Origin of the sequence: Paenibacillus sp. FSL L8-0708 (assembly GCF_038009325.1) — a bacterium.
Classification (GTDB): Bacteria; Bacillota; Bacilli; order Paenibacillales; family Paenibacillaceae; genus Paenibacillus_AQ; species Paenibacillus_AQ odorifer.
The window spans coordinates 2,708,570-2,766,240 of the sequence record NZ_JBBPBC010000001.1; the positions used below are offsets into that span (position 1 = coordinate 2,708,570).

Annotated in this window: 57 protein-coding genes and 1 tRNA gene (2 of these 58 running past the window's edge); 44 read left to right on the forward strand and 14 right to left on the reverse strand. The window is 44.8% G+C overall.

The window, feature by feature from the left end:
* From NYE58_RS12705 to NYE58_RS12775, 15 genes are all read left to right on the forward strand, one after another.
* Positions 1-291, forward strand: partial view of an alpha/beta hydrolase fold domain-containing protein gene (locus NYE58_RS12705; RefSeq protein ID WP_341002001.1) — the 3' end only. 3,963 nt of this gene lie to the left of the window's left edge; only the last 291 of its 4,254 coding nucleotides appear in the window; the start codon falls outside the window, past its left edge; its stop codon occupies positions 289-291.
* Between the two features lie 103 nt (positions 292-394).
* The gene (locus NYE58_RS12710; RefSeq protein ID WP_339247798.1) at positions 395-601 is read left to right on the forward strand and encodes a tautomerase family protein; all 207 of its coding nucleotides are present in this window, start codon (positions 395-397) and stop codon (positions 599-601) included.
* 61 nt (positions 602-662) lie between these two features.
* Entirely contained in the window at positions 663-1,547 is an 885-nt protein-coding gene (locus NYE58_RS12715) for an ABC transporter permease (RefSeq protein WP_248549251.1), read from the forward strand.
* 24 nt (positions 1,548-1,571) lie between these two features.
* The gene (locus NYE58_RS12720) at positions 1,572-2,453 is read left to right on the forward strand and encodes a carbohydrate ABC transporter permease (RefSeq protein ID WP_076130131.1); all 882 of its coding nucleotides are present in this window, start codon (positions 1,572-1,574) and stop codon (positions 2,451-2,453) included.
* A gap of 64 nt (positions 2,454-2,517) precedes the next feature.
* The gene (locus NYE58_RS12725) at positions 2,518-3,549 is read left to right on the forward strand and encodes a response regulator transcription factor (RefSeq protein ID WP_076186675.1); all 1,032 of its coding nucleotides are present in this window, start codon (positions 2,518-2,520) and stop codon (positions 3,547-3,549) included.
* Positions 3,549-5,345: a sensor histidine kinase gene (locus tag NYE58_RS12730; RefSeq protein ID WP_341002002.1), complete on the forward strand. Its 1,797-nt coding sequence runs from the start codon at positions 3,549-3,551 to the stop codon at positions 5,343-5,345. Before NYE58_RS12725 ends, NYE58_RS12730 begins: the two co-directional genes overlap by 1 nt.
* Before the next feature lie 47 nt (positions 5,346-5,392).
* A complete protein-coding gene (locus tag NYE58_RS12735) occupies positions 5,393-6,154 on the forward strand; it encodes an SDR family NAD(P)-dependent oxidoreductase (protein ID WP_076218080.1) in 762 nt (253 codons plus the stop codon).
* Positions 6,151-8,229 carry a heparinase II/III domain-containing protein gene (locus NYE58_RS12740; protein WP_076218081.1) on the forward strand — a complete coding sequence of 693 codons (2,079 nt, stop codon included), beginning with the start codon at positions 6,151-6,153 and terminating at the stop codon, positions 8,227-8,229. Before NYE58_RS12735 ends, NYE58_RS12740 begins: the two co-directional genes overlap by 4 nt.
* 2 nt (positions 8,230-8,231) lie before the next feature.
* Positions 8,232-10,526, forward strand: a complete 2,295-nt coding sequence (locus NYE58_RS12745) for a DUF4962 domain-containing protein (protein ID WP_339247805.1) — start codon at positions 8,232-8,234, stop codon at positions 10,524-10,526.
* 57 nt (positions 10,527-10,583) lie between these two features.
* Positions 10,584-12,140 carry an extracellular solute-binding protein gene (locus NYE58_RS12750; protein WP_076218083.1) on the forward strand — a complete coding sequence of 519 codons (1,557 nt, stop codon included), beginning with the start codon at positions 10,584-10,586 and terminating at the stop codon, positions 12,138-12,140.
* 173 nt (positions 12,141-12,313) lie between these two features.
* A complete protein-coding gene (locus NYE58_RS12755; RefSeq protein ID WP_341002003.1) occupies positions 12,314-12,706 on the forward strand; it encodes a hypothetical protein in 393 nt (130 codons plus the stop codon).
* Positions 12,707-12,849: 143 nt separating this feature from the next.
* Entirely contained in the window at positions 12,850-14,022 is a 1,173-nt protein-coding gene (locus NYE58_RS12760) for a serine hydrolase domain-containing protein (protein ID WP_341002004.1), read from the forward strand.
* Positions 14,023-14,161: 139 nt separating this feature from the next.
* Entirely contained in the window at positions 14,162-14,893 is a 732-nt protein-coding gene (locus NYE58_RS12765; protein ID WP_256720942.1) for an ABC transporter permease, read from the forward strand.
* On the forward strand, positions 14,890-15,672 hold the full coding sequence (locus tag NYE58_RS12770; protein WP_036689373.1) for an ABC transporter permease: 783 nt from the start codon (positions 14,890-14,892) through the stop codon (positions 15,670-15,672). The genes NYE58_RS12765 and NYE58_RS12770 overlap by 4 nt, the downstream gene beginning before the upstream one ends.
* A gap of 34 nt (positions 15,673-15,706) precedes the next feature.
* Positions 15,707-16,705, forward strand: a complete 999-nt coding sequence (locus NYE58_RS12775; protein WP_248549246.1) for an ABC transporter ATP-binding protein — start codon at positions 15,707-15,709, stop codon at positions 16,703-16,705.
* Here the strand turns inward: NYE58_RS12775 and NYE58_RS12780 are convergent.
* The gene (locus tag NYE58_RS12780) at positions 16,696-17,265 is read right to left on the reverse strand and encodes a TetR/AcrR family transcriptional regulator (RefSeq protein ID WP_076186653.1); all 570 of its coding nucleotides are present in this window, start codon (positions 17,263-17,265) and stop codon (positions 16,696-16,698) included. The two genes, NYE58_RS12775 and NYE58_RS12780, sit on opposite strands and share 10 nt — an antisense overlap.
* Positions 17,266-17,428: 163 nt before the next feature.
* On the opposite strand from NYE58_RS12780, the gene NYE58_RS12785 reads away from it, so the two are divergent.
* Genes NYE58_RS12785 through NYE58_RS12795 form a run of 3 tightly spaced genes read left to right on the forward strand, consistent with a single transcriptional unit; the run spans position 17,429 to position 19,642 of the window.
* Positions 17,429-18,367 carry a ketopantoate reductase family protein gene (locus NYE58_RS12785; RefSeq protein ID WP_341002005.1) on the forward strand — a complete coding sequence of 313 codons (939 nt, stop codon included), beginning with the start codon at positions 17,429-17,431 and terminating at the stop codon, positions 18,365-18,367.
* A 27-nt stretch (positions 18,368-18,394) separates the two neighbouring features.
* Positions 18,395-19,036 (forward strand): histidine phosphatase family protein, encoded by a 642-nt coding sequence (locus NYE58_RS12790; protein ID WP_076218087.1) that lies wholly within the window; start codon positions 18,395-18,397, stop codon positions 19,034-19,036.
* Between the two features lie 15 nt (positions 19,037-19,051).
* Complete coding sequence (locus NYE58_RS12795; protein ID WP_076277935.1) at positions 19,052-19,642, forward strand: class I SAM-dependent methyltransferase; 591 nt, start codon at positions 19,052-19,054, stop codon at positions 19,640-19,642.
* A gap of 71 nt (positions 19,643-19,713) precedes the next feature.
* Here the strand turns inward: NYE58_RS12795 and NYE58_RS12800 are convergent, their stop codons facing one another.
* Together NYE58_RS12800 and NYE58_RS12805 are read right to left on the reverse strand one after the other, a co-directional pair.
* On the reverse strand, positions 19,714-19,809 hold the full coding sequence (locus NYE58_RS12800; protein WP_081383126.1) for a sporulation protein YjcZ: 96 nt from the start codon (positions 19,807-19,809) through the stop codon (positions 19,714-19,716).
* Between the two features lie 112 nt (positions 19,810-19,921).
* Entirely contained in the window at positions 19,922-21,322 is a 1,401-nt protein-coding gene (locus NYE58_RS12805) for an RsmB/NOP family class I SAM-dependent RNA methyltransferase (RefSeq protein ID WP_076277934.1), read from the reverse strand.
* 157 nt (positions 21,323-21,479) lie between these two features.
* Here NYE58_RS12805 and NYE58_RS12810 point away from each other — a divergent pair, with 157 nt between their 5' ends.
* Genes NYE58_RS12810 through NYE58_RS12825 form a run of 4 tightly spaced genes read left to right on the forward strand, consistent with a single transcriptional unit; the run spans position 21,480 to position 27,203 of the window.
* On the forward strand, positions 21,480-22,616 hold the full coding sequence (locus NYE58_RS12810; protein ID WP_076191391.1) for a glycosyltransferase family 4 protein: 1,137 nt from the start codon (positions 21,480-21,482) through the stop codon (positions 22,614-22,616).
* 6 nt (positions 22,617-22,622) lie between these two features.
* The gene (locus tag NYE58_RS12815) at positions 22,623-23,975 is read left to right on the forward strand and encodes a metallophosphoesterase family protein (protein ID WP_076218090.1); all 1,353 of its coding nucleotides are present in this window, start codon (positions 22,623-22,625) and stop codon (positions 23,973-23,975) included.
* Complete coding sequence (locus tag NYE58_RS12820) at positions 23,965-25,770, forward strand: AAA family ATPase (RefSeq protein ID WP_341002006.1); 1,806 nt, start codon at positions 23,965-23,967, stop codon at positions 25,768-25,770. Before NYE58_RS12815 ends, NYE58_RS12820 begins: the two co-directional genes overlap by 11 nt.
* Positions 25,767-27,203, forward strand: a complete 1,437-nt coding sequence (locus NYE58_RS12825; RefSeq protein WP_341002007.1) for an ATP-binding protein — start codon at positions 25,767-25,769, stop codon at positions 27,201-27,203. The genes NYE58_RS12820 and NYE58_RS12825 overlap by 4 nt, the downstream gene beginning before the upstream one ends.
* Here the strand turns inward: NYE58_RS12825 and NYE58_RS12830 are convergent.
* The gene (locus NYE58_RS12830; protein ID WP_076220631.1) at positions 27,190-28,311 is read right to left on the reverse strand and encodes a YkvI family membrane protein; all 1,122 of its coding nucleotides are present in this window, start codon (positions 28,309-28,311) and stop codon (positions 27,190-27,192) included. The two genes, NYE58_RS12825 and NYE58_RS12830, sit on opposite strands and share 14 nt — an antisense overlap.
* 196 nt (positions 28,312-28,507) lie before the next feature.
* Between NYE58_RS12830 and NYE58_RS12835 the strand changes: the two genes are divergently transcribed.
* The 3 genes from NYE58_RS12835 (at position 28,508) to NYE58_RS12845 (ending at position 29,833) form a co-directional block, all read left to right on the forward strand.
* On the forward strand, positions 28,508-29,080 hold the full coding sequence (locus NYE58_RS12835) for a xanthine phosphoribosyltransferase (protein WP_038569895.1): 573 nt from the start codon (positions 28,508-28,510) through the stop codon (positions 29,078-29,080).
* Positions 29,081-29,181: 101 nt separating this feature from the next.
* Entirely contained in the window at positions 29,182-29,499 is a 318-nt protein-coding gene (locus NYE58_RS12840) for a hypothetical protein (RefSeq protein ID WP_036689410.1), read from the forward strand.
* Between the two features lie 115 nt (positions 29,500-29,614).
* Positions 29,615-29,833: a hypothetical protein gene (locus NYE58_RS12845; RefSeq protein ID WP_076186635.1), complete on the forward strand. Its 219-nt coding sequence runs from the start codon at positions 29,615-29,617 to the stop codon at positions 29,831-29,833.
* Between the two features lie 96 nt (positions 29,834-29,929).
* On the opposite strand, the gene NYE58_RS12850 is transcribed toward NYE58_RS12845, so the two are convergent.
* Complete coding sequence (locus NYE58_RS12850) at positions 29,930-30,376, reverse strand: hypothetical protein (RefSeq protein ID WP_051491615.1); 447 nt, start codon at positions 30,374-30,376, stop codon at positions 29,930-29,932.
* 182 nt (positions 30,377-30,558) lie between these two features.
* Here NYE58_RS12850 and NYE58_RS12855 point away from each other — a divergent pair.
* Positions 30,559-30,642 (forward strand) — tRNA-Leu (locus NYE58_RS12855).
* A 1,267-nt stretch (positions 30,643-31,909) separates the two neighbouring features.
* Here the strand turns inward: NYE58_RS12855 and NYE58_RS12860 are convergent.
* From NYE58_RS12860 to NYE58_RS12870, 3 genes are read right to left on the reverse strand one after another with little or no spacing between them, the layout of a single operon-like run.
* Entirely contained in the window at positions 31,910-32,593 is a 684-nt protein-coding gene (locus NYE58_RS12860) for a hypothetical protein (RefSeq protein ID WP_076277473.1), read from the reverse strand.
* A complete protein-coding gene (locus tag NYE58_RS12865; RefSeq protein WP_076277472.1) occupies positions 32,593-33,483 on the reverse strand; it encodes an ABC transporter ATP-binding protein in 891 nt (296 codons plus the stop codon). Before NYE58_RS12865 ends, NYE58_RS12860 begins: the two co-directional genes overlap by 1 nt.
* Positions 33,480-33,851, reverse strand: a complete 372-nt coding sequence (locus NYE58_RS12870; protein WP_036689422.1) for a GntR family transcriptional regulator — start codon at positions 33,849-33,851, stop codon at positions 33,480-33,482. Before NYE58_RS12870 ends, NYE58_RS12865 begins: the two co-directional genes overlap by 4 nt.
* Before the next feature lie 199 nt (positions 33,852-34,050).
* Here NYE58_RS12870 and NYE58_RS12875 point away from each other — a divergent pair, with 199 nt between their 5' ends.
* Positions 34,051-34,860 (forward strand): class I SAM-dependent methyltransferase, encoded by an 810-nt coding sequence (locus tag NYE58_RS12875; RefSeq protein WP_076277471.1) that lies wholly within the window; start codon positions 34,051-34,053, stop codon positions 34,858-34,860.
* On the opposite strand, the gene NYE58_RS12880 is transcribed toward NYE58_RS12875, so the two are convergent.
* Positions 34,852-36,099 carry a S8 family peptidase gene (locus tag NYE58_RS12880; protein ID WP_076219468.1) on the reverse strand — a complete coding sequence of 416 codons (1,248 nt, stop codon included), beginning with the start codon at positions 36,097-36,099 and terminating at the stop codon, positions 34,852-34,854. The two genes, NYE58_RS12875 and NYE58_RS12880, sit on opposite strands and share 9 nt — an antisense overlap.
* A 205-nt stretch (positions 36,100-36,304) precedes the next feature.
* Between NYE58_RS12880 and NYE58_RS12885 the strand changes: the two genes are divergently transcribed.
* The 11 genes from NYE58_RS12885 (at position 36,305) to NYE58_RS12935 (ending at position 44,797) form a co-directional block, all read left to right on the forward strand.
* The gene (locus tag NYE58_RS12885) at positions 36,305-36,637 is read left to right on the forward strand and encodes a hypothetical protein (protein ID WP_139331047.1); all 333 of its coding nucleotides are present in this window, start codon (positions 36,305-36,307) and stop codon (positions 36,635-36,637) included.
* Between the two features lie 195 nt (positions 36,638-36,832).
* A complete protein-coding gene (locus tag NYE58_RS12890) occupies positions 36,833-37,534 on the forward strand; it encodes a hypothetical protein (protein WP_341002009.1) in 702 nt (233 codons plus the stop codon).
* Positions 37,535-37,560: 26 nt separating this feature from the next.
* Positions 37,561-38,112 carry a GNAT family N-acetyltransferase gene (locus tag NYE58_RS12895; protein ID WP_076277468.1) on the forward strand — a complete coding sequence of 184 codons (552 nt, stop codon included), beginning with the start codon at positions 37,561-37,563 and terminating at the stop codon, positions 38,110-38,112.
* A 232-nt stretch (positions 38,113-38,344) separates the two neighbouring features.
* Positions 38,345-39,382: an ABC transporter substrate-binding protein gene (locus tag NYE58_RS12900; RefSeq protein WP_081386282.1), complete on the forward strand. Its 1,038-nt coding sequence runs from the start codon at positions 38,345-38,347 to the stop codon at positions 39,380-39,382.
* Between the two features lie 16 nt (positions 39,383-39,398).
* Entirely contained in the window at positions 39,399-40,388 is a 990-nt protein-coding gene (locus NYE58_RS12905; protein ID WP_051491618.1) for a FecCD family ABC transporter permease, read from the forward strand.
* A gap of 1 nt (position 40,389) precedes the next feature.
* The gene (locus tag NYE58_RS12910) at positions 40,390-41,169 is read left to right on the forward strand and encodes an ABC transporter ATP-binding protein (protein WP_076277467.1); all 780 of its coding nucleotides are present in this window, start codon (positions 40,390-40,392) and stop codon (positions 41,167-41,169) included.
* Between the two features lie 44 nt (positions 41,170-41,213).
* Positions 41,214-41,741 carry a HugZ family pyridoxamine 5'-phosphate oxidase gene (locus NYE58_RS12915; protein ID WP_076277466.1) on the forward strand — a complete coding sequence of 176 codons (528 nt, stop codon included), beginning with the start codon at positions 41,214-41,216 and terminating at the stop codon, positions 41,739-41,741.
* A gap of 3 nt (positions 41,742-41,744) precedes the next feature.
* On the forward strand, positions 41,745-42,170 hold the full coding sequence (locus NYE58_RS12920; RefSeq protein ID WP_341002010.1) for a DinB family protein: 426 nt from the start codon (positions 41,745-41,747) through the stop codon (positions 42,168-42,170).
* Positions 42,171-42,354: 184 nt separating this feature from the next.
* A complete protein-coding gene (locus NYE58_RS12925) occupies positions 42,355-42,762 on the forward strand; it encodes a MerR family transcriptional regulator (protein WP_076186455.1) in 408 nt (135 codons plus the stop codon).
* A gap of 68 nt (positions 42,763-42,830) precedes the next feature.
* Positions 42,831-43,751, forward strand: a complete 921-nt coding sequence (locus NYE58_RS12930; protein ID WP_341002011.1) for an alpha/beta hydrolase — start codon at positions 42,831-42,833, stop codon at positions 43,749-43,751.
* Positions 43,752-44,206: 455 nt separating this feature from the next.
* Positions 44,207-44,797: a TetR family transcriptional regulator gene (locus NYE58_RS12935; RefSeq protein ID WP_341002012.1), complete on the forward strand. Its 591-nt coding sequence runs from the start codon at positions 44,207-44,209 to the stop codon at positions 44,795-44,797.
* A 24-nt stretch (positions 44,798-44,821) separates the two neighbouring features.
* On the opposite strand, the gene NYE58_RS12940 is transcribed toward NYE58_RS12935, so the two are convergent.
* The gene (locus NYE58_RS12940) at positions 44,822-45,250 is read right to left on the reverse strand and encodes a hypothetical protein (RefSeq protein WP_341002013.1); all 429 of its coding nucleotides are present in this window, start codon (positions 45,248-45,250) and stop codon (positions 44,822-44,824) included.
* Positions 45,251-45,569: 319 nt separating this feature from the next.
* On the opposite strand from NYE58_RS12940, the gene NYE58_RS12945 reads away from it, so the two are divergent.
* The 3 genes from NYE58_RS12945 (at position 45,570) to NYE58_RS12955 (ending at position 48,447) form a co-directional block, all read left to right on the forward strand.
* Positions 45,570-46,313, forward strand: a complete 744-nt coding sequence (locus NYE58_RS12945) for an SDR family oxidoreductase (RefSeq protein ID WP_076277462.1) — start codon at positions 45,570-45,572, stop codon at positions 46,311-46,313.
* Between the two features lie 82 nt (positions 46,314-46,395).
* Entirely contained in the window at positions 46,396-47,481 is a 1,086-nt protein-coding gene (locus NYE58_RS12950) for a glycerol dehydrogenase (RefSeq protein WP_076277461.1), read from the forward strand.
* A gap of 105 nt (positions 47,482-47,586) precedes the next feature.
* Positions 47,587-48,447 (forward strand): divergent polysaccharide deacetylase family protein, encoded by an 861-nt coding sequence (locus tag NYE58_RS12955; protein ID WP_081387580.1) that lies wholly within the window; start codon positions 47,587-47,589, stop codon positions 48,445-48,447.
* On the opposite strand, the gene NYE58_RS12960 is transcribed toward NYE58_RS12955, so the two are convergent.
* Entirely contained in the window at positions 48,434-49,186 is a 753-nt protein-coding gene (locus NYE58_RS12960; RefSeq protein WP_254847629.1) for an N-acetylmuramoyl-L-alanine amidase, read from the reverse strand. The two genes, NYE58_RS12955 and NYE58_RS12960, sit on opposite strands and share 14 nt — an antisense overlap.
* A gap of 183 nt (positions 49,187-49,369) precedes the next feature.
* Here NYE58_RS12960 and NYE58_RS12965 point away from each other — a divergent pair, with 183 nt between their 5' ends.
* Positions 49,370-49,558: a YqzE family protein gene (locus NYE58_RS12965; protein WP_036689445.1), complete on the forward strand. Its 189-nt coding sequence runs from the start codon at positions 49,370-49,372 to the stop codon at positions 49,556-49,558.
* Positions 49,559-49,633: 75 nt separating this feature from the next.
* On the opposite strand, the gene NYE58_RS12970 is transcribed toward NYE58_RS12965, so the two are convergent.
* The 3 genes from NYE58_RS12970 to NYE58_RS12980 form a co-directional block, all read right to left on the reverse strand.
* Positions 49,634-50,656 carry a hypothetical protein gene (locus NYE58_RS12970; protein WP_076220063.1) on the reverse strand — a complete coding sequence of 341 codons (1,023 nt, stop codon included), beginning with the start codon at positions 50,654-50,656 and terminating at the stop codon, positions 49,634-49,636.
* A gap of 157 nt (positions 50,657-50,813) precedes the next feature.
* Entirely contained in the window at positions 50,814-51,878 is a 1,065-nt protein-coding gene (locus NYE58_RS12975) for a YqhG family protein (RefSeq protein ID WP_341002014.1), read from the reverse strand.
* On the reverse strand, positions 51,875-53,620 hold the full coding sequence (locus NYE58_RS12980; protein ID WP_076129985.1) for a DEAD/DEAH box helicase: 1,746 nt from the start codon (positions 53,618-53,620) through the stop codon (positions 51,875-51,877). The genes NYE58_RS12975 and NYE58_RS12980 overlap by 4 nt, the downstream gene beginning before the upstream one ends.
* Positions 53,621-54,024: 404 nt before the next feature.
* Here NYE58_RS12980 and NYE58_RS12985 point away from each other — a divergent pair, with 404 nt between their 5' ends.
* Together NYE58_RS12985 and NYE58_RS12990 are read left to right on the forward strand one after the other, a co-directional pair.
* Positions 54,025-56,664 carry an adenosylcobalamin-dependent ribonucleoside-diphosphate reductase gene (locus NYE58_RS12985; RefSeq protein WP_438269364.1) on the forward strand — a complete coding sequence of 880 codons (2,640 nt, stop codon included), beginning with the start codon at positions 54,025-54,027 and terminating at the stop codon, positions 56,662-56,664.
* 259 nt (positions 56,665-56,923) lie between these two features.
* Positions 56,924-57,671, forward strand: the 5' portion of a protein-coding gene (locus NYE58_RS12990; protein ID WP_341002015.1) for a hypothetical protein. The gene runs 5 nt beyond the window's last position; 748 of the gene's 753 nt are visible here — the first part of the coding sequence; the start codon lies at positions 56,924-56,926; its stop codon lies off the right edge, out of view.

Sequence of the window (57,671 nt, forward strand, 5' to 3'; positions counted from 1 at the left end):
CCAGGTACTATCATTAAGGAGAATATCATTCGCAACAACACCGCGTCGAATTATTGGGCTGTATCCCTTGAGCATGATCCCGGCGACAGCAAAGCAAATGATATCGGAGCGGGCGACCCGCAGGACGTTCAATTGATCGCAAATTCGCTGATTGGCAATACGAACGGTATTCGACTTCTTGCTGGAAAAGGGATCATCCTGCAGGGGAATCTTATTAACAGTATAAGTTGCAATTATTTCAAAAATGATCATGTAGTAGTAGAGGGTTGGCCGTCACCGATTATACCCTAAAGAAAACACAAGCTCACTCATAGAAACTCCATATTGCAAGCGCTTTATTGTAGGTAGAATGAGGTTAGATTCATTCACTATTTAAGGAAATGGAGGAAAGCCGATGCCACATATTGAGATTAGGATGTACGAAGGCCGAACGAGTGAGCAGAAGGAGGAGATAGTCACCGTATTCACGCGGGAGTTATCCCGAATTATTGAACGGGAGGAACGATTTATTACCGTCGAATTTCAAGAAATTCCCCTGGATGAGAATGCTCCGGCGAACCTGCTGAAAAAAGGACCTATAGGAAACGGTTATGAAAGCTAAGGTAACTGGGGTTGACCTTATTAACTACAAAGCCGACACGAAAAGGTCCTTGCTTTTAAACATGTGGAAATTCAGAGCACTCTATGTGATTGCGATTCCCGGGATCTTGTATTTTATTATTTTCAAGTACTTGCCGTTGGCTGGTTCAGTTATTGCGTTTCAGAACTACAATATTTTTAAAGGCTTTACAGGCAGTGAATGGGTGGGACTTGAGCACTTTAGGACGATGTTCCAATACCAGGATTTCGGAAGAATCTTGAGCAATACAATTCTGCTAGGCTTGTATGATCTTATATTCGCCTTTCCGGCTCCAATATTGCTTGCGCTTCTGCTGAATGAAATTCGGCTTGTGTTTTACAAACGGTTTTTGCAAACGGTGGTTTATATGCCCCATTTCCTATCTTGGGTAATTGTCAGCGGTATCGCCTTGGGTATCCTCTCCCCAGGAACAGGGATTGTGAATCAGGCTTTACAAGCTTTCGGCTTTGAACCGATTTATTTTCTTGGTGAAAATTCATACATTCGCACGATTTTGATCAGTTCCGGTATCTGGAGGGATTCCGGGTACGGTACGATCATTTATCTGGCCGCGTTGGCAGGAATAAACCCAGATCTTTATGAGGCTGCTGAAGTAGACGGAGCCGGGCGCTGGAAACAAACCTTAGCCATTACACTGCCGTCTCTTATACCGACGATTATGATTTTGTTCCTTCTCCATATCGGGAGATTTCTTGATCTTGGCTTCGAGCGGGTATGGGTATTCCTGAACGCGCTTAATACCGGGAACGGGGAGATTCTGGACACTTATATCTATAAGGCGGGGCTGCTGTCTCAGCAATACAGCTATACAACAGCAGTGGGGCTATTCAAGTCGGTAGTTGGACTCATTCTGGTGCTCATCGGCAACATTTTGAGCAAAAAAACAACCGGTGAATCGCTGTATTAATCGCTCTTTATGGAGGTAGGGATGATGAGAGTACGCTATACTCGCGGCCAGAATCTATTTAATGTGTTCAATCTTTTGTTTCTGACCGCTCTCGCTTTGGCTATGTTTCTGCCGTTTCTGAATGTGATTGCCCAGTCCTTTAGCAGCTCTGAAGCAATTATTAATGGCAGGGTAGGCTTGCTGCCAAAGGAATTTACCGCGATCAATTATCAGTACGTTTTCAGCGATCATTCCATTTGGCGGGCGTTCGGTGTTTCCGTCTATATTACGGTACTGGGCACCGCCATTAATCTGATTGCGACAGCTTCTCTCGCTTATCCGGTGTCGCGGCCGGAATTCGTAGGACGTAAATACATCGTGATGATGGTATTGTTCACTATGGTATTCAGTGCCCCTCTTATTCCAAACTTTATCCTGATCAAAAATTTGGGGCTTATGAACTCCTTATGGGCACTTATGATTCCGGGGGCTATCAGCGCATTTAACTTTTTCGTGATGAGAAGCTTCTTTATGCAGCTGCCTCAGGAGCTGATAGATTCCTCCAGAATCGATGGGTGTGGCGAGCTGCGGATCATAGTCAATATGGTACTGCCGTTGTCCAAACCGGTAATGGCCTCATTGGGGATTTTTTACGCCGTCGGGCACTGGAATACGTACATGAGCGCTCTGTATTATATCAACAAGCCGTCATTATGGCCTCTGCAGGTGATGTTGAAGAAGCTCTTCGAGACGGACGATATCAGTATTGATCCGGCTTCCTCAGTTTATAGCTCTTTGGCCCACACCTCACCTGAGGGCATCAAAATGGCTGTTATCATTGTCGCTACTATTCCGATTATCATGATTTATCCGTTTCTTCAACGCCATTTCGTTAAAGGAATGATGGTCGGATCCGTCAAATCCTGATCTATCATAGTGTGGTAGAATAGGAACGCGTTAAGCGAGACGAATCGGAAGGTGGTATCCATGGATGAGATGTGTATTAATCGTAGACGACGAGCCCATGATTCGAAAGGGACTTTCTATCATGATCCAGCAATGCGGCGAGCATCCGTATAACATTAAGCTGGCCCAGAATGGCGAGGAGGCCATCCAGCTCATTATGGAGGAGCAGCCGGATTTTCTTTTTACAGATATCCGTATGCCCAAGGTAGACGGACTGGAGCTGTGCCGGCGGCTGTCGGAGATGGAGACGGATATTCAGACTGTTGTCATCTCGGGTTATGGGGATTTTGAATACGCCCGCCAATGCGTGTCCTATGGAGTGAAAGAATATCTCCTGAAACCCGTGAGCAAAGGGAACCTTCAAAATGTGATCGCCAAACTGGAAGCGCATAGAGAGAAGTTAGAGAGTTTTGTCTCTGTCGCTAAGCTCGATGAATGGGTCGTGCGTATGGATGATGCCATCTGGACCTTGGATAAAGAAAGGCTGTACCTTGTACTGAAGGAATGGGAAACTGACTTCCTCCAGCGTAAGATGAGCCGGATTCAGCAAAAAGAGCTTCTGGAAGAGGGCTATGCTTTACTCGTGAAGAAGCTGCTTGTCAATTCAGTTACACCCGGTAAAAGCGTGTTAGACTTGTCCGCAGCAGCTGGACCTGAGCAGTTATTTCACTGCTTCGCAGAAGCGTCAGCAGCTATATTGGAAGAGCTTCGTAGGAAGCGCAAGGGTAAAGCGAAGGATCCGATAGAGGAAGCTAAAGCATTTATTGAAAAGCATCTCGCCCAGGAAGTATCGCTGGAAGAAGTGGCGGAAGTGCTTGGGCTAAATGCCTCTTATTTCAGCCAGATGTTTAAGCACTCAACAGGAGAGACCTTTGTACATTACCGCATAAAACGCAGGATGGAGAAGGCCAAAAGATTACTTGCCGATGCAAGCTATCGGATCACCGATATTTCCTATGAAGTCGGGTATGCAGACCATCCTCATTTTACGAAGACGTTCAAAAAGTTCACCGGGCTGGCTCCTTCTGAGTACCGCAACCAGCTGGGGATCGATTGATGAGAAAGAGTCTGTCGAACAAGCTGTTTGCCTCCTTTCTGACCGTCATTCTTCTATCCTTGTCCATGGTTGGATTTATCTCTTATTTTCAGGCTTCGGCTGAGCTGGATAAGTCTTCTGAGAAGTCCATTGCTCAAGTCATCAGAAGTGCGTCTTATCAAACGGATCTGTATTTGCAAAATTATGAAAAGGCTAGCGATTCCATCCTGTCCTACAATCAAGTCAAGGAGTTCTTGGATATGGACCCGGAGGATAGCTTCTCCTACTATCAATATACGAATGACATTCAGAAGTATTTGTTTCGTTCTTTGTTTATTCTGTATCCCCAGATTAATCTGATGTACGTCATCGGTGAACACGGCAAGGCCATTAGCGATGATAACTCCTATCAGGCACATAGCCTGCAGTTTCATCCTCAGGAACGCTACCGTTTCTTAAGCGAACATACGCCGGAGAGCGGCCGCATCACCATTCTCAACACGAATGTGATGAATGAAGGGGATAAGAACATTATTACGATGGTCCGCCGAATCAGAGGGGTCTCTTCCTATCGTCCCAAAGGTATAGTCGCCATTGAATTTAAGGCTGAGGATCTGGCCCGTATATGGGAACCTCTTGATCTGGGACAGGGCGGGTCCTATTTTATCATGGACGAATTCGGCAAGCTCCTTTACCGGGCGGAAGGGAATAATAATCACCCTGGTTTATCTGCTGAGCACATTCAGAACGTATTTCAACACCCAAATGACTCTGTGGTGGAAAAAGTAGACGGGAAAGAGTATTTGTTCGTGTCGAGAAAATCCGAATATTCCAAATGGCAGCTTGTAGTATCCATACCCGTTGGTGAGCTGCGCAAGCCTATTTCTACCATTCGTACGACCACGCTGGTGGTGGGAGTTCTCACGCTTGTCGGCACACTGCTCCTTGCAGCCTGGTTCGGACGATCCATCACGAAGCCCATCCTGACTCTTAAGGAGGGCATGAGGGAGACGGAAAAAGGCAAGTGGCGCAGGCTTGAGATGAACGGCCGTCAGGATGAACTGGGGGGATTGATGCGCAGCTACAATCTCATGGTGACCCGGCTGTCCGAAATGATTGAGCGGGTATACGAAGCGGAGCTTACCACCCAGAAGGAGGCTCTGGAGCGTCATCAAGCTGAATTCCAGGCACTCCAGCTGCAGATTAATCCGCACTATCTATATAACACATTAGAGACTATCAAATGTTATGCGGTCGTTCAGGATTCGGACGAAATCACAGAAATAGTGGAGGCCATGGCATTCATGCTTCGCTACTCCATCCAAACTAATCTGGAGGAAATTACGATTGCCAATGAGCTTAATCATGTACTGAGCTACATGACGATTCTCAAGCACCGGATCGGCAGGGAGTTCGAAATTGACGTAGTGATTCCGCCGACGCTGCTACTGGCTAAGATGGTCAGGCTTACACTTCAGCCCTTGATCGAAAACATTTTTCAGCATGCGTTTCCCGAGGGAATTGAAGACAAGCACTATATTAGAATCGACGCCAGAAAAGAGGGAGATCGTTTTCTAGTTCTTGTAGAGGATAACGGCGCAGGGATGTCCCGCGAACGGCTTGATAAGCTTCGTGAGAAGCTGAATCTGAATCAGCTGGCGGATACGGAAGGAGACTCCCTCTATCATAGAGGTGGAATCGGGCTCATGAACGTGCACCGGAGAATTCAAATGGTGTTCGGTGAACAATACGGATTAAGTGTCGAAAGCGTGGAGTATGAGGGAACCCGGTTGATCTTATCCATGCCTGCGGAGTGAGGAAAAAGATGTTTTCAGAAAAAATTACTATTAGGAGGAAATAGGCAATGAAAATTGATTTGACTGGTAAAATTGCGCTTGTTACAGGGTCTAATGCAGGGATAGGCCGACAAATCTTGGAGACTTTGGCTGCTTCCGGCGCCAAAGTGGCGGTAAACTATTTGTTCGGTTCTGCGGAGGAGACGGTGGACGCGATCCGTCAGGCCGGAGGAGAAGCTTATGCTTTTCAGGCAGACGCAACAAGTCCTGGTCAACTGGACAATATGGTGAAGGAAATAGAGGAGCATTTCGGCGGAACCATCGATATTCTCGTCAACAATGCAGGCGGCATGATCAATCGGGTTCCCAATACTGAAATGAACGAAGAGCATTACAACAAGGTGATGGACGTCAATTTTAAATCATGCGTGTTTGCCTGCAAAGCCGTATCCGCAGGGATGATTGCCAAGAAAAGCGGTAAAATCATCAATGTATCTTCCCTTGCGGCCCATGACGGCGGCGGACCGGGGGCTTCCATTTATGCAGCGGGCAAAGCTGCGGTATGGTCTTATACCAAGGGACTTGCCAAAGAGCTGAGTCCTTACGGGATTAATGTAAACGCTATCTCTCCCGGATTTATCGGTCAGACCGCTTTCCATGCTACCTTTACTGCGGATGCGGCAAGACAGGCAACGATTGCGAAGATTCCGCTGGGCCGGGAAGGTGCTCCACAGGATGTGAGCAATGTGGCACTCTTCCTTGCTTCAGAGCTGTCGGATTATCTGACAGGCGAAATTATTGAAATTAACGGAGGCTTGTTCATGCGATGATGAACCTTAAGGAGAAAGCAGATACTTTTTCCTGGGTTGGTCTTGAGGTGGATAAATTGAAAATGGAGCTGGATCCCTTCCGGAGAGAAGAGATTCTGCTCCCGACAGAACCTGGTGGCTGGTGGCACCAATATGTATGTCCCCAGCATCATACTGAGCTAATCTTCGATGTTATGGAGCAAGATGCGGTTGTCTTTTCTTGCCCGAAGGGCTGCAAGCTGGAAGGTGAACCCTACCGGGGAGCATGGCTGGTATACCGGCATCAGGCAATGGCGCGATACGCCCTGCAATCTGCCGTGGTATTCGCCGCAGACGGAGAAGAATTCTACAGCAGCTTAGCCCGGAAGATTCTTGTCGGTTATGCGGAGCAGTTTCCTTTGTATCCGGTTCATCCCGATGCTCAACCCTGGATGCTTAGTGGCCGTGCTTTTCATCAGGCGCTGACAGAGGCTATCTGGTCCACTACGCTTATTCGGGCCTATCTGCTGCTTGTGGATCATGGAGTAACGTTCACTGGGGAGGAAGAGGTAAAGCTGCAAGTGTTCTTCACGATGCTGGAGGAGAGTATGGAGCAATACCGCCACATCCTCATTTACGAGAAGAAGAATGCAGAGAACAACTATACCGCATGGCTGAATGCCAGCCTGGCTTGTGTATATGCCGCTAAAGGTACCAGAGAAAAGCTTGCTTCTTTGCTGGAGGGAGAAGGCGGATTCTATCATCATCTGTCCATTGGCGTGAAGCCAGATGGTTTTGAATTTGAAGGCAGCACGTACTACCATATTTTTGTATTGCGGGCTTATCTCATAGCAGCCGAGATGTACGGGCGCTTCGGGGTTGACCTCTATGATGCCAAAGGAGAACAGGGACAATCCATCCGTGGCATGTTTCAGTTGCTGGCAGAGCTTAGCGGCGATAACGGGGAGCTTCCAGCCGTGCATGATGGTCCTTATGCGCGCGTTCCTTTCGCCCGAGAAATTGCTGAAGTATTTGAAATAGGTATTGCGGTTTACAAAGACCCGAGTCTCCAGCCAATACTGGCGAATGCTTATAGATATCTATACGGGCAGGAATTAAGGACTGGTCTGGAGGCAGTGCTGTATGGAGCAGGTGAGAGTAAGGAACTTCAGACCAGTTACAGGGTGAGAGACTCTGTCCTACTGCCGGATTCCGGATTCGCCGTGCTCCGCCATCCGGGCAATCCGCTGTCCGTGCTGGCGGATTTCGGAGAGCATGGCGGATCACATGGACATTTCGACAAGCTTCATATCACGATTATGCACCGATGGGGAGAGGTTGCTCCCGAGCTGGGTATGGTTCCTTATGGATCTGTTTTGCGCAAGGAATGGTATTCCGAAACTGCGAGCCATAACACGGTCACCATCGGAGGTCGTTCCCAAGCTCCACATACCGGAAGCTGCTGTCAATTTCGCCAGGAAGGCAACGCTACGTACTTATGGATTCGTTCAGACGGCGCCTATGAAGGAGCTGTTCTAGAGCGGCATCTTGTATTGGCCGACGGTTGGCTGCTGGATTGGTTTCATGTTGAGCAAGTAACGGAGCGGAGTCAGGAAGTAGACTTATGGTTTCATCCGACGGGACATTTGCTGTTACCGTTCGACCCTCACCGTGTCCAGAAGGATTCTCCGGCAGTCCTTGGACTGGAAGCGGGTTATGGCTCAGTAGAAGTACTGTCCGCAATGAAAAATGAGACGGACTGTCCGTTAAATACGGAGTGGAATATCCGTTATGATGGAGTGAGCACCTGCAGGGAGTATGAAGTATCCACGAGTACTCTACTGGCGCCCGGCTCCACTATGTATGAAATCCGCACACCGGGTAATGCCGAAGACCCGAGTAGATTGCTACGAGGCATTATGCTTCGGCACAAAGGCCCGTCGGTTGATTTTATTACGGTTTATCGGGACGGTCACGAACCTGCTGTACTGAAGCTAGTGAGTCAGGTGGGCGAACCGCCCCAAATCCAAATAGCAACAACTGGGCAAGCAGTGGTGTATTGCCTTGACCCTAAAGCGGGACTGATTCAGGAAAAGTCCCGGAATACGGAGGAGTAGAGATGTTAGAACCTTTATTTCAACCTACCAGCGGCGTACTCGACCTGTCGTATGGGCCAGATGAACATATAGATGTTGGAGAGAATCCTCCGCGGTTTACTTGGATGCCTGCTTGTCTGGAAGAGAGCATGTATGAGCTGCAGATCTCCTCAAAAGCTGAATTTGAGTCTGAAGATACGTTGACCTACAGTAGAATTCCCTATAATTTGTTTACCCCGGATAAGCCGTTGGCGCCCGGCTCGTATTATTGGCGATACAGTCTTATCGGGGAGAATGATATCCGTTCCGAGTGGAGTAAAGTAAGAGCTTTTGTGGTGGAGGATGAATTGCCGCTAACGCCACTGCCTTCCCGTACAGAACGATATTCAGCTGCATCCGCCAACCATCCGCGGCTTTGGCTTCAAGCGGAACAGCTACCGTCTTACCGGGAAGTTGTCCGCCAAGACCCGATTTCAACTGGCTGGGAAGACTTCCTGAAGCATTCCGTTCTACCCTGGACAAAGCGCGAGCTTATTCCCGAGCCTGCACCGTATCCAGATAATAAGCGTGTCGCCACACTTTGGCGGCAGATGTATATGGACTGCCAGGAAGTCTTCTATGCTATCCGGCATCTTGCTATAGCTGGAGTTGTGTTGGAGGACGAGGCGCTTATCGCCAAAGCTAAAGAGTGGCTGCTTCATGCTGCAAGCTGGAACACAGATGGTACCACCAGCCGGGATTACAACGATGAATGCTCCTTTCGCATAGCCGGAGCGTTGGCATGGGGCTATGATTGGCTTCACGGCTCTCTGACGGAAGAAGAACGCCTTAAGGTAAGGCAGGCGCTACTGCTAAGAACCGGGCAGATCGCATTCCATGTCATCGAACGCTCCCGCATCCATCAAGTTCCTTATGACAGCCATGCGATCCGCTCTTTATCCTCTGTTCTCGTACCCTGTTGTATTTCCATGTTGGGTGAGGAGGAGAAGGCGCAGGAATGGCTTGATTATACGCTGGAGTACTTCTCCGCCATGTATACCCCATGGGGTGGCAAAGACGGCGGGTGGGCCGAAGGTCCGATGTATTGGACCACTCAGATGGCATTCGTTACGGAGGCGCTCAATCTAATTCGCAAATACATGGCAATCAATTTCTATGACCGTCCTTTCTTTCGCAAAACAGGTGACTTTCCGCTCTATTGCTTCAGTCCGGATACCATGAGGGCCAGCTTCGGCGATCAATCGTCACTGGGAGATCCGGTCAATCTCAAAACGGGCTTCAATATCCGTCAATTCGCGGGTTTAACCGGGAATGGCCAGTACCAATGGTATTTTGAGCAAACTAAGGAACTGAACCCCGACACCCAGATGATCTTCTATAACTACGGCTGGTGGGATTTCCGGTTCGATGAGATGGTTTATCGCACAGATTATCCGCAGATTTCTTCAGAGCCACCGGTGGCTGCAGAACCTTTGAAGTGGTTTCAGGATGTGGGATGGGTGGCCATGCATCATCGGATGGAGGATCCGCAGGAACATATCATGCTGTTGACCAAGAGCAGCCGTTACGGCTCTGTGAGCCATAGCCATGGGGATCAAAACGCCTTCCTGCTGCATGCCTTCGGCGAGCCCTTGGCTATTGAAAGCGGCTATTACGTTGCATTCAACAGTACGATGCATATGCAGTGGCGCAGGCAGACCCGCTCCAAGAACGCAATTCTTATTGACGGCAAAGGCCAATATGCTGGCACGGACAAGTCGAAGAACATGGCAGCCTACGGCAAGGTGTTGAAGGCGTATAGTACGCCCGGAATCAACTACACGCAAATGGATGCCACCGAAGCCTACCGCGAGAATGTACCCTATATCAAGCGGTATGTGCGGGAAATATTTTTCTTTGATAGCGCTTACTTCGTTATCACAGACAGTGTCGAGCTGGAACGTCCGGGAAAATTGGATTGGCTGTTTCATACGCTGTATCCCATGAAGCTGAAGGATCAATCTTTTAAAGTACATGGTAAAAAAGCTCAGTTGGAGGGCAGATTTGTCTATAGTTCCTCGGGAGAAATGACACTTAGCCAAAGCAATCAATTTACAGATGTAGATCCGAAAGAATGGGAAGGGCTGCCCGAGCATTGGCATTTGACTGCCTCTACTCAAGAGGCTGTAAGCCATCGGATCGTCACTCTTCTGATTCCCCAAAAAGCAGGAAGCCGGGATTACGTATCGTACTTTATGGACGATCAGGACCATGGGGTTCATGTCTACTTTACGAATCAGGGAATTACCCACCGGGTTGAGATCCCAAAAGCTTATTAGTCTTAAGATATCTTCATTTTACGTATACACCCCATTGTACAAGGAGAGGGTTATATTATGAAAAAATGGATTGGCATCTGTCTGGCTATCGTAATGGGTGCTACCGTTATTGCAGGTTGCTCGAACAAGGACAAAGAAGAGACTGCCGGAGGCGCATCAAATACGCCGCAGAAAACTGAATTCTCGATCTCGATGCGGACGCTGGCTTTTAACTATGTTGAGAAATCACCCGACTTGAATAAGGACAAATGGGTGAAAAAGCTGGAGGAGATGACAAACACAGACTTGGATATTGTGTTGGTTCCTCATAAAGAGTTCGAGCAGAAAATGGTGCAGATGTTCGCTACTAATGATATACCGGATGTCGTTCAAGGTTCGGGCGGCGTAAATGGCAAGGAGATGGCTGGTTCTGTTGAAGCTGGTGTGTTCATGCCCTTGGATGATCTGCTGCAGCAAAACGGCCAGAACCTTTTGAAAGTAATCCCAAAGGAAGCTTGGGAGAACGTCACCTATCAAGGAAAAATTTATGCAATACCGGAGTTTCTGTCCAATCCCTCCCGCCGGGCGACTTGGATTCGCAAGGACCTGCTGGATCAAACCGGCTTGCAGGTTCCAAAAACGGTCGATGAGTACTTGACTGTGTTGCGTGCCTTCAATAAGCTGGGGATAGAGAACCCGTACATGGGCCGTCAAGACTTCAAATATGCGGATGCTTTCTTTGGCGCTTATGATGTTTTTCCGTATCTGACTATGTTCGAGGAAGTAAACGGCCAGGTTCAGCCGAAGTTTATGGATAGCGAAAATATGATGAAGGCGTTACAAACCTACAACACCATGTATACAGAGGGTTTGATCAACAAGGAATTTGCCACCATTAACCCGACCAACTACAAAAATGCGATTCTCTCAGGCAAAGCGGGCATGTGGACGATGAATGCCAACGAGCTTCTGCAGTGGGAGCAGCAACTGAAGGCTACGACACCATCCGCCAAGCTGGAGATTATCCCTTCGCCAGTGGGACCTGATGGAAAAGGAGGCTCCTACTTGTACGGCTCCGCCACGCGCACCTATTTTATTAAGGAAGGTACGAAGAATGCTGCGGATATTGTGAAATTTTTTGACTGGATGCTGAGCGAAGAGGCAGAAACCTTCTTTACCTTTGGGATTAAGGACGAAACCTATAAGGAAGAGAACGGCAAAATCGTATACACTTCTCCTGCGGATTCCGCCGCTATAGATGAGGAGCGCTACCGCCAGTCATTCCTCTGGATGGTGCAGGATACTACTTATAATAAGGGTGTCCTTAACATGACAGAAGAAGGCAGGAGCTTGATCAATGTATACGATACTATTCTGGCTAACGAAGGCCGTGACGGAATTCAGTTCGACCCGCGGCTAGATGCCTTGGTGAAGAATCCAGACATTGCACCTAACTCGGACACGGCTCCTCCGGTACTGCTGACGCATATGGTAAAGATGGTATATGGCAAGGAACCTATCAGCGACTGGCCGAAGGTTGTGGAAGAGTGGCTTTCTAAGGGCGGCAACGATGTCATCAAGGAAGCTACGGAAAAATATAATAACAAAGCTGGCGTCACCATGCCTCGCAGATAAACTTATCCTCCAGGGGAGTTGGAATTCAATTAAGGGCTGCCGAGAGGTAGCCTTTTTAGTTAGGGCCAGTTTACTTTAATGTAATATCCAAAGTATGGATTATATGGTAAGTTAAATGGAGACATTCTAATTCTAATGAACTATATAAAAAGAAATGGAGTGATTTCATGAAGATGCGGAATTCAAAAATTTTATATTATCTTGTCTGGATCATAGTGGGGGCGCTCTTATTACATTATGGAAACTCGCTAATTAGCCATTACACTGAAGAGGCACAAAAGAACTATCAATTAGAAAATACTGTATGGATCACGGCTATTGTTCCGTTTGTCTATGGGATCTATCTGGCGTTATTAGAAGGATTACCTAAAGCTTTTGTTGTTAATTGGCTTCTGTTGTTTATTGTGTTTCTTCCAAGTTTTCTTCTGCTTATGTATCCAACTTTAGTAATGTATTTTAACATTTCGAATATGGAGATATTCAAATTCGCAACCATACATGATGGAATAGTATTTGGTTTAGTTAGTGGAATGGCACTAGTTAAATCTCTAACGACAAACCGTTAACGAGATTACAGCATTGCTGTTACAGAATTATTGGAGCAGTATAAAATAGTTATATGTAAAATCACCCTTTCAATTATTTGGGTTTTATTGCAAGATATTTATGCATCATGTATTTTATTGAATAATAAGGGGGAGTGCGAATAATGTTATCATCCACAGAGCTTAGCAAGCTGAACGAAGTGAATTACAGGGAGGACCGTTTAGAGGTAGTTAATCATTTTTATGAGGATCTCTGTGATAAAAAAGTAGTCGATGGTTATATTTATTCTCTTAGTCGTTACGGGAAAATCTTTGCTAGTGCTGCCGGAGGTCGTTTCAGTTACGAAGAAGAAATCACCCAGGAAATGAAAACGGATACAATTTTTCGTGTTGCTTCAATTACGAAGCTATTTACGGCGACAGCGATTTGGCAGCTTGCGGATGATGGTAAGATTTTTATGGGGCAGCCTGTGAGTTCTATTCTTCCAGAGTTTGATGCCGATCCTTTTAAGCCGATTACCATTGCACATTTACTGACTCATACCTCTGGCATCGCTCCCGATCCTGGCACTATAAGTGATACTTACTATAAAAGTGCATGGTGGTATATTTTTGAATCAGAGCTTGGAAAAGAAAACTGGATTAAAGCCGGTCTATCTAAAGGGATTCATTTTCCGGTAGGGACTCAATGGATGTATTCATCGTTTGGATACGCGATCTTGGGTGCAATTATCGAGAAAATAACGGGTGTTTTTGCAGAAAAATACATAATGGACCACATTGTAAAACCGTTAGGCATGAAAGATACCTTCTTTGATATACCAGCAGAAAAAGCTGGTAGGATCGCCATTCGTTCGGAAAGGGCTAAGGAATATCTTCAGAAGCTGCAAAACGGGGAAATTACGGATGCGGGACAAAGGTCTGAGGAAGAAATCAACGTTCCCGAAACTGGTGGTGGGTTATATTCCACAGTTGCTGATCTGCAAAAGTTCGGAATTATGCTGCTTAATCAAGGGCAATACGAAGGGAGTCATATCTTAAGCCGTATGGCGGTACAAAGAATGACCAAGCGGTTTAATTCTGAGAAAATCCCAAACTATGCATGGGGAGATGCAGGAGCGGATCGACCATACGGACTGGGACCAGACCTTCGCTATAATGTGAGTACTTCTTACTCTGAAGGCACTTTTTTTCACGAAGGGGCTGGGGCGTGTGCCTTATTCGTTGACCCGGTTGAAAAGCTGATTGCCGTTTGGTATCTTCCTTTTCACAAAGGGGTATGGGACGGTAGAGCGGTATTTGGCACCCACAATGTGATCTGGTCCGGACTCGAATAAGAAAAAGACTTTTTTTATGTGATATCTATAGATAGGCAGGATGTGACTTATGTTTGAGATGATAAAGCACCGCTTTCGCATTATGAGGGCGGTTGCTTTTGTTACTTATAAGGAATGGAGTGCGTACAGGACGCATTCGATGGTTTCTATTTTTGTAGGCCCAGTGTACTTTTTAGTGCAGTATTATATATGGAGCGCTGTTTATAGCGGGGAATCTTATATCAACGGGATGTCACTCTCCCAAATGCTTTCCTATTTTTGTGCTACGATGTTGATCAACTATTTGACGATGGATTTTGCCGATTGGAATTTACAAATGCTTATTCGCACCGGGAAATTCATTACGTTTTCGTTAAGACCGCTAAATCATATGTTCTTTGCTTTGTCTCAGAAGGCAGGGCATAGGGTACTTGGGCTTTTATTTGAATTTTTACCCTGCTTTATGATCTTTTTCTTTATTTTTCATATTGATGTCTTACCCGCAAATTTACTATACGCGATTCTTTCGATAGCTATGGCGTTTATGATGAATTTTTTCATTCATTATAGTATTGGAATGGTCGCCTTTTGGATGGTGCAATCCTCTAGTATTCGTAATTTTTTTAATCTTTGCGAAGGGATATTTTCAGGATCGCTGATTCCATTAGTATTTTTCCCAAAATCCTTACAAATGGCGTCCTTTTTCTTACCCTTTCAATATACGGCCTTTCTTCCTGCAATGGTCTATACAGGTAGCTATACTTTAGCGGATATAACCTTACCTATTCCTCAAGTGTTATTGCTGCAGCTCATAGCGGTAATTATTGCCGGAGTTGTCTGCCGGGTGCTGTATGCGGTGTCGCTTAAGCATTTTACGGGGGTGGGCGCATGAAACGTATGTATCAAATATATAAAACCTGCATGAAGGCGAATATTGCTTCTGCTATCACTTATCGTGTTAATTTTATTCTTAATAGTCTTATCATGCTCATAGGGAATGTGCTGTTTCCTCTAGTAACGGTATTCATTTATAATTCGAATGCTTCATTTGCAGGTTGGACCTTTAAAGAGGCGCTGTTGATTCAATCCGTTTTTATTCTGTCTACGGCTTGTGCCGGAATTTTTTTTAACGGAATTATGTGGAATACGATGTCTCATGTTGTAGAAGGGACTTTGGAAGTGGTATTAATTAAACCGACCTCGAGCCTTTTTCTGCTGTTGGCCAGATCTTTTGAGTTCGAAAGTATCGGGCTTTTAGGCGGAGGAGTAATCATGTTCGTATACGCACTTAGCGGAATCGATGGGATGACCATCGGCTCTTGGTTATTGTTCCTGTTGTTGTTTGGCGCAGGGCTGCTTGTTATGTTCGGCGTGGCGCTTATTGTGGCAGCGATTTCCTTCAAATGGGTAGCGAATTCCCGCTTGCCGGAGATGTTTGAGAGCATTAAGTCTTTTGGACGTTATCCAGGGACGATTTTTCCTAAAGCAGTCGTAGCCGTGAGTTCTTTTCTGTTTCCGGTTTCCATGATTGCTTACTTTCCAGCATCTACACTGATTGGCCGATGGGAACCCTATTTTTTTATAGCGATTATCCCTTGTGTGTTATTTGCTGCCTTCGGAATTTGGCTCTATACATACATGCTTCGCAGTTACAAAAGCGCCGGAGGATAAAAGATTAGTTTAGCTCTAAGAAGGAGAATTTCACTTGGACATTATTACCGTCAAGAACTTAACCAAGCAATATGAAACCTATCACCGTGGACAAGATGCAAAAAGTGTATTTAAAAGTCTGTTTCACCGTGAAAAATCGATCATTACCTCTGTAGAAGATCTTTCGTTCAGTGTTGGAAAAGGAGAAATCATTGGCATTCTGGGTCCAAACGGTGCGGGGAAATCTACGACTATTAAAATGCTGACAGGCGTCCTTTATCCTACCTCGGGCGAAATAAATGTTCTAGGGTACAACCCTCATAAGCAGAAAAATCAATATGTAAAACAAATAGGGGTATTGTTCGGACAGAAATCGCAGTTAATATGGGACATACCCCCTTTGGATAGCTTTTATATGAACAAGGAAATCTATGATATTCCTACGAACGACTTTCGTACAAGACTAGACCGATTTGTAAACATGTTTGAGATTGGCGATATTATCACTAAACCCACACGCACCCTTTCCCTGGGAGAACGAATGAAATGCGAGTTTATTATGGCGATGCTTCATTCACCACCTGTGGTTTTTTTGGATGAGCCGACGATCGGGCTGGATGTGATAGCTAAACAAAGAATCAGAGAATTCATTAAGCAAATGAATCAGGAAGGCACCACATTTATTCTGACAACACATGACTTGGAAGATGTAGAGCGTTTGGTTCAAAGAGTACTTATAATTCATCAAGGGAAAAAAGTATATGACGACAAGTTTTCTGAACTTCGACTGCATCTGGGCGCCAAAAAAGTAGTTAGGCTTTCAGCCGCCACAACTATTGGAGATATTGATCTGCCTGGGACTCTGATATCGGAAAGAATATCGGATTACGAAGTGGAGCTGCTGATCGATACCGAGCAATGTAAAATGGGCGAGTTTCTGCATATTCTTAGCGAAAAGGTAGAGATCCTTGATATATCTATTAAGGAGATTCCCATTGAAAAAATCATCAGCTCCATTTATGAGATGGATACGGGAGAGCATATTCAAGCTTGAGAACGGATCATCTGCAGATTTAGATCGAGCATGGACCATAACTTTTCAGTGATCTCTTTTGCAGAGCAAGGATTACTATGAGTAAACCACCATTCAATTACTCCGACAGTCGCCGAACTCAAAAATTGCACAGATATATCTTTACTCAGCTCATCCAGGTTAAAATTGTTTTCTAAAAATTGTACCTTAATCTGCTCATTTATCATTTCTTGTAATTGGTTTCTAAAGGAGAGTAAAGCTTTGTTTCTTAATAAAGTCTTATAAAAGAGAGCATTCTCCTCCAATTGTTCCAGCGTGCGGAGCAATGACGCCTTCGAGGGATTAGGTTCGGTTTCATCCTCCACTGCGGAGCAGCTTTCGATTAGTTGCCGGAGCTGAGCCTCCAGACATTTATCCATCAGATCGTATTTATCCGCATAATGGGAATAAATCGTTCCGCGGTTTACATCAGCGCGCTCTGCGATTTCGTTGATCGTTATTTTTTCAAAATCTTTTTCAGCCATCAGTTGAATTAATGCATTCATGATGGCTGTTTGGTTTTTTTTAATTCTTCTGTCCATGGTAAGACTCCCTTTTTATTAAACAATGTATTGTATTCTGTTGAAAAATCAACAAAATCGATCAAACTAACGATTGAACCCTACCGGAGATGTGATAATCTGATTTTATCGAACAGTTGATCAAAATTCAACAAATGTCTAAAAAGGGATAGAGGAGTTAAATATGAGAGTTTTAGTTTTTGGAGCGGGAGTATTAGGCAGCTATCTTGCACATGTTCTAGTGCGTGGGGGAAATGATGTCACCATGCTTGCCAGAGGAAAGCGAGCAGAGCAATTGACGAAAGACGGACTTGTGCTTCGCCATTATTTTCAAATTAAAAACACTGTGGATACAGTAAAGGTCATCTCTACGCTTCGATCCGATGATCTCTATGATCTTATTTTTGTTGTTATGAAATATAATGATTTTCCATCTGTGTTACCTATTCTAGCTGAGAATCAGAGTCAGAATATAATTCTTGTGGGGAACAATGGCGATGCTCCTGGCATGCAAAAGGATCTACAGGAAATGAGCAATGTGAGGAAAAATATACTCTTCGGATTTCAGCTTAGTGCAGGAATTCGGGAAACGAGCGGTCGCGTTATCAAAATACACGCAGGAGGGCAAATGGTACTTGGCAGTTTAGACGGTGAGATTCCAATAAAGCCTGTACTGGATGATGCGTTTAAAAATGTTAAGTATAAGCTAACTTATCATGAGGATATGGATGCTTGGCTCAAAAGTCATATCGTGCCTATAGTGGCTTTGAACTCCCTTAGTTATCTGCATGACGGGGATTTGAAAAAGGTATCCAAAGATAAGAAGCTATTAAAACAAGCCATTTCAGTAATGGATGAGGGGTTTCAAATCATGGAGCAATTAGGTTATACTGTCACTCCAGCAGGGCAAGTTAACTTTATTCGAAAGCACAAGCAGGCTGTATATTATGGTCTGACAATAATTCATAAATTACCGTTTATGAAATTAGTGGACGGTTCTTTCAGCGAAATAGCAGCTTTGTTTGATTCTTTTGATATTTTGAAGCAACAAGCAAACATCGCAACGTCCAATTGGGATCAACTTAAAAAACAAGCGTTTTCGAAGTTTAATGCAAATGTATAACAATCTTGTTCAGGAGGTATACAATCGATGGCTATATATTTTATAAGGCATGGAATAGATGAAGAAGGCTTTCGTGGGGGTTGGAGTCAACGTGGACTTGTAGTAGAGGGATATAGACAAGCCGAACGTCTTGGATATTATCTTAAGGAAAATCAATCTAACTTTAACATAACCCGTATTCTTTGTAGTGATTTGCAACGTGCGTTAGATACAGCAAATGAGATCGCCAGAGAGCTTAATTTGCCTGTTGAAAGCAGCCAGTATTGGAGAGAAACGAACAATGGTGTAATCGCTGGAATGCCCCATGAAATCGCAAATGAACGATACCCGGGTCTTTATTTCTCGGCTTTAAGAATGGATGAAAGATTTCCAGGAGGAGAAAGTCCTCAGGAATTTTTTACGCGAATAAGTTCAAGTTTCTCAAAACTATGTAATGAACTGGAGAGTACTGATCCAAATGAAAATGTAATTATGGTCACTCATGGTGGCGTAATTAATGTTATATACCATATTTTAAAAGGGCTAACGTGGACGAATAAGAATGCTCATTTCCCGACTTCATATACTAGTATTCATAAAATAGAGTATCAAGCAGATAAGTGGGCAGTTACAGCAGAAAATCTAACGGAACATATATCAAGGGATCAGGCTGCTGGTAAGGCCAATTGATTGGGAGGTACAAATATGGGTTTATTGAATGCGCTGATTGAGCAAGCCAAGAATCCTAGAGGGTTCGTAGGAAATATCATGATCAAAATCATGAATCAGGCACATACCAGCATCACAACATGGGGGCTTAGAAAAATAGAAATTAAGAGTGGCGCTCCTATCCTGGACATAGGCTGTGGTGGCGGTCAAACTATACATACGTTAGCAAAACAAAATAAACAACATGAAATTTACGGCATAGATTACTCACAACAAGCTGTAGAGACATCTATTCAAAAAAACAAGAAGGCTGTTGCCGCTGGTAGGGTGAGGATTAGTCAGGGAGATGTGTCGGCGTTACCGTACAACGATGGATTTTTTGGGACGATCACAGCGATTCAGACGCATTATTTCTGGCCGGACCTCGAACAAGATATAAGTGAAGCATTTAGGGTGCTGATAGCAGGCGGTACATTTGTTATTATTTCTGAGATCTATAAAATCAATTATCATATGAAGCAATTCACTAAGAACGAAGAGATGGAGCAGTTATTACGGAAATCGGGCTTTCAGACGGTAAATATTCACGAGAATAACAAATGGAGATGTTATGTCGGAAAGAAATAAAGCGGCCGCACCGCCCCAAAAAAGGACGACACAGCCGCTTCGTTTCACCAGCTAATTAAGCCGGGAAGGTTTTAAACAAACAACGAACGGGAAATGATGACCAGCAAGATGAAAAGTACCAAAATCGCTCCGGTCGAAGTGAAAGCTCCTCCTTGAAATTCACCCATGATTTATTCCTCCTCAACTTATGTCTTCTTCTCAATTGCTGTGACTGGTGTCGCAGCTTTCTGAGATAATGACATCATATGCCGAAGAGGGCCTGTTGCACTGGTCTATGGCCTATTGCTCGTCAATATGGGCTTTTAGGATACGTAATCCTTTAGGGAGATGATTTTTAAGCTGGCCTAAACTCGCCTTGCCCCAACTAATTGGCAAACCATCTAAAGTTACAAGTGTCCATCCATGTAATTCGCTGGGGACAGGCAGGCTTTCACCGCGGAGCCAAGCATGTATTTCCGGGCCCTCACTGCTGAGATCAAAGCTTCGTGATGCTTGTAGGGGCTGAAGTGCCATAGCTAATGCATGAGCAGGTTCAATCCGATTTTTCTTCAAATGGGCAATATGTAGTCCAGCTCGTGGAATACGCAGTCCGTCCAGTAGCCCGGTATGGAGGTTGCCATTAAAGGACTCTGGCAGCAAATAAAGAGATTCGCCGAAGAGCAGGGGTACACCTTGGCATGAAAGACCAGGCAGTTCTACCGCAGCCCAGTCTTGAAAAAGCTGGTAGGCATCACGTATAGAAGAATTAGTTTTTGGGTTGTTTTTGCTTCGGCGTTTTTTGGCGTTGCGGTTGGCATCGTCATTCACGGATACAGTGTCAATTTGCTTACGCAGGAGTGCAACAAAGTGACCTTCGCCCTTTTCTAAATGCGGCCAAAGGCGTTTGCAGGTGAGTAGTTCCATATCGGGGTAACTAGCCGTCAATCGAGCAATGGTTTCTTCATTCTCTTGACGGTTAAAGGTGCAGGTAGAGTAAGCTAAAGTACCCCCTGGTTTAAGCATAATGTAGGCGTCTTGCAGGATATCCCATTGTCTCGCTGCGCACATAACTACATGAGCAGGAGACCATTCTTGAATGGCTTTTGGATCTTTTCGGAACATGCCTTCTCCAGAACAAGGAGCATCCAGCATAATTCGGTCAAAAGCTTGCGGGAAACGCGCAGATAGCTGTTCTGGTGTTGCACAGGTTACGAGGGTATTCTTAATGCCCAGACGTTCAACGTTCTCTGCTAGAATTTTTGCGCGTTCCGGATGGATTTCATTAGAGATTAAGAGGCCTTGTCCCTGCATTAAACCAGCGATATGCGTAGTTTTACCTCCAGGGGCTGCTGCAAGATCGAGGACGGTTTCACCGGGTTCAGGTGCCAGCAGTTCAGCTGCGGACATTGCGGAAGGCTCCTGAATATAATATAGTCCAGCGGCATGGTAAGGATGTCTGCCTGGTCGAGCGGGCTCATCATAATAAAACCCGCCCTGACACCATGGGATAGGTTTCAAATTAAATTGTGGGACTGTACGGTCCACCGCAACTTGGCCTATGGCTGAGGTGCTTTTTAGCGGATTAAAGCGCAGTCCTTGAGTTCGTGGCGCTGAATAACTTTCTAGAAAAGCATCTGCCTCTTGCCCCAGCATTTCTTTAATAGATGCGGTGTAAGAGGCAGGCAGCTGTTCTTCCTTCATAGATCATTCTCCTTTTTCTTAGTTGCTGTTTCATGTTTATACCGATAAAATCAAGGTATGGGGAACGTAATCGTACCTGAAATTCTACATATATTCAACTATATCATAATTGCCAAGTCTTACAGTACACAGGGCAATTGTAAAGGGGATGTACCATATGAATTTGCTGCAAGCGCTCTTCTTCCCGCCGGAGCAACCCGGTGGTGTATCATCTATGATCCCTTATCTTCAGGAAAGATTCCGTTCAAGCCGTTGGGAGATGGATTTGTTTTGGCTGCCTAAGCGGATTCGCAATAAGGGGCATGAGGAAGTAATATTCGAGACGTTTGATTGGACGCAGTATGGAGAAAGTCCGATCGTTCAGAAATATATTCAGACCTATCGTGATTATTTATGGTGGACAAAACTGCGGATGAGTAAGCCTTATGATCTTATTCATTCTCATCATCCGATTGCTGGCTTAGCGATGAAAAAAGTGTTCCCTGATACTCCGTTAATTCATACCCTGCATTCCAGTTACGAGCGGGAATTGATTCTAAATGGAGCGATTTCCGAGGATGGCTTGGAGCATCGTTTTCTAGTCTCACTTTATCGTGAACTTGAGCATGTTAGTGATCGATTAATGACGGTGTCGCGATCTTTTGCAGAGTATGTGGCCCCTTATATTATTGATCCTTCTAATATAGGTGTTATACCGAATGGTTTTGATGAAAAAAGATTTAAGCCTGTTCCGCATGATAACGCTATTCCGCAGCTAGTGACCGTGACACGTCTGGTTCCGGCCAAAGGAATAGATATATTACTCAACGCTTGCGCGGAGCTTAAAAATCGCGGCCATGAGTATGTACTGCATATTATTGGCGACGGTCCTTCACGTGCAGATCTGGAAAAGATGGCCCAACATTTAGGGATCTATAATGAAACGATCTTTTACGGATATACGCTGCACCCTGAAGAATTCATGCCATTCTTTGATATTTTCGTATTGCCCTCTCGGGCGGAGGCGTTCGGTTCAGTGTTTGCGGAAGCGGCACTTAGCTGCCTGGCTTTAGTGGGGACAAATGTGGGCGGAATACCGGAGCAGATTGAAGATGGTGTGAATGGTTTATTGGTCAGTCCTGACGATGAGATTGCTCTTGCTGACGCATTAGAGAAGGTGATATCTGATCCGGCTTATCGTTATGAGCTTTCACGTTCCGCATGGGATAAAGCCAAAAGCCTATATTCGTTGACACGAGTTGCTAATGAACTTAAAAAAACCTATTTACAGTATCCTTCAGGAACGAAAGGGTGAGCACCTATGATTCCATTTCGCTTTCTGCATACTGCTGATTTACATCTGGATAGCCGTTTTGCCGGGCTGGCGCATATTTCGCCAGCCATTCGTGCTTATTTACGTGAGTCTACCTTTGCCGCCCTCGGGCGGCTTGTCCGCGTTGCGATCCAAGAGAATGTTGATTTTATTGTCATTAGTGGAGATGTGTATGATGTTTCAGATGCATCATTACAGGGACAGCTGCGATTTCAGGAAGCGCTCAAAGAACTCGGTGAGCACGGGATTCACGTGTTCCTGATTCATGGCAACCACGATCCGCTTGACGGACTGCGTCTGACAACGGAAATGCCAAAGCATGTTACCGTATTTGGCGGAGAGAAGCCAGATCACGCTACAGCTTGCCGCCGTATAGATGGCCAAGAAGTTGCCATCGTTAGTGGAATCTCTTATCCAACGGCGAAAGTGACGAACAACACAGCTGTAACCTTTTCTCGTAAACCTGGCAGCCGCCTGTTTCATATTGCGATGCTGCATGGCAATGTAGACGGTGATTTGCTGCATGAGACCTATTCTCCTTGCAGTCGCAGGGACCTTATCGAACGGGGGTTTGATTATTGGGCGCTTGGACATATTCATAAACGTAGTGTACTGCATGAGAAGCCTGTGATTGTATATCCAGGCAATATACAAGGGCGCAGCATTAAGGAAACCGGAGCTAAAGGTTGTTATATTGTGGATGTAGATGAGGCTGGAAGATCCACTCTGCAATTTCATGAACTGGATTTCGTCCGCTGGCAGGTTAGAGACTTATCTATAGAAGGATTAAGCAATGAAGCAGAATGGATACAGAAAGTGGAGCAGGTTATTGAAGACATCCGCGCGGAGCTCCCGGAGCTCATGTCGGTGGTCAGATTTCGTCTGATTGGGCGAGGGGACGTACATAAAGTATTGGCTGAAAAAGGGGCAGCAGAGGATTTGCTGTCTGAACTCCAGCGCCGTGAGGCGATTAGGGCTGAGCGTAAAGATTACAAAGGGCTTGTCTGGACGGAAGGGTTCGCTATAGAGTCCGGTTTAGCTATTGATCGCCAACGCTTATTGGAAGAGGATAGTTTTCTTGGAGAAATGCTGCGCATTGCAGAGCATACGGAACATTCCCCGGAAGCGCTCGAAGAACTATTAAATAGTGCGCTTAAACCGCTATTGGAGAATCAGGAGCTGCGAAAGCTGTTGTCTATGACTAGTCAAGAAGAGAAGTTGAGCTGGCTACGTGGTTCAGCAGAGCAGGGAATCACGATGCTTGGCGGGATGGATGATACTGTTGAAGCGGCGGAAAGTCTTTCGTATCAACAAGCCGGAGGGCAAAACGATGAGAATTGAACATTTGCATATCAATGGCTTCGGGCGTCTTCACAATCGAGAGATTCATTTAACGCAGGGAGTGACCGTACTTTATGGGCGTAATGAAGCAGGAAAAAGTACGACACTGCAATTCATACGCTCTATGCTGTTTGGAATTCCAAGCCGTGGAAATCCCTTGGAAAGGTATGAACCTATGCAAGGCGGATTGCATGGGGGAACCTTGAAGATACGTGACAGTAATGATGGTTTGTGGACCATTCGCCGTTTTGCTTCAGGTGCTGAGGGATCAGGAAGAAATGAAAAGCTGAACATTACAGTAAATCATCCAAATGAAACGACTCAAGAGCTGGGACAAGCTGAAATGGAACGACATTTACTTGGGGGGATCTCTAGGAGTATGTTCCAGCAATTGTTCGCAGTTTCACTGGACGAGCTGCAGGAGCTTGCTGCCCTTCAATCTGAGGAGATGAGCAGCTTTCTTTTTCATGCAGGTATGGGCGGTGGCGGTGCAATCATGCGTGCGGAACGCCGTTTGGTGCAGGAAGCTGAGAAGCTGTACAAACCTCGTGGCAAGCTGCAAGAAGCAGCAAAAGTTGTGCAAGCCATAGAAAAGCTTGAGCGACAAATGGTTGAGAGCCGTTCTTATCTTCCGCGATATAACGATAATATAGTAGCATTGAGGGTAACGGAGTCGGAGCTAGATGAATTGGAGCAACAGCGCAAGCTCACTGGAGAGCAGCTAGTGATGTTTCGAAAAGCACAGGAAGTCCGTGAGCTGTGGTTAAAGTGGAGCGAGGCTCAGCTAGAGCTGCAAGGATTGCCATTGATTTCAGCCTTTCCTGAAGAAGGAGCAACTCGCTTTCAGGCGTTTGAAGGAGAAATTCGGAATGCACAGGGATCAGTAGTACGTTATGAACGTCTTCTAAGCGAGCTTACTATTGAACTGGCAAAGAACCCTCCAGATGAAGTATTAGCAGCGCAGGGGCCTGTTTTAGAGCGGCTGGACCGGCATCGGAGCAGTTACGAGAACCGTAGAACGGAAAGACAGCGGCTTGAGGGAGAATTAACGGCGCTGAATGAGCATTTGCGGCGAATTCTGCGCGGCATTGATGTGAGCTGGGGCCCTGCAGAGCTGACTTCGTTCTCTGGGACAGCGGCGGATCGTGAAGCTGCACGGAAGTTTGCGGCGGCGTTCGCTAGTTATGACCGCCGCATGGAGGCGGAGGGTGCAACGCGGCAGTCGTTGCGCTCCCGTTTGGCCGCTGCCTCAGCGTCGCTCCAAGCAGCAGAACGGGCGCTGGCGCGTGAGCACGCTACCGGCGCGGAAGCTTTTGCGCAGCTGGCTCCGCGCAGCGCCCGTGAAGTGCTGCAGCTGTGGGACGAGCTGCAGCAGGCGGCCGAACGCTGGCGCGAAGCGCAGCTCAGCGAAGGGCCAGCGCGCGGCGCCGGAAGTGACGGCCTTGGCGCGAAGCGCATGGCCGCGCTCTACCGGCGCCTGCTGTGGGCTGGGGCAGCACTAACCGTGCTGCTGCCCGCAGCGCTGTGGCTGACCGGTGCTCCGCCGGCCAGCGCCGTGCTTGCGATCGGCCTGCTGGGCGCGGCCGATCTGGCCCTTTGGGCCGGCTTGCGCGGAGCGCGCCGGCCGGAAGCGTCCCCGCCAGAGCATGGCGGGGACGTCAGCGCAGCCGCAGCCGAGATGCTGCGGCTGCGGGGCAGCTGCTCTCCGGGGCGGAGCCGGAGAGCGTTGTGCCGGGGCGGCGGACGGCCGCCCCGGGGTCCAGCCCTGACGCAGGCGGGCTGGAGGCCTCCATGAGGGAGCTTCGCAGGCTCATGGAGGCTTGGTCAGCTTGGCGGCAGCGCATCGAACGCTATGCCGCCGAGCGTGATGCCTGCCGCACGGAGCTGGAGACGCTGGCAGGCCAAGAGAAGCTGCTCGCTGAAGAAATGCACCGGGCGGAGGCGGCATTCACGGAAACTGCTGAGCAATATGAAGAATGGCTTCGCCAACGCAGGTTGCCTGAAGGATTATCTCCTGAAGGGCTGCCGGATATTTTTGCTATGGTTGAACAAGGGAATGAGCTGCTGCGCCAAGAGAATAAACTCTCCTTACGATTGAAGGAGCTGGAAGCAGAATGTAACGTGTTTGAGGAGGAGCTGCTCGCTCTTATTTATGAGTCGGGTGCTGATCTTGGCGACGAGTCTGGTGTAGCGGCAGCTGGCTTTGAAATAGATCCGCAAGAGGGGAAACGAGTATCTGCATTAACCTTACTAAGCTGGCTGGAACTGCGAAAAAGAGCATGGGATGATCTGAAAAAGGACTTGATTCGCCGGGAAACTATGCAGTCAAGATTGCAGGATGTGGATGAAGAACTCAAGGAGAGCCACAGGATATTAGGTGAGCTGAGAGAACAGCGTGAGCTTCTGATACAGGAAGGCGGGGCGACTGGTGGAGAGGATTTCTTACGCAGGTCAGCAGCTGTGCAGCGGCGCAGTGATCTGAATAAATCGATTCGCCAGTGGGAGCTTGCTATGTTCGGTGGTTGGGAGGAAGAACGGGTTACTGCTCTGCTGGAATTATTAAATCATCATGATGCGGAAGCATTGCAGCTGGAGCGGTCATTGGCTGAAGAGTTAATGGAACGGCAGGAAGAGGGTTGGAACAGACTGCTGGAGCAACGAGGTAAGCTGCTTCAGGAAAGGGAGTATTTGAAGGAGCGCTGCGTGGAGGATTCTGTTATTCAGCAACTGGAAGAGCAGAGAGCAGCCTTGCGGATCGTGGCTGATAAATACGCAGTGGCAGCGATAACTGCCGAACTAATCGGGCGAACTCGCCGTGTGTATGAGCAGGAGAAGCAGCCACAGGTATTACTGCTTGCCTCAGATTATTTCTCCAAGCTGACAGAAGGGGAATATAAAAGGGTTGTTATGACACTAGGGCATAAAGAGCTGAAAGCTGAACACAAGAATGGGAGATTACTAGACAGCGGACTGCTCAGCCGAGGGACGGCAGAACAGCTGTATCTTGCCATCCGGCTGGCATTGGCAGAGACCATGTCACGGCAAATATCGCTGCCGCTGTTATTCGATGATCTCTTCGTTAACTTTGATGAGTCTCGTCTTCATGCTGCACTTGGACTTCTTGGAGAACTGTCGATCTCCCGCCAGATTGTGATGATGACCTGTCACAAGCATGTGGCGGAAGCGGCAGCACGTATGATTCCTACAGCAGCGGTTATTTCCGTGTAGTTCGGGTGATTGGTTTTACGGATACGATACTGTTCCCCTTCTCCTTTGAGTTCGATGAAGTATTACTACCTGGTGGAGAGGACCATGGTGTTCGTAGCAGTTTGACAGCCCAGACCAGTGATAAACCTCCGAAGATTGGGTAGAACACGGAGAGCAGTGAACTAAAGCCGAACTGGCTCAGTAAATAGCAGATCAACATCAGTAGTGGTGTAATCAATGCGGTTGATAGGGGAAGCCGTTGCTTAAGCTGTACAGCTACTCCATAAATATCGGCGACAAAAGTGCTGAAGATCTCCAAAAAGATCAGCAGCAGATATATAGTTTGCACTACAGTACCCAACCGGACGGCGATGCTGCCCATCGGAATTTCAAACTTGAGAATCCCTGGCATCTGTGAGCTCATTGCGAAATGTGCGGCAATCAACATAAAACCAATCCCGGTACCCCCAATAATACCGCCCCATACAAGGGATTTTTCTTCCTCTGTGTGACGAGCCATAGGGACTAAAACAGCTTGTGCCATCCCTAAATTAAAGGCGGTGTAGAGCAGCGGTGACATCCATGCCCCAAAGAGAGAGCGATCGTTATCAAGGAACAGGAACCGTCCAGCTCCCGGAATTTGAAAAGTATTAAAAATAATGATAAGTGACAGAGTAAGCATTAAAGGAACTACAATACTGTTCATTTGCAGAATACCGGAAATTCCTCGTTTTAGCAGAAAGTATGAACCAAGCAATGTGATAATTAGTCCAGTCTGATAATGAAGTCCGAGATGCTCCTGAAAAATAGCGCCGGCCCCTGCAAGCATAATACTGTTTACTCCGATCAGGACGACCATCGTGAACAAACTGATGGTGCTTCCGACCTGTTCCCCGAAGAGGTGACGGTTAAAGTCCTCATAGGATTCCGCTTCTATTCGCCGAGCAATGACCATCATTTTTGTACCCAGCCATATGAACAATATAGTTGAGAGCAGGATGGTCAGGACTGCCCAGTGCCCGTAACGTGTGAAGAATTTTAATATTTCCTGCCCGGTGGCGAATCCGGCTCCTACAATGGTGCCAATATAAGTGAAAGCGATCTGTAATGTTCGGACATGTGATTTCATGGCTCCCCTCCTAATAGTTTTACGAAGCTAAAGAAAAATCATAATGAGTGCTATGCAGGATAACCTTGTGTACTCTGTATAGTACAGGTTATGATGAGGATCAGTAGGACATGACTTCCGTCGTAATTGCTTTATGATCAGTGATTAATTTGTACGGAATGTCTGCGATTATAAAGGGTATTGGAGGTTCAAAGTCATGGAAGTGTTGAAACAGCGGATTTTGGAAGAAGGTGTCGTCGTTTCGGATGAGGTGCTGAAGCTGGATGCACTGCTAAATCATCAGGTTGATCCACAGCTTACGATGGAAATGGGACGGGAGTTTGCCGGGAGGTTTGCGGACTCAGGAATTACACGTATTGTGACCGTAGAATCCTCGGGCATTGCCGTGGCATTTGCCACCGCGTATGAATTAAAGGTGCCGCTAGTTTTTGCACGCCGCAAAAAAACACTGTTAGCTGATCCGGATGCGCTTTGCGAAAGAGTTCCGTCTTTTACAAAAGGTATTGTTACAGATATTATGCTGTCTCGCCAGTTCATCTCTCCAGAGGATAAAATCCTCTTTATTGATGATATTATTGCCAATGGTGATGCAGCGCGTGGATTGATTAAGATCATTCAACGTTCTGGCGCTGAGCTAGTTGGTCTTGGTGTTGTAGTAGAAAAAAGCTTTCAGGCAGGGGCTCGGACGATCAGAGAGCAAGGCATTCGTCTGGAGTCACTCGTAAGAATTACCTCTCTAAATGGAGGCACCATCGAATTTGGGGAATAGCCTAATTGGTAATAAGAACAGGCCTATTTTTTAAACAACTGCTTTTCACCCTATGGATTTTCCTTTATAATAAAAATTAGACATAGGGAGGAGGCGTCACAATGGGGAAAGAACCGGTGACTGAACAATTTTTTATTGATAAATTAACCGAGGCCAAGGATCATTTCGAGCGTGCGCTGGATTGCAAACACACGGAATTCGACGATCTGTATCCCTATATGATTGAACATCCTCAGTTTTTTTGGTACAAACGCTATGTAGCCTGGTCAGAGCTTCTGACAATCAAAGGTTTGTGCGAAGAGTTATCCTTCCCGTGGAGGGAGAAATTCACAACTAACCAAGTGGAGTATCTGGAGCAACGTGTGATGTCCGCTAAAGTTCTTGACTTCTGGTTTGAGAAGAATGAAGCGCTGATATAAGAATGCTTTAGTAGACATGCAAGTCGTTAATTGCCTACATGAGACCCAGATGATTTATCATTTGGGTCTTTTTTCTGAGACTAAATAGGACAAGCTATGACAGGAGGGATTAATGATGATTAGCGATGAGCAATTGGATGCCTACCGGATTTCCGGTGAGAAAATTCGTGTAGTGCGTGATGGCTTGGAAAGTAACGATGTAAAAGGGATAGTTCTTGCTTGGGATGATTCTCAGGTGATGATACGTCGTCAGAATAGACGAGTAGTGAAGCTGGATCGCAATTATATATTCCAGCCATTTAGTGAACCAAGACAAGATCCGGATAATATATAATCTTCACAGTAATAATTTTCGCAGTAATCATCTTCATAATACAAAACAGCTCCTCGCCCTACTGGGCGGGAGCTGTTTCTGTAATATCATTTGGGATTATATAGTTAGAGCTAGTTCAGACGCATTCTCTTCTCTGGAGAGTATGGAGAGTTCTGTGGACAGTCCAAGATACGCGCGCATGCGCAGCATCATTTCTCTACGGAAGCCTGGCCATAATATATTCATCTCTCCTTGAAATCCTCTGCAGGAATATAAGGCTTCGACTCCTCGCTGATCTTGGCGAACGGTAGTAATCTTCAAATCATGGGAGCTCAGCTCGCGCGTAACCTCTTGAAGCATTAGTGACGTCTTCTTAGTGGCACCAGATACGAGCTCCATATATAGCTGAGGGGTCTTAAACAGGCCGCTTCTACTGATTACACGGCAGTCACGTTCGAAAACTTTATGAATAAACGTTAGCAGCAAATAGCTTCTGACCAGGGACAGTTCTTCTTTAGTTACTTCTTCATCAATAATGGATGTGTTTAGCTTTGTAGTCGCCATTATAAATCACCTCATTTATATTATGCGAACTTTTGTTCTCATTATACCTTATATTCGGCAACAAAAGCAATAATTATCCATAAATTAATGAATGATAAGAAAACGGCGAAAATATATTGACGTTGGATTCTTAGCGTGGTATGATCTATCTTGTGACCGCAATAAGCGAGTCATTATAATACGCGGTCATGGCGGAATTGGCAGACGCGCTGGCTTCAGGTGCCAGTGGTAGCAATATCGTGGAGGTTCGAGTCCTCTTGACCGCATAGCTAAAAGGATTATAGAACTGCTCTAGTAGCAGGTTTATAATCCTTTTTTTATGTTTTTCAGCAGACGGTAGTGCGAAAGAGGGAGGTATCCTTAAGAACCATCACCTGAGGCTAACGGACCCAGATGAAGCTATTTGCTCATTTATCGCCTTTTGAGCGTAGTATCGGACCCCAGTGCAGCTATTGCATGGAAAAAGGATCACAATTGGCGTTTTTTATGCCAATAGTGACTGTAGGGTCCGATAGGAATCCAAATCTGCTTTAAAGCTGCGAATAAGGTCAATGGGGTCCGACAAGAATTCAAAGTGCTCTAATGCTACAAATAAGGTCAGTTGGCCCGATAGAATCCAAATGTACTCTAAAGCTGCGAACAAGGTTAGTTAGTCCGATAGGAATCCAAATGTGCTCTAAAGCCACGAATAAGATCAGCTGGGTCCGATAGAAAACCAAATGTGCTCTAAGCCACGAATAAGGTCAGCGGGTCCGATAGAATCCAAATGTGCTCTAAGCTGCGAATAAGGTCCGCGGAGTCCGATAGCGTCTTTCCACGCGCAGATTGGGGAAATACTAATTAGTGTTTTGCTTCTACGTTACTGCCCTGTGTAGTCATCATCATCACCTGATGCTAACGGACCCGGATGAAGCTATTTGCTCATTTATCACCTTTTGAGCGTAGTATCGGACCCCAGTGCAGCTATTGCATGGAAAAAGGATCACAATTGGCGTTTTTTATGCCAATAGCGACTGTGGGGTCCGATAGGAATCCAAATGTGCTCTAAAGCCACGAATAAGATCAGCTGGGTCCGATAGAAAACCAAATGTGCTCTAAAGCCACGAATAAGATCAGCGGAGTCCTATAGCGTCTTTCCACGCGCAGATTGGGGAAAGACTAATTAGTGTTTTGCTTCTACGTTACTCGCCCCGCGGAGTCATCATCATCACCTGAGGCTAAAGGACTCAGATGAAGCTATTTGCGCATTTATCACCTTTTAAGCGTAGCATCGGACCCCAGTGCAGCTATTACATGGAAAAAGGAACGAATAAGGCATTTTTTATGCCAATAGCGACTGTGGGGTCCGATAGGAATCCAAATGTGCTCTAAAGCCACAAATAAGATCAGCTGGGTCCGATAGCACCATCGCACGCGCAACTATGCTCGAATCCAATAAAGTTTGTTGTCTAGATCAAAGTCTAAGACACGAAAGAAAACAGGTGCACCCGGCTTGGCTTTTGGGACACACCTGTTTTTTTACAGGATAATGAATTACACTGTTGCTCTACGCAGCATCAAAAACGATAAAAGAGCGTACACAACTGTCAAAGGCATGGACCACAAAGCAAGTTCAAATGCGGTATATCCAGCAAACCAGTTGAAGAGGTCTACCCACCACTGATTATAGGTCATTAATAATACACCGAGACTGCACAGGATAAACATAGCCCCTGAGAAAATGAACAAACCGCTTCGGCCAAATCTCCGGAAGATACTGGATATCATTAGCCCCAGAAAAAACATATTAAGAAAGAGCACAAAATACATCCACAGCTGTTCTATGGCATTACCATCATTTAAAAAGGGCAAATGAAAATAATGTAGTTCCAAACCCCAGCCACCCGTGAGCTTGCTTTCAATGATTGCGAGCAGGTAGAGGAGAATTGAGTAGGTGGCGCTAGTTATAATAGCCATTAAGGAAGTGCCTATGAAATAATCCGTTCTGCGTTGGCTTAAGCCCAGAGCAAAAGGGAAGGTCTGCACCAAAATGAGTATACCGGTGATTAACATATAAATGAAGATGGAGACGAGACCGCCGGTATAGATTGGTTCTTGGATGAAAGAAGCGACGATGACATTTACCAAGAAGCTGGATAACAAGATTACCCAAGGCATATACAACCATAACCACTTATCTCTGAAATGCATTTTTATCATGCCTGCCGTAGGATTCATTACACGGTCACATCCTTTCCTAGAGATTTTTTATTTGTGAGATGAACGATTAATTGCTGTAAAGATACAGGTGAGATTTCTAAGCCTAACTTTTCAGCATGTACTTGATCTTTCGGGTTGAAACCGATAATGGTGGCCGTAAGCAATCCGCCAAAAGACTCGCGGGAAATGACTTGTTTGCCGGCGATAAAATCTTCGATCTTCGCTGTCGCGCCGATTACCGTAACAGCTTGCCCGCGAAGGGCTTCAGCATCTTCGTTAATAATTAGCTTGCCGTTGTCGATGACGATAACATGCTCTAAAAGCTGACTTACCTCATCGATCAAATGGGTGGACAAAACAACTGTGCGTGGATTTTCAGCATAATCTTCAATTAGGCGATCGTAAAACAGGCTTCTAGCTACAGCATCAAGTCCTAAATAGGGTTCGTCAAAAATGGTAAGCGGAGCACGGCTGGCTAGACCTACTACAATTCCTACAGCCGAGAGCATACCTCGGGATAGCTTTTTTATTCTTCTTTTTAATGGCAGATTGAAATCCTTGATTAAAGAGTGAGCATATTCCCGATCAAAGTTTGGAAAAAATAATTCGGATACCTCCAGTACATCGATGATTCGGTACGTGTCCGGATACCTTTGGCTTTCCTTAATGAAGCAAATCTGCCTGAGAACCCGGTTATTCTCGTACGGATGTTCACCAAATACGTTCAGGACACCACTTGTGGGGAAAAGCTGAGCTGTGATCATATGCATTATTGTGGTTTTTCCTGCACCGTTTCTGCCGAGAAGCCCGTATATCTTGTTTTTCTCCAAAGAAAAACTGAGTTCATGGATGGCAGTGACATTTCCGTATGACTTAGTCAATCCTTTGATTTCAACAACTTCATTCATGACTTGTTGTCTCCCCTCTGAATCATAATTGTTAATTGATCCAACGTAATTCCTAATTTTTCAGCTTCACGGATCATGGTTACTACATACTGTTCATAAAATTGTTCTTTTCTCTTCTCCATCAATACTGCACGCGCTCCAGAAGCTACAAACATACCGATTCCTCGTTTTTTGTACAATATCCCTTGATCCACAAGCAAATTCACACCTTTCGCAGCCGTAGCCGGATTGATCTGGTAGAAAACAGCAAACTGATTTGTCGAAGGAACTTGTGACTCCTCCAGCAGTGTTTCTTCGATGATGTCATTTTCTATTCGTTCGGCGATCTGCATAAAAATCGGTCGTGTATCATCCATTAAGTTTCCCATGTATTCACCGCCAACTTCATTGGTTAGTTAGTTATGTAATTAACCATATATGCAACGAAGTTAATTGTCAATATTTTTAATTATTTTGGGCTGTATCCACATAAATAAAGGCTGCCCAGAATGCTCTGGATAGCCTTTTATTTGCATTACATAAATGCTATGATTTTGTCCTTGGTAAAAAAGAAGGGGGAGTTCAGCTATGAATGATTATGGTCCGGATCTGTTCAAAGATACTGCAAGCTATTACACCAGATATCGCCCGCTATATCCGTCCTCACTGATTCGATATCTGGTGGATAAATTCTCACTTCATGGAGAAGGCCGGTTGCTGGACTTAGGCTGTGGTACTGGGCAGTTAGCGCTAAGGTTCACGGATTGGTTCGAAGAAATCATTGGCGTAGATACTGAACTAGAGATGCTAGATGAAGCAAAGCTGTTATCACAGTACAACAGGGTTGAGAATGTTAGCTGGCAACAGGGGAGAGCGGAAGAACTATCCAATGACTGGGGTTCCTTTCGTCTCATCATGATGGCTAAGGCGTTTCACTGGATGGACCGAGAATCCATACTTGAAGTTCTCTATCATAGTTTAGATGATAACGGTGGTATTGCTGTAATTGATACTTTTAATGAACAACAAGAACCGTTACCATGGCAACAAAAGGTAGAGGAAGTAGTGAAACGCTGGTTGGGTGACGAAAGAATAGCCGGAAAAAGTACATATAAACATCCCCAAGAAAGACATGAGGATGTTGTAAAGCGATCCAGTTTTAAAGACGTTAAAAGACAGGTATTACCGAGTTATTCCATCACTTGGACTGTTGATTCGATACTAGGAAATTTGTATTCTACGTCTTATGCTTCTAAGCGATTATTTAGAGATAACTTAGAACGTTTTGAAGATGATATGAAATCAGCTTTATTAGAAATAGAACCTACAGGTGTATTTACAGAGGACTTGTCGGTTTCCGTCATTACTGCCTTTAAAAAAGAAGCGGATTTACGATAAAAACCGCGCATTGATCTCACCGCATCCTGCTGTGTTAGGACTTAGTTTAAGGCGATACGTGTTCTTTTTTAGTATGGATTTTACTTGCTTAGGCGTAAGAGAAGGGTTCTTCTGGAGTAATTGCGCGATCACACCCGAGACGATAGGTGTTGAGACACTGGTACCGGACAGCACAAAGTAATCTTTAGCTATCCGCAAATAAGGAAGCTCGCGATCCAGCTTGGATCGTGGAGCACGAAGGGAGATGATCGTCTCGCCTGGAGCAACGAGATCTGGTTTCTTCCTTCCTCCCGGTGCGGGTCCGCGACTGGAGAACCAAGTGATTCGGTCGTCCGCTTGTGTGAGCGTGCGACGGTCATCCACTGCACCGACAGTAATTGCTGAAGGACTAATCCCTGGAGATTCGATCGTACTGCGTCCCGGGCCGCTGTTTCCAGCAGCTATTACAACGTTAAGTCCGGCTTTAATTGCTTTTTCTACAGCTTGGCAGAGTGGATCATCTGAACAAGGAAGATTCACCTTACCCCCGAATGACATCGAAAGAATACGAAGATTAAGTCTTCTCCGATTCGCAATACACCATTCAATTCCTTTAATGATTGTGGAGTCATATCCATCGCCATTTTTATCTAGTACTTTGACACCTACTATCCCTGCCTCTGGAGCAGGGCTTTTGTATTTTCCTTTACTCATCCATCCGTTGCCTGCTGCATCCCCTGCGATATGAGTTCCATGGCCGTTATCGTCATAGGGCTGTTTTCTATGATTGATAAAATCTTTAAAAGCAACTATACGGTTAACAGGGCGAAACAGGTCAGGGTGCCGATACACCCCTGTATCAAGAATAGCAATGTTGATGCCTTTTCCGGTAAGCCCCTTTTTCTTTTGGGCGGTTGTAGAACCAATGGATGGTGTCGCTATATTAAGGGATGTTTTTTTGACTTGATCCAAATAAATTTTTTCGATTCCATCCCAGCGGCACATCCGGTTCAGGCAGTTCTTTGAAACTTTGGATGATATCGAATTAAGCAGGTGAAGATGATATCTGATCGGAAGGTCGTGGGATTTTAAATGCTTTTGTAAAGACTGTAGCTGGGCTGTAGTTATTTTTTGTTTGAATTTAATGATAACTGGAATGGTATTCGCTTTATGCCCTGGAAGATAGGAACGTTGAACTCTTTTTCTCAAGGAATGGTGCATTTTCGAATGATATTGCTCTAGCCATTTTTGACCGTTCATTAGTAATGAATCACCTCTTGAAGGTATTATATGCACTGCAGAGCTAGTGGACACGAAACTATGAAACTAGTGTTTAACATATTTTCAGATTTGTAGGTGAAAGAGAGGTCAAACCTTACGATTCTTGCATTTACTAACGTATCCTAAAAAGAAAGTGGTGAAGTAAATGGCAATTATTAAAAAACCAGTTAACAAGAAAGCAGTTATGGCTAGCAAAGTTCTCGCGGCTAAAAAAGCGAAAGCAGCTCCTACAAGAAAGAAACGTAGAATTAGACAGACTCTGGATAGATTTATTGTTGTTGCTATTGGTACAAATGCAACGGGTACACCTAAAGATACTACGGGGTGGACAGCTTCATTGAGAGCTGGAACTACAACGGTTACTGCTGATTTTGACGAATTTGGTGTAGTTAGATTTCCAACAATTAGCACCTTAACATCGGTACCTTATCTTCTCACTTTAAGAGATGAGAGTGGAGCTACTATAAGAAGTTTTAACGTTCCCGCAGACCGCGAATTTTTTGTGGCTAGATTCTAGTTTGGACAAGCCAGGTCAAGTAAACAGCATGCGTCGATTTTATATCGATGCGTGCTGTTTTTTTATTTTTCTAACTTTGATTCAAGTGAGTGATTTGTTACAGACAAACAGAATGAGGGGATGCCATACTTTCAGCATCATAATTTTGGGAATATAGTACAAAAATGGACAATATATAAGGCGGTGAGAGGTTTCGTGAAAGAAAAAGGGAATATATCAGGTATTCAATATTTTTTATTAGGAATGCTTGTATTTTTATTGTTAGGAATGGATATGTTCATCATGGGATTAGATCAATGGTTATGGGGGGATTTGTTTAATATAGACGACTTTTTTGTCAGCCCTTGGTACGTACTAGTTGTTCATTGGAGCATAGTTACCCTATTGTGGGCAGTAGGAGCTATGATATTTCTACTTTGGTTCAGGAAGAGGAAGTTGATTGAACAGGTTATATCTTTTCATTGGAGCTCTAAGGTCATTCCTTTGTTAATTGTAGCTTTTTTATCAAGTTTTTTGTTCGCAGTGCTAGAATTTTGGATTAATGGGGAGAGCATTCCACAGATTTATAGAGAATATGAAAACTTCAAGTTAGAACATGGTTTTATGGGCATATGGGTTGCCTTGGTTCAAAACATATATTACATTGTGGAAGCTGTACTAGTTGTACTATTGGTTGCGCTAATGCAGCGTGCAGGAGAAGTATGGTTTAAGAATCCTTCTCTTCCTTATGGGGGAATAGGTTTAATGCTGACTTGGGGATTAGGTCATTTGACGCATGGTCTGCAAAGCGGCTTGTATATTACTGCTTTTTCTTTGGTATTTGGCTGGCTGTTTGTGAAAGCAGGCAAGCAGTGGTGGCCAAGTTTTCTGTTTATCTGGCTTGTATTTGTTTTATAATATTTAGTTTAACGGGGGGGACACCATTGTACAATTCAGAGAAGAGAACAATTACTACGGAAAGATTGATTTTAAGACCTTTTGCATTGTCTGATGCACAGCGTGTCAGTGAGCTCTGCAATAATTATAATGTTTACAAAAGTACATTAACTCTACCTCATCCATACCCTATTGATTGTGCATTATCATGGATTGAAACACATGAAGTTGAGTTCAATAATGATAATTCATATGAATTCGCTATTACTGATAAAAATACAAACGAACTGTATGGTGCTATAGGTTTGAGAAATAACCGGACACACAGAAATGGCGAGCTTGGATATTGGATAGGCGAGGAACACTGGGGTAATGGATATGCTACAGAAGCAACAAAAGCGGTCATTAATTTTGCTTTTACAGAAAAACATTATCACAAAGTGTACGCCAGATTCTTTGCTTCAAATCCTGGTTCGGGACGAGTTATGCAAAAATCTGGCATGCTGAAAGAAGGCGTTTTGTTACAGCATATTTATAAAGAGAATGAGTTTGTAGACCTTATTCATTATGGGATATTAAATACGGGAGTTACTAACTAACGCTTGGATTTCATACACCACTATTTGAAGTCACGCCCATAGGGCGTGGCTTTTTTATTAGAAATGCTAGTTGGCTTCAACGGACAATAATGAAATTCCTTCTTATTTAAAATTAAAATAAAATTCTTGACACTTCTCATTGATAACGATTATCATAGGAATCGATGAGTGAAAATGAAAATCATTATCACTACATGAAATGTATAAATATACATATTTGGAGGGATAGATTTTGAAAAAAATATTAGTGCTACTGGTTATTGCAGCGCTTACGGCAATGACTGCATGTTCGTCTACAAATACAGCGGACAATCCAAAAAATGAAGCGGTAACGAATACAACTGCTAATGAATCGAAAGAAGCAAATGCAGCAAAAACAACAGAAGTAGCAAATACAGCGGAAGCTGCCGGCAAGGTGTACAGTCTGGAGAATGATGGTGTGGATGAAGCGTTGTTCAACGAAGCGTTAAGCCAATTCCCAGCCAAAGTACCGGAGCGTATTGTAACAACTTCTGTACCGTTAACAGAAATGCTTTATTTGCTCGGCATAACACCGGTAGGTGTACCAACTTCAACGAATCCAATCCCTGCTGATTTCGAAACAATTGATCGTATTGGATCACCCATGGCGCCGGATCTGGAGGTAGTAACCAAACTCGAACCGGACTTGCTGCTGGGAGCGGAATCTCTTCGCAGCACATTGGACAAATCGCTAGAAGGAATCGACCTACAAAAAGCATATTTGAGAACAGAATCATTCGAGGATCTAAAGCTTAGTCTCAAAGTATTAGGCACTTATTTTAATAAAAAAGATGAAATGAATGCTGCTTTAACTAAGATTTTGAACAAAGAAAATGAGCTGAGTCAATTAGCCGAAGGCAAAGAACTGCCAAGCGTGCTGCTAGTAATCGGAACCGCAGATTCTTTTATGGTTATGAGTGAGAAATCTTATTTAGGTAGCTTGGTTAAAAAGCTTGGTGCTGATAACATCGCAACTTCTGTATTGCAAGTTACTGACACTTACTCACCTATCAATATGGAGAACATTGTAGCCGCTGATCCAGACATCATTCTCGTACTCGCTTCAGGCGATCACGGAGCGACTGAGGATAAGTTCAAAAAAGAAATAGAGAAAAATGAAACTTGGACAAAGCTTTCGGCTTATGCAAATAACAAAATCAACATTCTAGATTACAGCGTATTCGGTGTCACTTCTATTATTAACGCGGAGACAGCCTTAACCGAAATTGCAAAATACTTCTATGAATAATTAAAGGAGACAGCAAGTGATAAATACATCTCGTAGCAGAATTATTGTTATTGTAACGTTAGCACTTGCGCTCGTTGCCGCTATAATTGCGATTGGACTAGGCTCAGTATACATTCCTATACCAGACATCCTAAGCACGATCTTTGGTTCAGCGGCAAAAGCGGTGAATGCGACCATTATATGGGATATTCGTTTGCCGCGTGTATTACTGGCGATGATCATTGGGGCAAATATCGCGGTTTCGGGTGCTCTTCTGCAAGCCGTGATGGGCAACCCACTTGCTGATCCAGGATTGACCGGTGTAACGAGTGGAGCGGCTGCATGTGTGCTTGTCATTATGCTTGCAGCTCCACAATATACGGAGTTCATTCCAATTGCGGCTTTTGTGGGTGGACTAATTGCTGCAGGGATTGTATATGCATTAGCGTGGAGAAGAACCGGTATTTCGCCCATCACTATTATTTTATCAGGAGTTGCTGTGAATGCTCTTTGCGGGGGATTAATAGGACTCCTGACCATCATGTACAGCGACAGACTTCCGGCAGCGGTCCAATGGTTAAACGGCAGTCTGGCTGCTAAAGGGAACAATGCCTTGATGATGGTTTTCCCGTATGCCATAGCAGGCTGGATATTATCCTTTTTCGCGATCCGCAAGGCGAATATTATACGTTTAGGGGATCAGGTAGCTTCGAATTTAGGTGAAAATGTGGACCGAATTCGTATTCTACTTTCCTTGCTGGCAGTATTTCTAGCGGCTATCTCTGTAGCGGCTATTGGGATGATTGGCTTTGTAGGGCTTGTTGTGCCACATATGGCTCGATTGTTGGTGGGTTCAGACTATAAATTTCTTTTGCCGATGAGTATGGGACTTGGTGCATTGGTATTGTTGATAGCAGATACAGGTGGACGTACCCTATTTGCACCTTTAGATATTCCTGCGGGTATCCTTATGGCGGTGATCGGTGGACCTTATTTTCTATACCTGATGAGAAAGAAGGCGTTCTAACATGTTTACTGTCGATTCTATTTCGATTCGGTATGAGCAGAAAAACATTATTAACAACTTCTCTTTTTCCGTAAAAAAGGGTGAAATCGTCTCGATTATAGGACCAAACGGCTCAGGTAAATCTACATTGCTTAAGGCGGTATCACGGCTAATTCCATATCATACGGGTGCAGTCACACTCGAGGGTACGGATCTAAAGTCTATGACTGCCAAACAAGTCGCTCGAAAAATGTGTATGCTGAGCCAGAAGAACCAAGCACCTAATGATATGACTGTGATCGATCTCGTCTCCTATGGTAGGTATCCACATAAAAAATGGTTCGAAAAATTAAATCATGAGGATATGGACATTGTCGACTGGGCACTGGAGAAGACACATTTAAAGGATTATAAGGATCGAGCCGTTTCCTCGTTATCCGGTGGTGAATCACAGCGTGCTTGGATTGCTATGGCCTTGGCGCAGCGTCCTTTGGTTATGTTGCTTGACGAACCGACCACTTACTTGGATATTTCGCATCAGCATGAAGTTCTTGAGTTAGTACGTGAGCTAAATCAAGACATGGGAATGACTGTCGTGATGGTGTTGCATGACCTCAATCAAGCCTCTACCTATAGTGATAGTATTGTTGTGGTGCAGGCGGGTGAAAAAGCGATGTATGGGACACCAAATGAAGTTATGACCACCGGAATGATCCGGGATATATACCGAATGGATGCCGAAGTTCAATATGTTCCTACAGAGACGAAACCTCGTATTCATTTGCTAAGTACCGTTCGCTAGATTCGTGGCTAGATTACATAACCTATTAATGGAGGGATTTTATAATGAAGAAGCCTGTAGATGTTGAAAAAAATAAAGAAAACTATTTGCAATTTATTGCGAATCGTAAAAATCTGATTTTGAGCTTGATTGATGACGAAGGAAAACCTTTTATCAGCTATGCTCCTTTTGTTAAGCATGAAGGCAAGCTGTATATCTACATTAGTAAGATCGCCGAGCATTACAGATATATGGAAAATAACGATTTTGTAGATGCGCTTCTAATTGCAGATGAGTCTGCGACGAATAATAAATTTGCAACGGAACGTGTGCGGTGGAATTGCACATCAAGCAATATCGGGAATGACGGGCATGAGGAGATCTTTGAATTGTTTAATGCTGATCATGGGGCGGCAATGGTGAATTTGCTGCGTGGATTGGATTTTTCATTGTTTGAATTGACCCCTCTCCAAGGGCGGTATGTTGTTGGTTTTGGCTTGGCCTTTGACATCGACGTTGATGCGAACCTGTTCAACCATGTGGTGATCGACAAGAAAAAAGACGAAGAAGCCACTGTACAAGGGAGCCAATAATCTATGACTTTCACTTCAGTGTTGCCAATCTGGCAAGCGGTGCAAACGCGATTTCATAAAATCGTGAAGGCTTTGCCGGAAGAAGATCTTAACCTTAAGCTAGGGAACTCTACGATTGGGGGATTAATTCAGCATAATGCAGAAGTTGAGTTTATGTTCGCAGAGTCGTTTTTTGGAAGACCTAATCCTCAAAGCGACAAGGCGGCATATTCTACATTGAATGAACTCGTTGATCTGCTGACTGTTTCCAATGAGAATCTAACTGCTGCGATGCAGGAGCTTCCGGAAGAAGCATGGCATGTGAGTGTGGAGTCGGCTTTTGGCACATCTACACCGCTTGAAGCGATAGGCAGACTTATGTATCATACAGGCATTCATGCCGGACAGATTTCGCTTATTAAGAAAAATGCAGTTCGAAGTGAAGTATAGTGAATTGGGAAATGATTGATGAGAAAACGGCAGAAATGTCGTTTTTTTTGTGCGTAAATAAGGAGTTTTTAAAAAGGAGTTTGGGTAGTTGTTGACGTTCTTTTGATGTCCCTTTGATGTCCTTTTGATGTCCTCTGCAGCCTCTGTTTGGTATAATATAGGGAATTCTAAGGGGGCACTGATTATGACAGAGTACTTGCGAGGCCAAATTGCCAAAATGGCGAATGTGAATATGGAGACGTTAAGGTATTATGAAGAGCTCGGATTAATTAGCACTCCCTTACGTTCGGAAGCTGGTTATCGTCTTTATTCGGATGAGGTGCTTAGCCGACTTGTTTTTATACATAATGCTAAATTGTGTGGTTTCACTTTAAAGGAAATTAAGAAGGCACTCACTAAATCTGAAAGCAGCGGCATTAGTATAGCTGATTTTGTAACTGTTGTGGATAAGAAAATGGATCGAGTTCGTGGCGAAATTGCAAAACAGGAAATAAAACTAACAGCCCTCGCAGATTTGAGGAAAAATTTGTTAGCCACAGATAAACATCCAGGTGTACAGTCCACGCTCGAAATCCTAAAAATGGATTCTTAACTTGACCTTGTAGTCTCCTACAGACTTTACAATCTGAGTTGAAAAGAATTGTAGGAGGGATTTACGAGATGGAAAAGACAAGTACAGAGCAGCTTGCAGCGATCAAAGATTATTTGCGACAAAGCAACCGATTGGATAGCAAGTCTATCGGTCAAATACGGCAGGAGATGGCCGCGACGGCTGCGAACATGCCCAGTCCTACGGATGTTATCGTCGAGCGGGTCATGATTGGGCCCTTAAGCGGAGAGTGGATTATTCCTGTGAATTCTGCTCCACTCGCTGATGAAGTGATCCTTTATTTCCACGGTGGGGGTTTTATTTCGGGGACTTGTGAATTTTATCGGGATCTGGTTACACGAATTGCAAAATCTAGTGGCACGAAGATCCTGATCATTGAATATCGCTTGGCACCAGAGTTTACTTATCCGGCTGCTAATGAAGATTGTATAGACGCTTATCTGTGGCTGCTCGCGAATGGATATAATGTCGTGCTTGGAGGGGATTCTGTTGGAGCCAGCCTTGCGCTGATGACGTTGATTACTATACGGGATGCGGGTGGGGAATTGCCGGCGGGTGCTTTTTTAATCTCGCCGCATACAGATCTCGTCCATTTGGATGGTGAATCGTATCTGAGCCGAGCGGAGTTTGATCCAACAGGCAGCATAGACGGAAATAAACGAATAATTGATGTTTATTTAGGTGCTCGGACAGAACTGGCTCCTATATTATCTCCCTTAAGGTTGGATTTGCAGGGATTACCTGATTTACTTGTTCAAGTAGGCGACCACGAGGTATTGTTAAGTGATGCAACGAGGTTGGCTGAACGAGCACAAGCTGCGGATGTTCATGTAGAACTGGAAATATGGGAGAACATGTGGAGTGTCTTTCACTTTTTAGCTTATATGCTGCCAGAGGCGCAGCAAGCGATTGCGAATGTCGGTAAGTTTGTTAGGACGAGGTTAGATCGGATTGAGCAAAAAAGCAGCTGATATTACCCGCCTTCTTGAGAGATCAAGGAGGTTTTTTGGTGAAATCGTTAGGTTGGCAGAAGGCGGATTGCTAGATGTTGGGCTTCTTCATCGTAACGGACCGTATTGCAGCTATTTGCTCAATTTAGCGTGTTTGGCTATCTTTTCGGACTGCATAGCTCTTATTGGCACATAAGAACGCTGAAAAGGTGGGGAATTGGGTGAATAGCTGCATTGGAGTCCGATAGCATGGCGAATTACGGTGATTTCTGAAAATAAGGGCTCCTCAGTCCGAATTCATGTAGTACGGGGGCTACGGAGAATAAGATACTAAACTGGGACCTAAGTTTAATAATTGGGTGCGAGTATATACTGATAATGATTTAACGAATGACAAAGTAGTAATATTGTCAGTTCGTTTTTGAACATAATATGCTATGATAATTACCACCAGAGATAGAGCGAGGGGAATACATATGTCGAATGATCTTCCATTATCAAAAGAAAACATTTTGGACGCGGCTGAACAAGTGCTCCGGCGTTTTGGCCCGGACAAGACTTCTGTTGTAGATGTAGCGAAGGTGCTTAAAGTAAGTCATGGTACGTTGTATAGACATTTTTCCAGTAAATCTGCTTTGCGAGAAGCCGTAACCGAAAGATGGTTGCAGTATAATATTTCAGAGCCTTTAAAGAATATTTCAGAGCATTTTGATGGGAATGCCAAAGAGCAGCTCCGATTATGGATGGATACGCTGATTCGTAGTAAACGCACCTATGCTGTGGATGATGCCGAAATGTTTGCTATGTACGCAGCTGTAACTTTAGAAGCGGTGGATATGATTTCCCTACACGTAGATCAATTAATTGGGCAAATTGCAGGCATTATTGAGAAAGGCATACAATCCAAAGAGTATAGAGTGGTTGAACCAGTGGTAACGGCTAGAGCAATTTTTAATGCTACTTCGCGGTATCATCATCCAGCACATGCTATAGAGTGGCAGTCGGCTACGATTGATCAGGATTTCGCCTCCGTTTGGGATTTGATCCTTTCCGGAATTTGTTTGTAACATCTACTTAAAACCTTCTGATATTCAGGAGGTTTTTTTGTGTCTTAAAGAGGTATAAATCCCGTAGATTAGGCTGAATTGAGCGACTTGCAGCAGATAAACGGTATAAATCCCGTAGTTTAGTCTGAATTGTGCGAGTTGCAGCAAATGAACGGTATAAATCCCGTAGATCAGGCTGAGTGGAGCGACTTGCAGCAAATGAACGGTATAAATCCCGTAGATTTGATTGAATTGAGCGACTAGCAGCAGATGAACGGTATAAATCCAGTTGATTAGTCTGAATTGAGCAACTAGGGGCGAATGAACGGTATAAATCCCGTAGTTTAGTCTGAATTGTGCGAGTTGCAGCAAATGAACGGTATAAATCCCGTAGATCAGGCTGAGTGGAGCGACTTGCAGCAAATGAACGGTATAAATCCCGTAGTTTAGTCTGAATTGTGCGAGTTGCAGCAAATGAACGGTATAAATCCCGTAGATCAGGCTGAGTGGAGCGACTTGCGGCGAATGAACGGTATAAATCCCGTAGATATGATTGAATTGTGAGCGACTAGCGGCGAATGAACGGTATAAATCCCGTAGATTAGTCTGAATTGAGCAACTAGGGGCGAATGAACGGTATAAATCCCGTAATTAGGCTGAATCGAGTAACTGTTGTGAAATATGTGAAAAAATAAATTCAAATGACAAATATTAAAAAATGTCACTTGTAATTTGTAATTGATCGATTTATAATCAGACCAACAAGAAGGACAAAGTGATAGGAGGAGTAATTATGAATCAGAATTTAGCTGGAAAAGTAGCATTAGTAACAGGTGCATCGAGAGGCATGGGCCGGGAGATTGCGGAGAACTTGGCACAACAGGGTACGAAGGTGGTCGTTAACTATTCGAGTAACCCCGGCAAAGCCGAGGAAGTCGTAACCGGTATTAAACAAAAGGGTGGAGAGGCCGTCGCTATTCGGGCAGACATCAGCCAGGTGGCAGAACTTGAACAATTATTCCAAACCACACTAGAAGCCTATGGACAACTCGACATTCTCGTCAACAACGCCGGGATTATGATTACGAAGCCGATACTAAATATGACGGAAGAAGATTTCGACAAGCAGTTTGCGATAAATGTAAAAGGCACCTTTTTTGCTTGCCAGCAAGCAGCTAAATATATGAATGATAACGGACGGATTATCAATTTTTCAACTTCCGTTACGGGTCAAATGTTCCCGACCTACAGCGTCTATGCAGGAACTAAGGGAGCAGTGGAACAAATCACTCGTCAGCTGGCCAAAGAATTTGGACGAAAAGGAATCACTATCAATGCTGTTTCACCTGGACCTGTGAATACGGAGTTATTTACCGTAGGGAAATCAGCGGAAGAGATTGCGACCGTGGGGAATATGAATTCCTTTGGACGTTTAGGTGAGCCTGAGGATATCTCAAGCATTGTGTTGTTCTTAGCCAGTAAAGAATCACAGTGGGTTACAGGGCAAACGATCCGTGTGAATGGTGGATTCATTTAAGCTGGTGGTTAAAGGGATCTTTTTAATAGCTGAATGTGGTTAATCCTTCTAATATGAATGTAAATAAAAGGAGGAGTGAACCATGACGCAGATCATCTGCTCACCGACTAAATATATACAAGGACATGGTGAAATTCGTAAGCTGGGAGATTATTGTTTGCAGCTTGGAGCGACAAGAGCTTATGCCATTATTGATCCTTATATTTTCTCTGTGTACAAAAATGAGATCACATACAGTTTTGAAATGAACGAAATGCCACTAGTGATGTGTGAATTCAAGGGCGAGTGTAGCCGTAATCAGGTTAATGAGATAGTTGCAGCACTTGGCTTGAAGGATGCGGAAGTCATTATAGGAATTGGTGGTGGCAAGACTTTAGATACGGCAAAAGCAGTAAGCCACATGAGTAACCTCCCGGTAGTTATTGTACCCACAGTGGCTTCAACGGATGCACCTTGCAGTGCTTTATCAGTGTTGTATACGGATGAGGGAGACTTTGACTGTTATCTTCCACTAAAAAGAAATCCCGATCTGGTTATCGTAGACGTCGATATCATTGCTAAAGCTCCTGCAAGATTGCTTGTTGCCGGAATGGGTGATGCTTTGTCCACTTTTTACGAAGCAAGAGCTTGTCGAGAATCTGGGGCTATTACACACGCAGGTGGGACTAGCACAATTGCAGCCCTTTCATTAGCTCGTGCCTGTCTGGATACCCTTCTTGCAGAGGGTGAAACGGCATTAAAAGATATTAAGCAAGGCATCACCTCTCCTGCGGTGGAACATATCATTGAAGCCAATATTTACTTGAGTGGCATTGGGTTTGAAAGTGGAGGACTTGCTGCGGCGCATGCGATTCATAATGGATTGACGCTGCATGAGGAATGCAGGAATACTCTTCATGGTGAAAAGGTTGCTTTTGCTACGATCGTTCAGCTTGTACTGGAGAAAGCACCATATGAAGAGATTGATCAGGTGATTGGTTTCTGCAAAAAAATCGGTCTTCCCGTTACTCTCAACGATCTTGGAATTACTAGTAAGGATATTGATCCATTGGTGATGGTGGCGGAAGCTAGCTGTTCTGAGGATAGCCCCGTCTGGAATATGCCCTTTGAAGTTCAAGCTGTGGATGTGCTGGAAGCAATTCTTGCCGCAGACGCGCGGGGACAATAGAAAAAGCCCTATTGTAAATTATTGCGAACCCTCCCCGTACATATTTAACCTTCGTGAACCAAACAATGAGAACAATTGTTTAAGACGAAGGAGGCGTTCCTCTTGATGAAGGACAGTCGAAAGTTTAATCGTTATTTACTAATTTGGATTGCTGTTGCTGCTTTAATGGTTACTTTAATCGCTCCCATGGCACCGTCTGTTTCAGCTGCCGAGTCCAGAGACAACCCTACAAACACACCAAGTGAAGAGAAGACATCTCAACGTAATAAGGTCGTAATTATTATTGACGATTTCGGCAATGGCATGAAGGGGACGGATGAAATGTTTTCTTTGCCAATAAAGCTTACTGTGGCGGTTATGCCCTTTTTGCCTACATCTGTGAAGGATGCCACACGCGCGCATGAACGCGGAGATGATGTTCTGGTCCATTTGCCGATGGAGCCCCGCCAAGGGAATCCTAAATGGCTTGGACCCGGAGCTATACTGGCTAAGATGTCTGATGAGGAAGTGCGTCAAAAGGTGGAGGCAGCGCTCGATAATGTGCCCTATGCTATCGGTATAAACAACCACATGGGCTCTAAAATTACTGGGGACGAACGGATTATGGGTGTGATCTTATCCGTATGCAAAGAGCGGGGATTGTTTTTTGTGGACAGTAAAACCAACTACCGTTCTGTTGCTGGCAATATGGCTTATCGAATGGGGCTGCCGCGCGTAGAGAACCATATCTTTTTGGATGATACACACACAGCTAATCATGTGCTGAAACAAATGGGTCTAGTAAATAATCTGGCGAAGGATCAACGATTCTGCGTAACCATTGGTCATGTTGGTGTATATGGAAAAGAAACCGCCGCAGGCATCCGCAGCGGTGTGGAGCAAATAAAAGATGATGTTGAATTTATAGGCATTTCTGATCTCGTTAAAAACGAAATGAAATGGAACTCGAATCCTACACTTCCATAAGATAAGCTACTATGCCGCCAGCAATTGCTTCAGCAATTTCTTGTTGCCCTTTAGGGGTGCACAGCTTTTCGCGATCTGTCGGACTGCTTACAAAACCCGCCTCAACAATTACGGTTGTGGCGGTTATTTTGTTGAGTAAATAAAAAGGTTTACCTGGTCTTGTCTCAGCCTGGATATTATAGAGACTGTTTAATTGTTGCTGAATGGTCTGGGCAAGAATAAAGCTGCGGCCTTCTTGGCGATATAATACAAGTGGTCCATGCTTGGATGGTGAAGGTGCCCAGTTAACATGGATGCTGACCACTACAGTAGCTGGTAATGTCTCAGCCAGCTCTTTACGCTGAGCGAGGTCGCGCAGATGCCGGGATTTACTGCGCAGCCAGCGGTTCTCATCGCTTGGGGCGTAATCTCCATTACGATTTAAGGCAACGTCAAATCCATCGCTGCGCAGCAGCAGAAATAATCGGCGTGAGATATCTAATGTAATATCCTTCTCAAGAATGTTGCCGTAGGAAGTTCCTCCGTCGATCCCCCCATGTCCTGCATCAATTAAGATCATCCGGTGGCCGTGGCTTAAGAGATGCTGACGTTCATCATTCACTACGGGTTTGGATGGAGTTGCAGTAGCATATGCACTCCCCATAAACAGCATTAGAAGTCCAACTGTGGTTAAAGTAATACGCAAGCCGCATATTGCAGCTGCTGTCTTGGAATAAGCTTTATTTCTCCCAATGTTCAAATGAACTCCTCCTTGCATGTGAATAACCTCGTGCCCTAGATTCTTTGTTATATTGTGCTTTAATAGGTAAACCTATTCGAACAATTCGAGACAAGAGTTTAGATATATGCTCGGTGGTGCACACTAAGAGCATGGAACGACGCTGGCTATCTTAATTCACTTACAATGTAGGAGGTGTTACAAATGGCTTCCGGCGGCGATGAGCTTGTAAAGTATATCACTGAGAAGGTAGTTGTTTATATCGAGGATCCGCGTGCCATTCATGCTCGTAGAGCGGCTACAAAGCAGCCGTGGTCACAGAAATGGTTCGGTATGCTTCCGCTTGGTTGGTCGATCTGGCGAAGCAAATGGAGCCACAGTGACAAGGATTGAATTTCACAAATAACAAATAACAAATAACCTTCCAGTGCCTTGTTGAGGGTGGCAGCGGAAGGTTATTTGTTATGTTTAGTTATAGATATTTCTGTCGGGCAGCTTGTGCAGTGTTCCTATAGCCTGCAAGGCAGTGAGTGGCAAATACCGTCTTCCTTCTGGCCCTGATGCTGCGTAAACGGTAGGCATGTTGTTTATTGCTTTTGTTTTATTCGAAGCAGGCAACCAGTTTTGATAACCTGTAATCATAAAAGGTGCCCCTACGATATCATTTCGGCCAGCGGCTTGATAAGCAATACTTTCCTTGGGACGAATCAGTGTGGCGATATTGTCACCGCCTACAGCAAGCAGTTTTGGGGAGGTCAACCACATGATATCTTTATAAGGATCATCTGTTCCCCCGCTTTGATAGGCCGAAAGCGGAGACAAATCAGTAGTTAGGTTAGTGATTACATCCGTTTCTGTCTGCTGTCCTTTAAGCACTTCTTCCGCTTTACTTAGCGTCCACGGTAAAACTTGCGGCACGGAAGCATTGATAAATATTGTCTTATTGTCAATGACGATTTTCCATACGGGTAGAAGTGGTGCATATAAGGCTGTGAGTTTTATTTTTCCTGTATAAGATGAAGGTATAAGTCCTTCCTGCACCAAAAATTGGCGCAGTTCTAATAAACTATAGGGGAGTCCGTAAGTGCCAGCTCCATATTCGCTAAGCATATAACCACCTTGATCCGTAGCGGAAATGATCATGTAGCCGATCCGCTGTTCACCTTTCATAACGTTGACAAGCCAGCTATGAGTACCTGGACCCAGAGGATAATATTCTATTCCTGCGTCCTTCCAGGCTGTAAATGGAGCTTCTGCTGCGAGCTTGTTCAGTGTACTCTTGGCAAATTCTTGGACCGTACCGGGTGAAGGTAAGATATCCATCTGCAGTACAGGTATCAAATCCTGTGTGACTGAATCAACTACACTTACTCTGGAAGCGGCAAGCGCAGAAGAGGAACCGGAGCTCGTTGCGATGAGTCCGATGCATAGAAGCAGGAGGAAGCAGCTTTGACCTGCAAGAAGCAGCCTCCGCCGTACACTTATTTTCATGGCGTCGTTCACCTTTCTTTGTTATGAAATATCAGAAAGTAAAAAGCTTCCTTTTTATTGTAGAGGACAAGCTATAAAAAGGCTGTTGCTTGCTGTCGCGCCGGAAGGCGGAAGTTCTCTTGTTTTTTTGCCTGCTTTTAGCGAGTAGGGTCGCATTCTATAGGCTCCGCAGATGAAACAGTCCATAGGTCACCGCAGAAACTGCGATTTGCGGCTCATATTGCCAAATGGTCTCTTGTCGACGCCGATTATACTGCTCTTGAGTCGCTAGGCGTTTTTCTTCGTCAGGCTCCTTCAGCAGCTCTCCATAATAGACATCAATGATGTCCAGTTCAACCCTTAGCCGCTCACGTGCCTGTTCTGCCCAAGTGTAGTCCAGTTCGGCTAACTGAGCGGTAAGATGAGTTTCCAATAAGTCGGTAGCAGCTGCTACTGTCATTTCATAAGGCTGGATATGCACATTTTCCGGCAAGCGTGGCATCATCTCTTTTGTGGAAACTTTTGCATTAAAGTCATCAATGATGGTTCCCTTTGTTAGGGAGATGCCAAGATAATGGAGTTCTTCACGTTTCAAATCGCAGCTCATCTCCACTTTATAGCAGACACTAAGCCATGGCTCGTAAGCGGCAGAGAACAGCGTGTTTCGCTGCCTGCTGCCCGGGTCCTCAAATAAGTAAAGGCATTTCCCTTCGTCCCGAGCGGCGTTCCAAATCTGTTGCAATCGCTTGCTTCCGTAAATAATATCCTCTCTGCGGATCATTCCTGGCCCAATTCGTGGGAGTGCCGGCACAATTCCGAAGTAGCGGGCTAGGATACTTTCCTCCGGGTCAGTAGATGGAGCATTCACTGTTTCTGAGCCCGGGGAGGCGGATTCGAGTAAGTCAGCGCTGGCCTCTGCATCGTTTGTTCCGCCTGTAGTTAGGCTTCCGGTGACAACTTGATTCAAAATGCCAGCACTACGATTTGCAATAGGGGGAACCTCTACTGCAGCTTGACTGTCGTATTTTTCCGGATCAAAAACAAAGGTGAAAGAAAGGGTCTCAGGATCTACACCTGTGCGCTCCACGAATCCCCAATAATACGGCCGGTCGGTGAGCATTTTGTCAGCTCTAGGTGATAATTTCACAGTTACGTGAAGGGGCGAAGCCTCAATGATGGAGCATTCAGTGGCTTCAAGATAGTCCATCACATGCTTGCGTACTTCCTGTGCGGTGAGGGTCATGTCGCAGTCCCACTTTCTTTTTTAATACCCTGTGTCAATTCACTGAGGGATTCACCAATATGGTCCAGCTCATGCCGCAATTCTTCGTCGGAGCGGGATTCGAGCATGATTTTGTATAAACTTTTCTCCAGCGATTCCTTCTTTTCAAAACGTTCCAGGATTACATCCAGCCCGCCAATCACCATTTCAAACATATTGATTTTTTCATGCAGCAGATGCAGGATATGTTCTTCAATCGTGCCTTGCGTAGACAAGTTGTAGATCACTACGTCATTTTCTTGCCCTAACCGATGGACACGGCCGATACGTTGCTCCACGCGCATGGGATTCCAGGGCAGATCAAAGTTGATCATATGGTGGCAAAATTGCAGGTTAATTCCTTCACCACCGGCTTCCGTTGCAATCATAACTTGGGCCCGGCCGCGGAAAAGATCCATCATCCAATCTTTTTTTCCACGGTTCATTCCGCCGGAATAAGAGACACACATCAGCCCATGTTCACGGAAATACTGTAGTAAATACTCTTGAGTTGCTCGATATTCCGTGAAAACGATGACCTTTTCATTCATTTCTTGAATGAGGGCTAAGGTTGTTTCAGCTTTAGTGTTTGTTTTAACGGTACGGAGGGTCTGTAGCAGCTCCATCATCCGGTCTCTTTTTGGGGAATCCGCAGGCAGCTTTTTGATCAAATTAACTAAAGTGATAAAGACGGCATCCCGGCTGCTGCACACCTCACGTTGAAGGGTTACCAGAGAAAGCATGCTGCTAAGATTGCCGCCGGATTCCTGATACTGGTCTTTGACAAAGGAAGTAACACTGTTATACAAATCTTTCTCTTCTTGGGAGAGAACTAAGGGAATATTACGGACTTTTCGTTTCGTGAAATTAACTGGACCTTCACCACGGCGATTGCGGATCATGACCTTCGAAAGCTCGTCCCGCAGTTGACCTTCATTTTTGGGCTGGCGTTTATCAACCACGAAATTCGAGGCAAAATCGCCCTGATTTCCAAGTTGCCCCGGCTTCAGTATAGTGATCAGATTAAAGAGTTCGCCCAGATCATTCTGAACGGGAGTCGCGGTGAGCAGCAGGCAATATTTTTTGCGTAATTGCTGTACAAATAGATAATTGGTCGATTTTTTATTCTTCAGCTTGTGAGCCTCATCAATGATCAACATATCGTATTCATTTTCCAGCAAGATTTCCTTATGAGGATCTCGTTTGGCGGTATCCATCGATGCGACGACTATGGCGTTGCCCCAAGAATAGGCTTTTTTCTGAGCGACAGCAGTGATGCCGAATTTCGCATTCAGCTCACGAACCCATTGCAATACTAGAGAAGCAGGTACGAGAATAAGCACTTTGGAGACAAGACCGCGTACGAGATATTCTTTGAGCACCAGTCCTGCTTCAATGGTCTTGCCCAGTCCAACCTCATCTGCAAGAATCGCGCGGCCTGACATTTCGAACAGAACCTTATGCGCTGTATCCAGCTGATGGGGAAGAGGGGACAAGCCGGATAAATGCTTCATACATTGCAGCTCATCGAAGCTCGTTACTAGACCTGTTTCCTCTCCTTGTACGGCAAGCTTAGATAAACGGTAGTCTCCCCATGGGCCGCCCTTTTCCAATTTGAGCTCCAGATCTTGCAACCAATTCCGGTCAAAAGAAAGAGGAACAGGCAGTATCGGCGCGGGTGTTCCCCCTTGCTGGGGTAGAGAATTACGGAATAATTGCGTCATAATGCAGCCTCCTCAAGCTCGGATTTATATCACCATTCGTAAGAGTAGTATGCTCGTAAACGAGAGAATTCATAACCTCCTATTTTTCACGATAGCCTTTAAAAAAGAGAGCAAGAGCGAGAAAAAGCAGCAACGTTTGCGATAATTCGGCAACTTGACTCTATTTTCGAATAAGACCTTCGATACAATATGTGGTATAGTTTAAAAGCTGACGCACACAATATATTGTGACAAAAGCTTGAAAATGTATTTTTTATAGAGTGCTTAGCTGGTATTTGTTATTGACAAGATGAGCTTCCTACATACACCTGTTAAGCAGTGGAGGATGGTAAGGGAGTTTTTGTTGTGGGCCCATACCTTGGACCGGAAACTAATATCTACTACACATGCGGGAGGTTTTTTTATTGAGTAAAGTGGAACGTAAGCAACGCCTTGAAGGGCTAAGTGAAAAAATATTTTTGGATCGTTATGCTTGGAAGGATGCAGACAGCAACAATGCTAAAGTAGGCGATGTTGTATTGGTGCTGACCAAAGATGATCCGAAGTTTCCAACTAAGGAAGTCGGAGAAATTGTGGAGCGCAGTGGTCGAATCGTAACTGTAAAGACGCGCAGTGGCGAACTTGTGAAATCGGATGTTGAAAAGTTGACCCTTAATATAGAAAAAACTCCTGAGGAAATGTGGGACCGTCTATCCACAGCGATGGCTTCTGTAGAGAAGACACCTGAGCTTCAAGCAGAATGGGCGGGCAAATTCCGTTCAATCCTGGATGATTGGAAGCTTGTGCCGGGTGGACGTATTGCGGCTGGTGCAGGTGCTAGTGAAGAATTAACATTGTTCAACTGTTATGTAATCCCTTCTCCAAAAGACAGCCGTGGCGGCATCATGCAGACATTGTCTGAAATGACGGAGATTATGGCCCGTGGTGGCGGTGTAGGCATTAACCTGTCTTCATTGCGTCCTCGTCGTGCGATTGTTAGAGGGGTTAATGGTTCATCCAGTGGTTCCGTTTCTTGGGGCGGTTTGTTTAGTTATACTACGGGGCTTATTGAGCAAGGCGGCAGCCGTCGTGGTGCGCTCATGCTGATGATTAATGACTGGCATCCCGATGTTGAGGACTTCATTACTGTGAAGCAAACGATGGGCCAAGTCACTAATGCTAACCTTTCGGTATGTGTGAGCAATGGTTTTATGAAGGCTGTAAAAGAAGATCTGGACTGGGATCTCGTATTCCCGGATACAACCGATCCTGAATATAACGAAATATGGGATGGCGATCTCGACAAGTGGAAAGCTGCCGGCAAAAACGTTATCCATTATCGCACCGTAAAAGCGCGTGACGTGTGGCGTACGATCATTGAATCGGCATGGAAATCCGCTGAGCCAGGCGTCGTGTTCATGGAATACTATAACCAGATGTCTAACAGCTGGTATTTCAACCCGATTATTTGTACAAATCCTTGTGGAGAGCAAGGCCTGCCAGGCTGGGGAGTCTGCAATCTGTCTGCGGTGAACCTGTCCAAGTTCTACGATGAGAAAAATCATGATGTAGATTGGGAAGATCTTGCGACTACAACCCGTTATTCAGTCCGTTTTCTGGACAATGTAATTGATAAAACACCTTATCATTTCCCGGAAAATGAAGCGAATCAGAAAAAGGAACGCCGCGTGGGTCTCGGAACCATGGGATTGGCGGAGCTGATGATTAAATTGAACATCCGTTACGGCAGCCCGGAATCGTTGGAGTTTCTGGACAAGCTATACGGCTTTATGGCTCGTGAAGCCTACCTTGCTTCGGCAGAAATTGCTGGAGAGAAGGGTTCCTTCCTAGCTTTTGATACTGAGAAATATCTAATGAGCGGCTTTATGAAAAATATAGTCGAAGCGTATCCAGAGGTTGGCGAAGCGATTCGTGAACATGGTATGCGTAACGTTACAGTTATTACACAAGCACCTACAGGTAGTACAGGTACAATGGTAGGTACTTCTACGGGAATTGAGCCTTATTTTGCCTTCAAATATTTCCGTCAAAGTCGTCTTGGCTATGATGAACAGTTTGTTCCAATCGCTCAAGAGTGGCTGGAGGCTCATCCGGGTGAAGAGCTGCCTGACTACTTTGTAACTTCGATGGATCTGTCAGCTAAAGATCATATTCGTGCGCAAGCAGCGATCCAACGCTGGGTAGATAGCTCTATTTCCAAAACAGCGAACTGCCCGTCTGACTTTACGGTTGAGGAGACGGCTGAGCTATATGAAATGGCCTTTGATCTAGGTTGTAAGGGTGTTACGATCTACCGCGATGGAAGTCGTGACGTTCAAGTTCTGGAAACCACGAAGAAGGAAGACAAAAAAGAAGCCGCTCCGGTTGCGGCAGAAGAAGCTACAACTACTGTAGAAGCGAGTACAAGTGTTGTAGCAGCAAGTCCAGCGCCTCAAGTGACTACAAAAGAGGCGGATAAACAATACAAAAAACGTCCGCAGGTTCTGCGCGGCGCTACCTATAAAATCAACACACCATTTGGGATGGCATATATTACGATCAATGACCTTGATGGAATACCGGCTGAAATCTTCCTGAATGTAGGTAAAGCAGGTTCTGACGTATTTGCTATGGCAGAAGCATTAGGCCGCGTCTGCTCCTTGTTCCTCCGTTACGGAGATCATGGTGAGAAAGTGGAGCTGTTGATTAAACATCTGAAAGGCATTGGCGGATCAGGTGCTATCGGCTTCGGCGCGAACCGTGTTGAATCCATTGCTGACGCTGTAGCTAAGGCACTGGAATCACATGTGCTGAACAATGCTCATGATGATCATGTACCTGCTCCGATTGCGGCAACTTTGGAGCTGGAGGATTTCAATGAAGCATTAAATGCGGAGTTGAAATCGAGCGTTCCGTCAGCTACGGAAGATGGACATGGTGGTCATCATGGACATAACCATGCCACGGCTTCCCGTGACCTTTGCCCATCCTGCGGCAGCGCCTCGCTGATTAATATTGAGGGCTGTAAGACTTGTGGCAATTGCGGGTATAGTCGTTGCGGGTAAACTAGAACTGTGACTAGCATAGCTACTAAAAGCAAGTGTCTGTTGTAATTAGTTTTGTCATTACTTGGAGATTAATTTGTCACCATATATGAATATGATTTGTCATCGCCTGAACCTTTATTGGTTCAGGCTTTTTTTATTTATTCAAACATCTCACTGTACTAGTTTAACCATATTCTCCTTTGGAAATAATTGAGGTTATGAGCCAACGAAAGATGGAGTTAGAAATGTCATTTTTTATGATGGGGAGGGTTAGCCTTTGGACTGGCTGAGCAAAAAAACATGGAGGAAAGAGGATGAACTTTATTCACCAAAGCGAAAAGTCAATAATAAAGGGAGCCGAAATTTTCCTCATATTATTGGGTCAATACCTAGCCGGAAAATGGAACGGCATATTCCCTACGAGTCTTTGTGGGGGGAATGCTTGTTTTATTATTTGTTGGAGTTGGATCCTTTAACAGTTAGATACTATCCACAACCTGTTTGGGTCCCATACCAAGTGATGAATTCTCGATTTGAATTGGAAAAAAAAGGGCATGTGCCTGATACATTAGTTTTCAGGCAAGGAAATCCTCCTCATTTGTACCAAATAAAAGGTGGCGATATCTTTGTAGAACAACAACCACATCTTTATAGTGCATGTATGAACTATTGTATTAAGGAAGGATGGGGCTATTCTGTTGTGAGACCAAAGTTACTTCCCGAGACAGTGAAAAGAAACATACAGCTAATTATGCATTACAAGCAACAGAGAGAGTACTACAACATATATATCCATGAAATTATGAAGAAAGTAGCTTATTTTAAAGACCCCACTATTGAATATCTTGCTAAGAGCTTTATTGCAAAGGTAAATGTTAGGGACATAATTCCATTAATTTACCATCTGATCTTTTTAGGTGAATTAAAAGTGGATTTGCTACAGCCACTAGATTTATTCAGTAAAGTTTCTAATGGTAATTTATCTCAATATTTATTGCCTTACTTTAATATGGAGGGTGACATCC

What these genes read in the sequence shown, in the direction of transcription:
- NYE58_RS12820 (WP_341002006.1), top strand. Translation starts at nt 23,965, where the DNA reads ATGAGAATTGAACATTTGCATATCAATGGCTTCGGGCGTCTTCACAAT.
- NYE58_RS12780 (WP_076186653.1), bottom strand. Translation starts at nt 17,265, where the DNA reads ATGGACAGAAGAATTAAAAAAAACCAAACAGCCATCATGAATGCATTA.
- NYE58_RS12860 (WP_076277473.1), bottom strand. Translation starts at nt 32,593, where the DNA reads ATGAATCCTACGGCAGGCATGATAAAAATGCATTTCAGAGATAAGTGG.
- NYE58_RS12830 (WP_076220631.1), bottom strand. Translation starts at nt 28,311, where the DNA reads ATGAAATCACATGTCCGAACATTACAGATCGCTTTCACTTATATTGGC.
- NYE58_RS12785 (WP_341002005.1), top strand. Translation starts at nt 17,429, where the DNA reads ATGAGAGTTTTAGTTTTTGGAGCGGGAGTATTAGGCAGCTATCTTGCA.
- NYE58_RS12805 (WP_076277934.1), bottom strand. Translation starts at nt 21,322, where the DNA reads ATGAAGGAAGAACAGCTGCCTGCCTCTTACACCGCATCTATTAAAGAA.
- NYE58_RS12740 (WP_076218081.1), top strand. Translation starts at nt 6,151, where the DNA reads ATGATGAACCTTAAGGAGAAAGCAGATACTTTTTCCTGGGTTGGTCTT.
- NYE58_RS12750 (WP_076218083.1), top strand. Translation starts at nt 10,584, where the DNA reads ATGAAAAAATGGATTGGCATCTGTCTGGCTATCGTAATGGGTGCTACC.
- NYE58_RS12980 (WP_076129985.1), bottom strand. Translation starts at nt 53,620, where the DNA reads ATGACGCAATTATTCCGTAATTCTCTACCCCAGCAAGGGGGAACACCC.
- NYE58_RS12880 (WP_076219468.1), bottom strand. Translation starts at nt 36,099, where the DNA reads ATGAACGGTCAAAAATGGCTAGAGCAATATCATTCGAAAATGCACCAT.
- NYE58_RS12965 (WP_036689445.1), top strand. Translation starts at nt 49,370, where the DNA reads ATGGCTTCCGGCGGCGATGAGCTTGTAAAGTATATCACTGAGAAGGTA.
- NYE58_RS12790 (WP_076218087.1), top strand. Translation starts at nt 18,395, where the DNA reads ATGGCTATATATTTTATAAGGCATGGAATAGATGAAGAAGGCTTTCGT.
- NYE58_RS12975 (WP_341002014.1), bottom strand. Translation starts at nt 51,878, where the DNA reads ATGACCCTCACCGCACAGGAAGTACGCAAGCATGTGATGGACTATCTT.
- NYE58_RS12800 (WP_081383126.1), bottom strand. Translation starts at nt 19,809, where the DNA reads ATGGGTGAATTTCAAGGAGGAGCTTTCACTTCGACCGGAGCGATTTTG.
- NYE58_RS12875 (WP_076277471.1), top strand. Translation starts at nt 34,051, where the DNA reads ATGAATGATTATGGTCCGGATCTGTTCAAAGATACTGCAAGCTATTAC.
- NYE58_RS12795 (WP_076277935.1), top strand. Translation starts at nt 19,052, where the DNA reads ATGGGTTTATTGAATGCGCTGATTGAGCAAGCCAAGAATCCTAGAGGG.
- NYE58_RS12715 (WP_248549251.1), top strand. Translation starts at nt 663, where the DNA reads ATGTGGAAATTCAGAGCACTCTATGTGATTGCGATTCCCGGGATCTTG.
- NYE58_RS12955 (WP_081387580.1), top strand. Translation starts at nt 47,587, where the DNA reads ATGAAGGACAGTCGAAAGTTTAATCGTTATTTACTAATTTGGATTGCT.
- NYE58_RS12915 (WP_076277466.1), top strand. Translation starts at nt 41,214, where the DNA reads ATGAAGAAGCCTGTAGATGTTGAAAAAAATAAAGAAAACTATTTGCAA.
- NYE58_RS12935 (WP_341002012.1), top strand. Translation starts at nt 44,207, where the DNA reads ATGTCGAATGATCTTCCATTATCAAAAGAAAACATTTTGGACGCGGCT.
- NYE58_RS12815 (WP_076218090.1), top strand. Translation starts at nt 22,623, where the DNA reads ATGATTCCATTTCGCTTTCTGCATACTGCTGATTTACATCTGGATAGC.
- NYE58_RS12945 (WP_076277462.1), top strand. Translation starts at nt 45,570, where the DNA reads ATGAATCAGAATTTAGCTGGAAAAGTAGCATTAGTAACAGGTGCATCG.
- NYE58_RS12745 (WP_339247805.1), top strand. Translation starts at nt 8,232, where the DNA reads ATGTTAGAACCTTTATTTCAACCTACCAGCGGCGTACTCGACCTGTCG.
- NYE58_RS12970 (WP_076220063.1), bottom strand. Translation starts at nt 50,656, where the DNA reads ATGAAAATAAGTGTACGGCGGAGGCTGCTTCTTGCAGGTCAAAGCTGC.
- NYE58_RS12850 (WP_051491615.1), bottom strand. Translation starts at nt 30,376, where the DNA reads ATGGCGACTACAAAGCTAAACACATCCATTATTGATGAAGAAGTAACT.
- NYE58_RS12810 (WP_076191391.1), top strand. Translation starts at nt 21,480, where the DNA reads ATGAATTTGCTGCAAGCGCTCTTCTTCCCGCCGGAGCAACCCGGTGGT.
- NYE58_RS12730 (WP_341002002.1), top strand. Translation starts at nt 3,549, where the DNA reads ATGAGAAAGAGTCTGTCGAACAAGCTGTTTGCCTCCTTTCTGACCGTC.
- NYE58_RS12770 (WP_036689373.1), top strand. Translation starts at nt 14,890, where the DNA reads ATGAAACGTATGTATCAAATATATAAAACCTGCATGAAGGCGAATATT.
- NYE58_RS12725 (WP_076186675.1), top strand. Translation starts at nt 2,518, where the DNA reads ATGAGATGTGTATTAATCGTAGACGACGAGCCCATGATTCGAAAGGGA.
- NYE58_RS12720 (WP_076130131.1), top strand. Translation starts at nt 1,572, where the DNA reads ATGAGAGTACGCTATACTCGCGGCCAGAATCTATTTAATGTGTTCAAT.
- NYE58_RS12825 (WP_341002007.1), top strand. Translation starts at nt 25,767, where the DNA reads ATGAGGGAGCTTCGCAGGCTCATGGAGGCTTGGTCAGCTTGGCGGCAG.
- NYE58_RS12920 (WP_341002010.1), top strand. Translation starts at nt 41,745, where the DNA reads ATGACTTTCACTTCAGTGTTGCCAATCTGGCAAGCGGTGCAAACGCGA.
- NYE58_RS12950 (WP_076277461.1), top strand. Translation starts at nt 46,396, where the DNA reads ATGACGCAGATCATCTGCTCACCGACTAAATATATACAAGGACATGGT.
- NYE58_RS12845 (WP_076186635.1), top strand. Translation starts at nt 29,615, where the DNA reads ATGATTAGCGATGAGCAATTGGATGCCTACCGGATTTCCGGTGAGAAA.
- NYE58_RS12870 (WP_036689422.1), bottom strand. Translation starts at nt 33,851, where the DNA reads ATGGGAAACTTAATGGATGATACACGACCGATTTTTATGCAGATCGCC.
- NYE58_RS12910 (WP_076277467.1), top strand. Translation starts at nt 40,390, where the DNA reads ATGTTTACTGTCGATTCTATTTCGATTCGGTATGAGCAGAAAAACATT.
- NYE58_RS12735 (WP_076218080.1), top strand. Translation starts at nt 5,393, where the DNA reads ATGAAAATTGATTTGACTGGTAAAATTGCGCTTGTTACAGGGTCTAAT.
- NYE58_RS12835 (WP_038569895.1), top strand. Translation starts at nt 28,508, where the DNA reads ATGGAAGTGTTGAAACAGCGGATTTTGGAAGAAGGTGTCGTCGTTTCG.
- NYE58_RS12710 (WP_339247798.1), top strand. Translation starts at nt 395, where the DNA reads ATGCCACATATTGAGATTAGGATGTACGAAGGCCGAACGAGTGAGCAG.
- NYE58_RS12865 (WP_076277472.1), bottom strand. Translation starts at nt 33,483, where the DNA reads ATGAATGAAGTTGTTGAAATCAAAGGATTGACTAAGTCATACGGAAAT.
- NYE58_RS12765 (WP_256720942.1), top strand. Translation starts at nt 14,162, where the DNA reads ATGGTTTCTATTTTTGTAGGCCCAGTGTACTTTTTAGTGCAGTATTAT.
- NYE58_RS12930 (WP_341002011.1), top strand. Translation starts at nt 42,831, where the DNA reads ATGGAAAAGACAAGTACAGAGCAGCTTGCAGCGATCAAAGATTATTTG.
- NYE58_RS12755 (WP_341002003.1), top strand. Translation starts at nt 12,314, where the DNA reads ATGCGGAATTCAAAAATTTTATATTATCTTGTCTGGATCATAGTGGGG.
- NYE58_RS12885 (WP_139331047.1), top strand. Translation starts at nt 36,305, where the DNA reads ATGGCTAGCAAAGTTCTCGCGGCTAAAAAAGCGAAAGCAGCTCCTACA.
- NYE58_RS12760 (WP_341002004.1), top strand. Translation starts at nt 12,850, where the DNA reads ATGTTATCATCCACAGAGCTTAGCAAGCTGAACGAAGTGAATTACAGG.
- NYE58_RS12840 (WP_036689410.1), top strand. Translation starts at nt 29,182, where the DNA reads ATGGGGAAAGAACCGGTGACTGAACAATTTTTTATTGATAAATTAACC.
- NYE58_RS12925 (WP_076186455.1), top strand. Translation starts at nt 42,355, where the DNA reads ATGACAGAGTACTTGCGAGGCCAAATTGCCAAAATGGCGAATGTGAAT.